We start from the raw sequence: 56,115 nt of genomic DNA on the forward strand, positions 1-56,115 counted from the left end.
TCGTCCGCTTCGAGCAGCCGCCTGAGGCCGCTGCCGGGATGCGCCAGATAGAGCCTGATCTCCGGCAGCGAGGGCACTGGCGCCAGCCTCATGTTCGCCTGGATGAACGCTGCCGGGTCGAGCTTCTCGGTCCGCTTTCGCGTCGCGTCCTCAGAACGCGCGCTCAAGCCTGTTCCCGCAGCGCGCGCCGCAGTATCTTGCCGACCGGCGTCTTCGGCAGCTCGGTGCGGAACTCGATATATCTCGGCCGCTTGTAGCCGGTCAGGTTCTCGCGGCAATAAGCCATCAGCGCCTCGATGGTCAGCGCCGGATCCTTCTTGACCACGAACAGCTTCGGCACCTCGCCCGAATGCTCGTCCGGCACGCCGATCGCGGCCACTTCCAGCACGCCGGGATGATGCGCCACCACTTCTTCCAGCTCGTTCGGATAGACGTTGAAGCCGGAGACCAGGATCATGTCCTTCTTGCGATCGACGATCTTGGTGTAGCCGCGCTCGTCCATGAAGCCCATGTCGCCGGATTTGAAGAAGCCGTCCTCGGTCATCGCCTTGGCGGTCTCGTCGGGCCGGTTCCAGTAGCCGGCCATCACCTGCGGGCCGCGAATGCAGATCTCCCCCACTTCGCCGAGCGGCACATTGTTGCCGTCGTCGTCGCGGATGGCGATTTCGGTCGAAGGCAGCGGCAGGCCGATCGTGCCGGTGAAGTCGCTGGAGCTGAACTTGTTGGCGGTGGCCACTGGCGAGGTTTCGGAAAGCCCATAACCCTCGCTCACCGGGCAGCCGGTCAGCGCCTTCCAGCGCTCGGCAACGCCCTTCTGCACCGCCATGCCGCCGCCCAGCGTCAGGATCAGCGGCTTGAAATCCAGCTTGCGGAACTCCTCATTGTTGAGCAGCGCGTTGAACAGCGTGTTGAGGCCGGGGAAGATGTGCATCGGGTATTTCGCCAGTTCCTTGACGAAGCCCGGAATGTCGCGCGGGTTGGGAATAAGCACGTTCTGCGCGCCCTGCTGCATGCCCATCAGCGCGTTCACCGTCAGCGCGAAGATGTGATAGAGCGGCAACGCGCAGATGAAGTTGAGATGCGCCGGCTTCGGCTTGATCGTGTAGGCATCCTCCACCCACAGCGAATTCTGCGCGACGTTCGAAAGCACATTGCGATGCAGCAGCGTCGCGCCCTTCGAGATGCCGGTCGTGCCGCCCGTATATTGCAGGAAGGCGATATCGTCGCTCGACACCGCCGGCGGCTTGAAGGCGATGGTCGCGCCGGTCTTGAGCACGGCGTTGAATTTGACGTGGCCGGGCAGCGACCATGCCGGAACCATCTTTTTCACCCGCCGCACGACGAGGTTGACGATGGCGCCTTTGAGCCCGCCCAGCATGTCGCCCATGGCCGCGACGATAACGAGCTTCACCGGCGTCCTCGCGATCACCGCCTGCAGCGTTCCGGCGAAGTTTTCCAGGATAACGATCGCCTGCGCGCCGGAATCCCTCAACTGGTGTTCCAGTTCGCGCGGCGTGTAGAGCGGGTTGACGTTCACCACCGTGTAGCCGGCGCGAAGCACCGCCATCATCGCCACCGGATATTGCAGCACGTTTGGCATCATCAGCGCCACGCGCGCACCCTTCTCCAGGCCTCTCGCCTGCAGGTAGGCGCCGAAGGCGGCCGAGAGCCGCTCGAGCTCGGCATAGGTGATCGACTTGCCCATGCACACGAAGGCCGGCCGCGCGGCGAATTGCTTGCAGGCGCCGACAAGGAAGTCGCCGATGGACTTGTAGGGCAGGGCGCCGATCTCGGCCGGCATGTTCTTCGGATAGCTCCTCAGCCACGGCTTTTCCGGCAGGCCGACAGTGAGTTCGGTGATCTCTTTCGGCAGGGCCTTCGAGGCAGGCTTGGCGGCGCTCGCCGTTGGCGCCGTTGTCGCGGTTGCCGGCTTGGCGGCCGTTGCTTTTCCGGTTGCCGGTTTGCTGGCTTTTGCGGCTGCCGACTTGTCGGCTTTTGCGGTCGCTGCCTTGATCGCGGGCTTGGCGGCGGCCGGCTTCGCGGGCGCCGCTTTTGCGGCTGCTTTGGGCTTCGGCACGGCGGCCTTGGCCGTCTCGGGCGCATCGCTTTCGGCGGCGGCCTTGGCCTTTGCTTTCGCCGGGGCTGTCGTCTTGGCTGCTTTTGCCACCTGTCTCTCCCTGTCGCCTTCGATCTGGGGCGCCCGCTTCCAGGGAAGCGTCCTCCACGCCTGTCGCGGTTTTCCCCGGGAAAATCCCGCCCGCCATCTATGTATTGCCTCTATCGGCGGCCGTGCAAGCCTTGCCCCTGCGGCAAGCCGGGGAAAGATTTGCCGTCGAAATCCTCGTGGTTGGAGGGCCTCCCGCATCGTGCCGGGGCGGCCGGCCGAGCCGAGTGGTCATACCGCATGCGCCGGTTCCGAAAGGCGGCCGATCAATAAAAAAATGCCGTCGTTAATAATGTCGTGAGCAGAAAAAACTACTCATTTTTTCTACTGCGGGAGCAAAAACTAGATTCTTTTCCTGCTTCCCATGGGGTACGCAAACGAGGTGTTCCAAAGGCGAAGAAACGGTGCTTATATGCGCCCTTCGCGAGCCTGATAGAGGGGCTTGGGAGAACATCAGGGAGTGCTCAATGAAAAAGACAATGACTTTTGCAGCCGCGTTGCTGGCTGCAAGCGTCCTCAGCGGCATGGCCAGTGCTAAGACGCTCGTTTATTGCTCCGAAGCGTCGCCGGCCAATTTCGATCCCGGTACGACGACCGGCGGCAACGACTTCGACGCGTCTTCGCGCACGGTCTATTCGCGCCTGGTCGAATTCAAGCATGGCGGCACCGAGGTCGAGCCCGGCCTCGCCGACAAGTGGGAAATTTCCGACGATGGCCTGGTCTATACTTTCCATCTGCATCCGGGTGTGAAGTTCCAGACCACCGACTATTTCAAGCCGACGCGCGACCTCAACGCCGACGACGTCGTCTTCTCCTTCGATCGCCAGTTCAACAAGCAGAATCCGTGGAACGGCGACAAGTATCTGCCCAACCTCACCTGGGACTATTACACCGGCATGGACATGCCGAAATATGTCGCCAAGTGGGAGAAGGTCGACGACCTCACCGTCAAGCTGACGCTGACCGAGCCGAACGCGCCGATGTTGGCCAATCTCGGCATGGACTTCGCCTCGATCGTGTCGAAGGAATATGCCGACCAGCTCCAGAAGGACGGCAAGATGGCCGACTTCTCGACCAAGCCGATCGGCACCGGTCCGTTCCAGTTCGTCGACTACCAGCTGGATTCGGTCATCCGCTACGCGGCCAACCCCGACTATTTCAAGGGCAAGGAAAAGATCGACGATCTGGTCTTCGCCATCACGCCTGACGCGACCGCCCGCATCCAGAAGGTGCTGGCCGGCGAATGCGACATCGCGCCCTATCCGAACCCGGCCGACATCGCCACCATCAAGGCCAACAAGGACGTGACCCTGATGGATCAGGCCGGCCTGAACATCGGCTATATGAGCTACAACACCACGATCCCGCCGCTCGACAAGCCGGAAGTGCGCCATGCGCTCAACCAGGCGATCGACCGGGAAGCCCTGATCAAGTCGCTGTTCCAGGATGCCGGCGCCACGCCGGCCGAAAACCTGATCCCGCCGACCATGTGGTCTTGGAACAAGGACGTGAAGACCGACGCCTACAATCCGGAAGCGGCCAAGAAGGTGCTGGCCGATGCCGGCCTGAAGGAAATCCAGCTCTGGGCCGCCGACCGCGTCCGTCCGTACAACCCGAACTTCCAGCGCGCCGCCGAGCTGATCCAGGCCGACTGGGCCAAGGTCGGCGTCAAGGCGAACATCGTCAACTACGAGTGGACGAAGTATCGTGAGGAAGGCAAGAAGAAGGACCGTCCCGGCGCCTTCCAGATCGGCTGGACCGGCGACAATGGCGATCCGGACAACTTCTTCGCCACCCTCTTCGCCTGCTCCGCCATCGGTGTGTCGAACTACTCGAGCTGGTGCGATAAGGACTTCGAGGACCTGATCCAGAAGGCCAAGAAGACCAGCGACCAGGCCGAGCGCACCAAGCTCTATGAGCAGGCGCAGGTGATCTTCGCTAAGCAAGCGCCCGCTTTCCTGCTGGCGCACAGCCAGGTTTACGCGGTCGTTCGCAACAATGTCAGCGGCTTCAAGATGGATCCGCTCGGCATTCATCGCTTCGACGGCGTTGACAAGGCCGAATAATATTGCGAACGGGGCGGCGCAATTCCTGCGCCGCCCCATTCCATTTGACGATGCTCAGATATCTTCTCAACAAAGTCGCCCTCCTGATCCCGACCCTGGTCGGCATCACCATCTGCGCCTTCGCGTTTGTCCGGCTGCTGCCCGGCGACCCGATCCTCGCCATGGCCGGCGAGCACGGCGTGACCCCCGCCCGCTACGAAGAGCTCAAGCAACAGTTCGGCTACAACCTGCCGATCTGGGAGCAGTATGCGCGCTATGTCGGTGAGGTCGCCACCGGCGATTTCGGCGTTTCCATTTCATCCAAGCGCCCGGTCTTCGAGGAGTTCAAGACGCTCTTCCCGGCTACGCTGGAGCTGTCTTTCTTCGCCATGATCTTCGCCATGGTGATCGGCATACCCGCCGGCATCTTCGCCGCCGTCAAGCGCGGCTCATGGTTCGATCAATCGCTGATGGGCACTGCCCTTGTCGGGTATTCGATGCCGATCTTCTGGTGGGGGCTTCTGCTCATCATCTTCTTCTCCGGCTATCTCGGCTGGACGCCGGTCTCGGGCCGCATCGGCCTGCAGTTCTTCTTAAGGCCGATCACCGGCTTCATGACCATCGACAGCCTGATTTACGGCAAGTGGGACGCGTTCCGCTCCGCGCTCAGCCATCTCGTCCTGCCGGCGATCGTGCTCGGCACCATTCCGTTGGCGGTGATCGCGCGCCAGACGCGCTCGGCCATGCTCGAGGTGCTGGGTGAGGACTATGTCCGCACCGCGCGCGCCAAGGGCCTGTCGTCCGCCCGCGTCATCGGCGTGCATGCGCTGCGCAACGCGCTGATCCCGGTCGTCACCACCATCGGCCTGCAGGTCGGCACGCTTCTCGCCGGCGCCATCCTCACCGAGACCATCTTCGCTTGGCCGGGCGTCGGCAAGTGGATGGTCGATTCCATCTTCAAGCGCGACTATGTCGTCGTTCAGTCGGGTCTGCTCTTGATCGCGCTCATCGTCATGGCGGTGAACCTCATCGTCGATGTGCTCTATGCCGTCATCAACCCGCGCATCAGGGCAGCATAAATGAGCCAGTCGACAGAAATCGCCCCGATGGCCGCCGGCAGCCCGGATCGTCTCACCGGCCTCAAGACCTTCTGGCACTATTTTTCGGTCAATCGCGGCGCCGTGATCGGCCTGTTCGTCTTCATCCTGCTGGTGCTCGCCGCGCTCTTCGCGCCGCTGCTCGCGCCCTATGCGCCCGACGTGCAGGACAAGACCGCGTTCCTGAGGCCTCCCGCCTGGCAGGACGGCGGCAGCACCCAATATCTGCTCGGCACCGACCCGGTCGGCCGCGACATCCTCTCGCGCCTGCTCTACGGCGCGCGCTTCTCGCTGCTGATCGGCGCGGTTGTGGTCACGCTGGCTCTCACCGGCGGCATCACGCTCGGTCTGCTTGCAGGCTATTTCCGCGGCTGGGTCGACGTCGCGATCATGCGCGTCATGGATCTCATCCTCGCCTTCCCGTCGCTGCTCCTTGCGCTGGTGCTGGTCACAATCCTCGGGCCCGGCCTGTTCAATGCGATGCTTGCGATATCGCTGGTGTTGCAGCCGCATTTCGCTCGCCTGGTGCGCGCCGCCGTGATGGCGGAGAAAAGCCGCGAATATGTCGTGGCGGCCAAGGTCGCCGGCGCGGGCCATCTGAGGCTCATGCTCGCCACCATCTTGCCGAACTGCCTGGCGCCGCTGATCGTCCAGGGCACGCTGTCCTTCTCCAACGCCATCCTGGAAGCCGCCGCGCTCGGCTTCCTCGGCCTCGGCGCGCAGCCGCCGACGCCGGAATGGGGCACCATGCTTGCCTCGGCGCGCGAATTCATCCTGCGCGCCTGGTGGGTGGTGACTTTCCCCGGTCTCGCCATCCTCGTCACCGTGCTTGCCATCAACCTGATCGGCGATGGCCTGCGCGACGCGCTCGATCCCAAGCTCAGGAGGTCGTGATGGCGCTGCTCGACATCCAGAATCTCGTCGTCGAATTCCAGACCGCGTCCGGTCCGTTCCGCGCCGTCGACGGCGTCTCGCTCCATGTCGACGAACGCGAGGTGCTCGCCATCGTCGGTGAATCCGGCTCCGGCAAGTCGGTGTCGATGCTGGCCGTGATGGGCTTGTTGCCGTGGACGGCGACCGTCACAGCCGACCGCATGACCTTCAACGGCCGCGACCTGCTGAAGATCAGCCCGGCCGACCGCCGCAAGATCATCGGCAAGGACATTGCCATGATCTTCCAGGAGCCGATCGCCAGCCTCAACCCTTGCTTCACCGTCGGCTTCCAGATCGAGGAAGTGCTGCGCTTTCATCTCGGCATGGACCGCGCCCAGCGGCGGGCCCGCGCCATCGAGTTGTTGAAGCAGGTCGGCATTCCGGAGCCGGCCGAGCGCCTCGACTCCTTCCCGCACCAGATGTCGGGCGGGCAGTGCCAGCGCGTCATGATCGCGATGGCGATCGCCTGCAATCCGAAGCTGTTGATCGCCGACGAGCCGACGACCGCGCTCGACGTCACCATCCAGAAGCAGATCCTCGATCTCCTGGTCTCGCTGCAGGCCAAATACGGCATGGGCCTGATCATGATCACCCACAATATGGGCGTGGTGGCGGAGACCGCCGATCGCGTCATCGTCCAGTACAAGGGCCGCAAGATGGAAGAGGCCGACGTGCTGTCGCTCTTTGAATCGCCGAAGAGCAATTATACGCGCGCGCTGCTTTCGGCGCTGCCGGAGAATGCCGTCGGCGATCGGCTGCCGACCGTCTCCGACATGCTGTTCGAGCCGGCGCCCCAAGGAGTTGATACATGACCGGAGCCGGCGCATGACCAAGGTCGTCGAAGGCAAGAACATCGTGCGCGACTACCATGTCGGCGGCGGCCTGTTCCGCGGCGCGCGCACCGTGCATGCGGTGAAGGGTGTCTCCTTCAGCGTCGAGAAGGGCAAGACGCTGGCGATCGTCGGCGAGAGCGGCTGCGGCAAGTCGACGCTCGCCCGCATCATCACGCTGATCGATCCGGCGACTTCCGGAGAGCTGTTCATCGACGGCAACAAGGTCGACATCGCCAGGGACGGTCTCTCCAAGGAGATGCGCCGCAAGGTGCAGATCGTGTTCCAGAACCCTTACGGCTCGCTCAACCCGCGCCAGAAGATCGGCGACGTTCTCGGCGAGCCGCTGCTCATCAACACCGACAAGCCGGCCGAGGAACGGCGCGACCTTGCAATGAAGATGCTGAAGAAGGTCGGCCTGGGACCGGAGCACTACAACCGCTATCCGCACATGTTCTCGGGCGGCCAGCGCCAGCGCATCGCCATTGCCCGCGCGCTGATGCTGAACCCCAGCCTTTTGGTGCTGGACGAGCCGGTCTCGGCGCTCGACCTCTCGGTGCAGGCGCAGGTGCTCAACCTGCTTGCCGACCTGCAGGACGAGTTCAAGCTGACCTATGTCTTCATCAGCCACGACCTGTCGGTGGTGCGCTACATCGCCGACGACGTGATGGTGATGTATTTTGGCGAGGCGGTCGAATACGGCCCGCGCGACGAGGTGTTCTCCGACCCCAAGCACGCCTATACCAAGACGCTGTTTGCCGCGACGCCGCGCGCCGACATCGCCAGCATCAAGGCACGGTTGGCGAAAAAGGCGGCTTAAGTTTCCTGGGCCGTCATCCTGGAGGGCGCTTAGCCATAGGTCGTCATTCTAGGGCGGAGCGCTGCGAAGCAGCGCGCAGACCCTAGAATCCATGCCGTTACCCAGGTCACAAGCGCAGCGGTGCAGAATTCTGCACCGTGAGCGGCGCTCACACGTCATGGAATGGATCCTCGGGTCTGCGCCGCGTCGCTTCGCTCCTTGCTTCGCCGTGGATGACGACGCGACGATCGTGACCGCCCCTTACTCCCGCAGCAGGAGGGCGGACCGAAGGTCCGGGCGGACTCCCGTAGCAGGAGGGCGGACCGAAGGTCCGGGCGGAACAAAGGACCTAATTCACGACAGCTTGGCGACGATCGTCCGCAGCGCTTCCCCAAACCGGTGCACTTCCTCCACCGTGTTGTAATGCACCAGCGAGGCGCGGATCGCGCCGCTGTCCATCGACAGGTTGAGCCGCTTCATCAGCCTTGGCGCGTACATGTGCCCGTCGCGGATGCCGATCTGCATGGCGGCCATCTCCTCGACGATCTTCTGAGGTGACAGCTTGCCGATGTTGAAGCAGAAGGTCGGCACGCGTTCATGCATGCGCGCCTCGTCGGCGACGCCGTAAATGGTCGCGCCGCAATCCTTCAACACCTTCATCATCTCGCGCGACAGCATCAGCTCATAGTCGCGGATGGCGTTCATGCCGGCGACGATGTTGTCGCGGCGCGAGCGGTTGTTCTCCGGCAGGAAATTGCGGCCGATCGATTCCAGATATCGCACCGCCGCGTCCATGCCGGAGACGTTCTCGTAGATGAACGTGCCGGCCTCGACCTTATAGGGCGGCTCGTCCGGAATGAAATCCTCGCGAAAGGTCGGCAGCCGCTTCAGCGTTTCGAAGCGACCCCACAGGAAACCCATATGCGGCGAGAAATTCTTGTAGCCGGAACACACGAGATAGTCGCAGCCCCAGGCCTGCACATCCATCAGTCCGTGCGGTCCGTAATGCACGCAGTCGAGGAACACTTCGGCGCCTGCCGCATGGGCGATCCTGGCCACGGCAGCGACATCGACGATCGAGCCGATCGAATGCGCCGTCACCGTGCAGGCGACGAGGCGGGTGCGGTCAGAGACGAGCGGCTCGAGGTCCTTGACGTGGAGATTGCCGTCCTCGCGCATGCGCCACCATTTGAACTTGGCGCCCGCCGGCTCGAGCGCCAGCCAGGTGGCGATGTTGGCGTCGTGGTCCATGTCGGTGACGACGATCTCGTCGCGTTCCGTGAGCATCTGGCCGATGCCGAGGCTGACCAGGCGGATGAACGATGTGGCGTTCATGCCGAAGCAGATTTCGGACGGGCTGTAGGCGTTGATCAACAGCGCCACGCTCTCACGCGCCTCGGCCACCGACTGGTCGACGGTGACGCTGCGGCCATAGCGGCCGCCGCGCTGCACATTGTGTCCGACCAAGTGATTGGTGACCGCGTCGAGCACGCTTTGCGGGATCTGCGCGCCGGCGGCATTGTCCAAGAAGATGAAATCGCCCGCGCGCTGGAGCGCAGGGAACATGGCTCGGATTTTCTGGACGGGGAACGCGCTGGCGCTGGTATTGTCGGTCTGATGCTTGTTCACGAGAGTACGCTCCTGCACAGGACTTGGAATGATGGGGTCGGTCGGGAGGTCAACGCTTCTTCTCTGTCTGGAAGCGTCGCTCGAGCAGGCTGACGAGACGGACCATCGGCCAGAGGAAGATGAGATAGACCAGCGCCGCGCCGATCAGCGGCGAGGGATTGGCGTAGAGCGACTGCGCGTTGGTCGCTTCCTTCAAGAGTTCGGGCAGCGCCACCGTCGAAGCGAGCGAGGTGTCCTTGAACATCGAGACGCAGTTGCTGGTCATCGGCGGGATGACCACGCGGATCGCTTGCGGCAGCACCACCTTGCGCAGGGTGAGCATGAACGGCAGGCCGAGCGCCTGCGCCGCTTCGAACTGTCCGCGCGGGATGCTTTCGATGCCGGAGCGGAACACTTCGGCCGAATAGGCCGACATGATGATGGCGAAAGCCGTTACGGCGGACGCCCAGGACGACAGGCGGATGCCGAGGAAGGGCAGCGCGTAATAGATCAGGATCAGCACCACCAGCACCGGCAGGGCGCGGAAGATGTCGGTGTAGCCGATGGCGAACCACCGCAGCGGCTTCGGCGCATAAAGCCGCACCAGGCTGATCACCAACCCCGCGGCAATGCCGATGACGATGCTCATCACGCCGAGCAGCAGCGTGTTGAGGAAGCCGCGCAGCAGCGCCGGCAGGCTGGACGCAATGACGTCGGGATTGAAGAAAGTGTCGATCAGCGACATGGGAGCGTTCCCGAACCGTTTTGCGCCTTGCGACGCCAAGGCCAAGCACCGAAGCCGATTTTGCCGCACCAAATGTGGCTACGGCAGGCTCATGCGTGAAAACGGGACGTGCCGGCCTTTCGAGCCGGCACGTCCCTGTTCCGTCCCGCCGCCGCTCAGGCCTTGGGAAGCGGCATTTCCTTGACGGTGGAGGAATCGGCCGGAGCATCGCTGTCGAACCACTTCTTGTGGATCGCGGCTATAGTGCCGTCCTTCTTCATCGCGGTGAGCGCGTCGTTCAGCTTGCCGAGCAGGGGATGGTCCTTGGTCATCATCAGGCCGTACTGTTCGCCGGTCTTGATGCGTTGCTTGACGACGAGATCCTTCATCTTCTTGAAGGAGTACTGCATGCCGGGGATGTCGCTGACGGCGGCGTCGACGCGGCCGGCGCTGAGGTCGAGCAATAGGTTCTGCTGCGTGTCGTAGCCCTTGACGTCGCTGAATCCATCGGCCTGCTGATGGTCCTTGACCCAGGTCTCGCCGGTCGAGCCGGACAACACGCCGACCACCTTGCCCTTGAGGTCTGCTTCGGTGCTGATCGCGTTGTCGGCCTTGGTGGCGATGCCCATGTCGGAGTCGTAATAGGGCTGCGTGAAGGACTGCGACTTCAGCCGCTCCTGCGTGATGGTGATCGACGAGATGGCGACGTCGATGCGCTTCGAGGTGGTGGCGGCGAACAGCGCCTGGAAACCGAGATCGGCGATGTCGGTGGTCATGCCGATGCGCTTGGCCGCCTCATTGACGATGTCGACCTCGAAACCCTCGAAGGTGCCGCTCTCGTTCTTGTATTCGAACGGCGGATTGGTCGGGTAGGCGCCGACATTGAGCACATCGGCGGCATAGGCGGTGGCGGGGCCGGCGGCGATGCCGATGGCGGCGGCCATGAGAAGCAGGTTGCGACGCGTAAAGCTCATTTTTGTTCCCTCTGTTGTTGAACGGGCGGGTTGTCCCCGCACGGTTTTTGCCGCCCGGCTTCCGGCAGGGCGTCAATGCATCGCGGCGGTCATGCGTTCGAGCGCCGTTTCTATCTGGCCGCTGTCGCGGCACACACACATGCGCAGGAATGCCGCCGACGAATTTCCAAAAAGATGACCAGGCGCAAGCCCGACCCGTGCCGTCTCCAGTACCCGGGCGCAGACCTGGCGGGCGTCGCTTTCGCCTTCCATGGCAAAGAAGGCATACATGCCGCCGCGCGGCTTGGTCGGCAGGATGATGCCGGGGATTTGCGCCAGCCTGTCATAGGCGAGGTCGAGGCCGGTCCTGATCCGCTGCCTGATGTCTCCGACAAGCGGCTCGCCCTGCCGGATCGCCGCGACGGCACCGGCCTGGATCGGCGCGGCGGTGCCGCTGTTGACATATTGCGTCATGGCGCCGAGCTGGTCGGCCACGCCCGACGGGTGTGTCAGCCAGCCGATGCGCCAGCCGGTCATCGCCCAGGCTTTCGAGAAGCTGTTGACCGACAGCACCCGGTCGCCGTCCTCGGCGATCTGCAGGATCGAGGGCGCGACGTCTCCGTCGAAATAGAGCCGGCCGTAGACCTCGTCGGAGATGATCCAGATGCCGGTGCGCCGGCTGAAATCGAGCAGCGCCTGCATCTCGGCGCGCGACGCGGTCCAGCCGGTCGGATTCGATGGCGTCGACAGGAAGATCGCGCGGGTGCGAGCGTCGCAGGTGGCGAACAGCCGGTCGAGGTCGAGCCGCCAGTCCTCCTTGAAGTCGAGCGAAAACGGCCGCGGCTCGCCGCCGATCAGGTGGATGGCGTTGTGGATGTTGGGCCATTGCGGCGCGACATAAACGACGTTGGTGCCGGTATCGACGAGCAGCTCGAGCGCCAGATAGAGCGCTTGCATGCCTCCCGGAGTGACGGTCGTGCGGACTATCGGGACCGCCCGGCCGTGGATACGCGTCTGGTAGTCCGACAGCGCCTCGTTGAGCGGGCCGTGTCCGCGCATGTTGGGAACATAGAACGTCAGCCCTTCGTCGAAGGCGGCCTTTGCCGCGTCGCGGATGAAGGCGGGCGTCACCATGTCGCCTTCGCCGTACCAGAGCGCGATGACATCGCCCAGTTCCCGCGCGCGCACCGCGAGGTTGGCGATATTTTCCGTGTGCAGGTCGCGGATCTGGGCGCGCACGCCATCGAATGCATAGCGCGCGCTGGACGACGACTGGGGCAACACGAACGACAAGAACTGAAACCCCCTCCACCCGGAGCGCCACGATGGATTGACCGGAAGCCCTCCGCCACGGCAGCCACCATCGACTTCGGATGCTATCCAAAGCGCGGCGCTTTTCAAGGTAAAAGTTTTAAGCTTAAAAAGTTTGGCCCGCCTGTTGTTCCGGAGATACGCCTAGGAGCCCAGTTCGGCGCGCGCGGCGGTACGGTTTGCCGCAGCGCCGGCGCCCAAAAACATCGTGTCGCTGGCCAGCACGAAGAAACTCGCGCCGATGGTTGCCCAGCGGTTGATGGTCTGTGGGCTGGCGCAGAAGATGCCGGCCGTCCTGCCTTGTGCGATGGTCGCGCCGATGATTGTGCGGATCGCGTCGGAGAGCTTGTCCGCGCCTGCCGGTCCGACCGCGTCGATCGACACCGAAAGATCGCCGGGACCGACGAAGATCACGTCGACGCCGTCGACAGCCGCGATCGCCTCGACGTTGGCCAGTCCTTCGGCGGTCTCGACCTGAACGGCGACGACAATTCGCTCATTGGCCGCGGCAAGATATTCGGGAATGCGATAGCCGTAGCCGGCGGCCCGTCCCGGTCCGACGCCGCGCTCGCCGAGCGGCGGATAACGCGAGGCCTTGACGGCCATCGCGGCCTGGGCGGCGGTCGAGACGCGCGGCACCAAAACCCCTTGCGCGCCGCTGTCCAGGGCGGCCTGGACAGCTTCGGGCGCGTGGCCGGGAACACGCACCATGGCCGGCACGCGATGCACGTCGGCCGCCCGCACCATGGCCTCGATCATGTCGCGCGAGATCTGCGCGTGCTCCCAGTCGATACAGAGGAAATCGAGACCGGCCAGCGCCATCACCTCGACAGCGACCGGATGGGGAATGGCGGCGAAGGAGCCAATGAGGTTCGTCTTGCCGATGCATTTCTGGCGGAATTCGCTCATGCCGATCCCCTTCGTGTTGCCCAATCCATATCCGCAAACGACGATTGAGCGAAGCTATTTCAGGCTTGAAATATTTTCCCGCCGGCCTAGCGTATGGCGTCTCGCCGCGAGTTTCCAAGATGATCAAAACGCATCCCCTGCACGGCCCGAACAGTCTGAAACTCGGCGTCTTTTCGACCAACGCGGATGGCGGACTTGCCATCACCGACGTGCCGGAACGCTGGACCGCGAGTTGGCAGGACAATTTGACGGCGGCGCAGATAGCAGATCGCGCGGGTCTCGAATTCATGCTGCCGATCGCGCGCTGGCGCGGCTTTGGCGGCCGCAACAAGGTGCGCGAATTCTCGTTCGAGACCTTTACCTGGGCGGCGGCACTCAGCGTGGCGACGGATCAGATCGGCCTGTTCATGACGGTGCACGTGCCGCTGGTGCATCCGCTCTACGCCGCCAAGGCGCTGGCGACTGTCGACCACATCAGCCAGGGCCGCGCCGGCCTGAACATCGTCTGCGGCTGGAACCCGAAGGAATTTGGCATGTTCGGCACGCCACTGGTCGAGAAGGGTTATGACCAGGCGGCGGAATGGATCGACATCCTAGAGCGGCTCTATGCGTCGAGCGAGCCTCTCGACTATGAGGGCGCATATTATCGGCTGAAAGAGGCGGTGAGCCGGCCGGCCAGTCTTCAGCTTCCGCGCCCGGTGACCATGAATGCCGCCTTCGGTGGCCCTGGACGCGATTTCGCCGCCGCCAAATGCGATTACCTGTTCACGACCTTCTCCGAGATCGGCGATGCCGGCAAGCATGTCGCCGACATCGGCGAGCGCGCCGACAAGGTAGGCCGCGATGTCGGCGTCTATACCGTGGCGCATGTCGTATGCCGCCCGACCATGGAAGAGGCGCAGGCCTATTACACGCGCTACGCCGTCACGATGGCCGATCACGACGCGGTCGATGCGCATATGGCCGGCAAGAAGGAATTCTCCCAGTCGCACGACCCACATGCCTATGACCGCTACCGGCAGCGCTTCGCCGGCGGCGCCGGCACCTATCCTTTGATCGGAACACCGGAAACGATCGCCGCCGACATGGCTGAAATCGCCGGCCATGGCTACCAGGGCATCGCGTTGTCCTTCGTCAACTACACCCAGGAACTGCCCTATTTCTGCGACCATGTGCTGCCGCTGCTGCGGCAGGCCGGGCTGCGGGGATAAGATCCGATCTGCAGTCTGTTGGCCGGGCTTTCCCAACGTCGTCATCCCAGGGCGAGGCAGGAGCGAAGCTCCGTCGCGAAGACCCTGGGATCCATTCCGTTACCTCGGACGCAGGCCGCGACGGAGGAGAATTCTGTACCGTCACGGCGCTTTGAAGTCACGCAATGGATCCTCGGTTCTACGCCGCGTCGCTATCGCTCCTTGCTCCGCCCGTGGATGACGAAGAGATGGTGTTTATTCCGGGATAACCGCCATCGCCTGGATCTCGATCTTGGCGCGGTCCTCGACCAGCGCTACGACTTGCATGGCCGCCATCGCCGGAAAATGCCGGCCGATGACGTCGCGATAGGCCTCGCCGATACCCTTGAGGTTGGCGAGGTATTCGGCCTTGTCGGTAAAATACCAGGTCATCGAGGTGAGGTGCTGCGGGGCGCCACCGGCCTCGGCAAGCACCGCGACGACGTTGGCCAGAGTCTGGCGCACCTGGCCGACGAAGTCGTCGGTTTCGAATTTGCATTCGGCGTTCCAGCCGACCTGACCGCCGACAAACACCAGTCGTCCTTGTGCGGCCACGCCATTGGCGTAGCCGATCGGCTTGGCCCAGCCTTCCGGCTGCAGGATCGTGTGCATGTCTGGCCTCCCCCTATTTCAAATTTGGTTCGCAAGGCATCGCGTCAGGCCGCGCCCATCACCTGTCGTGCAATGACAACCTTCTGCACGTCGGATGCGCCCTCGTAGATGCGCAGCGCCCGGATCTCGCGATAGAGGCTCTCGACGATGTGGCCCTTGCGCACGCCGTCGCCGCCATGCAGCTGCACCGCCTTGTCGATCACCTCCTGCGCCCTGTCGGTGGCGAAGAGCTTGGCCATCGCCGCCTCGCGCGTCACCCGCGCCGCGCCCATGTCCTTGGTCCAGGCGGCGCGGTAGATGAGGAGCGCGGCGGCATCGACATCGAGCGCCATGTCGGCGATGTGGCCCTGCACCATCTGCAATTCCGCCATCGGCGCGCCGAACAGTTTGCGTTCGGCCACCCGTTTGACGCTCTCGTCCAGCGCGCGGCGCGCAAAGCCGAGCGCCGCCGCGCCGACGGTCGAGCGGAAGACGTCGAGCACCGACATGGCGATGCGGAAACCGTCGCCGGGCTTGCCGATCAGGCCGGAAGCCGGGACGCGGATCTTGTCGAAGGACAACCTGGCCAGCGGATGCGGCGCAATCACCTCGAGTCGCTCGGCGATGCCCAGTCCCTTCGTGTCGGCGGGCACGATGAAAGCGGAAATCCCCTTGGCGCCGGGCGCCTCGCCGGTGCGGGCAAAAACCACATAAAGATCGGCGATGCCGCCATTGGAGATCCAAGTTTTTTCGCCCGACAGGACATAGTGGTCACCGTCGCGGACGGCCGTCATTTCCATGTTGGCGACGTCCGATCCCGAGCGGGGCTCCGACAGCGCAAAAGCCGAGATCGCGTGGCCGTCGCGTGTCTTTTCGAGCCAGCGCTGCTGGTCCGGCGTGCCGAACAGCGAGATCGCGCCGGTGCCGAGACCCTGCATGGCGAAGGCGAAGTCGGCGAGCCCGTCATGGCGCGCTAGCGTCTCGCGCGTGATGCAGAGCGTGCGCACGTCGAGCGGTCCTGGGTTGGCCGGGTCGAGCGCCGTCGGTTTCAGCCAGCCGTCGCGGCCAAGTTTCGCAACCAGCGCGCGGCAGGCCGCGTCGACATCGTGGTGATCCGCGGGCAGGTTTTTAGCGCACCAGGCGTCGAGCTTTTCGGCGAGTTGGCGGTGGCGGCCCTCGAAGAAGGGCCAGTCGAGGAAGGAGCGGTCAGGCATGTCCGCCTCCGCAGTGCTTCAAGCATTGCGCTCTACGGCGCCCCCCTCTGTCCTGCCGGACATCTCCCCCTCTAGGGGGGAGATTGGCGGTTTCGGCGCTGGCGCCACTCTTTCGACGCTGGAGATTGGCGAAAGCGGTTTTGACAGCTGTTCTCCCCCCAAGTGGAGGAGATGTCCGGCAGGACAGAGGGGGGCGCTGTCCCGCCAAAGTCTCCAAGAGAGCACCCATCCTCAATTCCCCTCGAACACCGGCTTTTCCTTCGCCACGAACGCCTTGTACGCCCGCTCGAAATCGCCGGTCTGCATGCAGATCGCCTGCGCCTGCGCTTCCGCCTCGATCGCCTGGTCGAGGCCCATCGACCATTCCTGGTTGAGCTGCGTCTTGGTGATGCCATGCGCGAAGGTCGGACCGGAGACGATGCGGGCGGCCATCTCCAGCGCATCGGCCTCGAGTGCTGCCGGTTCGACCAGCCGATTGTAGAATCCCCAGCGCTCGCCTTCGGCGGCGCTCATGGTGCGGCCGGTGTAGAGCAATTCGGCGGCTCTGCCCTGGCCGATGATGCGGGGCAGGATCGCGCAGGCGCCCATGTCGCAGCCGGCGAGGCCGACGCGCGTGAACAGGAAGGCGGTCTTTGCTTCCGGCGTGGCGATGCGGATGTCGGAGGCCATGGCGATGATCGCGCCGGCGCCGACGGCCACGCCGTCGACGGCCGAAATGATCGGCTTGCCGCAATTGAGCATCGCCTTGACGAAGTCGCCGGTCGTGCGCGTGAAGGCAAGCAGCGCCTTCATGTCCATCTTGACCAGCGGCCCGATGATGTCGTGGACGTCGCCGCCCGAGCAGAAATTGCCGCCATTGGGCAGGAACACCACCGCATCGACGTCGTCGGCATAGACGAGGTCGCGGAACGTATCGCGCAGTTCCGCATAGCTGTCGAAGGTGAGCGGATTCTTGCGCTCCGGCCGGTCGAGCCGGACTTTCGCGATCCGGCCGTCGACCTGCCAGAGGAAGTGCTTCGGCTTGAGCTTCGCCATGGCGCTCATTCGCGTCCCTCCCAGTTGCTGCGGAACGATTTCAGCATGCCGGTCAATCGCCTTGCGTCGTCTTCGCTGACAGTGCCGAGCAGTTCGCCGACCCAGCCCTCATGCGCGGCCGCCATCGCGGCGAAAGACTTCGAACCTTCCTCCGTCAGCCTGACCATCGACGTGCGGCGGTCGCCATTGCGCCGCGCCCGCGTCACCAGCCCTTCCGAGACCAGACGATCGACGATACCCGTCACATTGCCGTTCGACACGAGCAGGAAGCGCGACAGATCGCTCATCAGCATGCCTTCCGGCGACCGGTAGAGTGCCGCCATCACGTCGAAGCGCGGCAGGGTGGTGTCGAACTCCTTCTTCAGCCGCTCGCGCAGCTCCGCCTCGATGGTGCGCGAGGCGCGCAGCAGGCGTATCCACAGCCGCAGCCTGTCCTTGCCCGGCCCAACGGATGTCGGTCCCGCTACCATGTTTCGCCTCCCGAGACCGAGATCGCCTGCCCGGTGATCGACCGCGCGGCATCGCTGCAAAGCCACAGCACCGCCGATGCGACCTCCTCGGGCTGGATGAAACGCCCCTGCGGGTTCGTCGATGCGAGGCTGGCGCGAGCCTCGTCAGCGGAACGTCCTGTCTTCTCGACGATGCGCTGGATGGACTCTTCCAGCATCTCGGTCTCGACGAAGCCCGGACAGACAGCGTTGATGGTGACACCGGATTTGGCGGTCTCGGCGGCTAAACCCCGCATCAGCCCGACGACGCCGTGCTTGGCGGCGACGTAAGGAGCGACATAGGCATAGCCTTTCACGCCTGCGGTCGAGGCGACGAAGATGATGCGGCCCTGCTTGCGCGCCAGCATACCGGCCAATGCGGGCCTCACCGTCAGGAAAGCGCCGGTGAGGTTGACGTCGAGCGTGCGCTGCCAGTCGGCCAGCGAGGTCTTGTGCGCCGGCGCACTGCCCGCCATGCCGGCATTGGCGACGACGATGTCGAACGCTCCGCGCGCCGCTTCCGCCTTCTGGTAGAGGCTCGCCATGTCGGCCTCGTTCGTGACGTCGGCGGCGAGGCCAAAGATGCCGTCGTTCGCCTTCGCCAGTTCCGCCAGCGCCGCCTCGCGCCGGCCGCAGATGGTGACGGCCACACCGGCTGCCGCCAGCGCCAGCGCGACGGCTTTGCCGACACCTGAGCCGCCGCCGGTGACCAGGGCGTGTGTGCCCGCGATTGCTTGAGCCGCGCTCATACTTTGAGCCCCGTCGCTGCTTCGCGCTCGGCCAGCCGGTAGATCTGGTCGCGTCCCGGCAGGTAGGGATCCGGCCATTTGACGCCGCGGTCGCCGAGCGTCACCGCCGCATGCAGCGTCCAGTAGGGATCGGCAAGATGCGGCCTTGCCAGCGCCACCAGATCGGCGCGCCCGGCCATCAGGATCGAGTTGGCATGGTCGGGCTCATAGATGTTGCCGACCGCCATCGTCGCCATGCCGACCTCGTTGCGGATGCGGTCCGAAAACGGTGTCTGGAACATGCGGCCGTAGACCGGCTTGGCGGCGATCGAGGTCTGCCCCGCGGACACGTCGCAAAGGTCGACGCCGGCCCCATGCAGCAGGCTGGCGATCTCGACGGCGTCAGCCGGTGTGACGCCTTCGATGCCGACCCAGTCATTGGCCGAGATGCGCATCGAGATCGGCTTTTCGGCCGGCCACACCGCGCGCACCGCATGGAAGATCTCCAGCGGATAGCGCATGCGGTTTTCCAGCGAACCGCCATACTCGTCGGTGCGCCTGTTAGTCAGCGGCGTGATGAAGGCCGACAGCAGATAACCATGCGCGGCATGGATCTCCAGCATGTCGAAGCCGCAGCGCTCGGCCATTTCGGCCGAGGCGACGAACTGGTCGCGGACCAGATCCATGTCGACGCGGTCCATCGCCTTCGGCACCTGGTTCTGCGGCGACCACGGCACGGCGGACGGCGCCATCACTGGCCAGTTGCCGGAGACGAGCGGCACGTCCGTTCCCTCCCAGCCGACCCGGGTCGAGCCCTTGGCGCCGGAATGGCCGATCTGGGCGCAGATTTTCGCTTCGGTCTCCGCATGGACGAAGTCGACCAGGCGCTTCCAGGCGACCTCATGCTCCGGCTTGTAGAAGCCCGTGCAGCCAGGCGTGATGCGCCCCTCCGGGCTGACGCAGGTCATCTCGATATAGACGAGCCCGGCGCCGCCCTTGGCGCGCTCGGCATAGTGCGAAAAATGCCAGTCGGTCGGGCAGCCGTCGACGGCCTTGTACTGCGCCATCGGCGACACGACGATGCGGTTGCCGAGCGTCATGTCGCGCAGCTTGAACGGCGCGAACATCGGCGCCCGGCGCAAGCTGTTGCTGCCGGCGCCGGCCCTGCGCTGGAACCATTCCTCTGCGCCGGCGAGCCATTCGGCGTCGCGCAGGCGAAGGTTCTCATGGCTGATGCGCTGCGAGCGGGTGAGCAGCGAATAGTTGAACTGAACTGGATCTAAGCCGAGATATCGTTCGACTTCCTCGAACCATTCGAGCGAGTTGCGCGCCGCCGACTGCAGCTTCAGCACTTCGGTGCGCCGCGCATCCTCATATTTGCGGAAGGCGGCCTCGAGGTCCGGCTCGGACTCGACATAGTCCGCCAGCGCCACAGCGCTCTCCAGCGCCAGCTTGGTGCCGGAACCGATCGAGAAATGCGCCGACGCTGCGGCATCCCCCATCAGCGCCAGGTTCTTGTAAGACCAGCGCTCGCACAGCACGCGCGGGAAGTTGATCCAGGCCGAACCTCTGATGTGGTTGGCGTTGGTCATCAGCGGATGGCCGCCGAGATGTTTCGCGAAGATGCGCTCGCAGACCGCGATCGATTCCTGCTGCGTCATTTGGCCGAAGCCGAAGGCAGCCCAGGTCTGCTCGCTGCATTCGACGATGAAGGTCGCCGTCTCGCTGTCGAACTGGTAGGCATGCGCCCACACCCAGCCATGCTCCGTCTTCTCGAAGATGAAGGTGAAGGCGTCGTCGAATTTCTGCGTCGTGCCGAGCCACACGAACTTGCATTTGCGGGTGTCGATGTCGGGCTTGAAGACATCGGCGAAGGCCGCGCGGGATCTCGATTTCAACCCGTCCGCCGCGACCACCAGGTCGTGCGTCTCCATGAAAGGCCTGGGATCGGAGATTTCGGTCTCGAACGCCAGCTTGATGCCGAGCTCGCGGGCGCGGCGCTGCAGCAGGATCAAGAGCCGCTTGCGGCCGATGCCGCAGAAGCCATGGCCGGAGGAGACGGTGCGCACGCCGTCATGGATGACGGCGATATCGTCCCAATAGGCAAAATGCTTCTTGATCCAGACGGCGCTGACCGGGTCGTTCCTGGTCAGGTTCTCTAGCGTTTCGGCCGACAGCACCACGCCCCAGCCGAACGTGTCGTCCGGGCGGTTGCGCTCATAGACCGTCACGTCATGCGCGGCGTCGCGCAGCTTCAGCGAGATGGCAAAGTAGAGTCCGGCCGGTCCGCCGCCGAGAACCGCAACCTTCATGTCTTGCGATCTCCTCTTCGCTTCAGGAGCCGCCGGCAAGGCCGGCGATCCCGATTTTCAGTATCGCGCCCACGGACAATTATTTCAAGCTTAAAGTTTTATAATTGAACAATGACCAGGCGCTTGGCCGATCAGGTCACTTGGTCGGATCCTTCGGACTCCACAGCACCGTTTCGGCGCCCTTCTCGTAGGCCATGCCTTCGGGGTAGCTGATCGCTTCGAGCTGCAGGCCCCAGGGCGCCTGGAAATAGAGGATGGTTTGGCCGGCCGCCGGTCCTTCCTTCACGGGCAATGGCCCCAATCTTGTCTTCACGCCTTTGGCGTCGAAATAGGCCTTCGCGGCGGCGACGTCATCGACATAGAAGGCGATGTGGAAGCCGCCGATGTCACTGTTCTTCGGTGTCAGATCCTTCTGGTCGGGCGCGGTGTATTTGAACAGTTCGATGTTCGATCCGGTGCCGCAGCGGACCATGGTGATCTCCTCGATCACCGCCTTCGGATCGACGCCGAGCAAGTCCTGCATGAAGGTGCCCTTGTCGTCGGCGAACGGGCCGAACGACATCGCCTTCTTGCAGCCGACGACATTGGTGAAGAAATCGACGGCCTGCTTCATGTCGGGCACGGTGATGCCGGTGTGGTCGTGTCCGCGCATGCCTGGGATCGAATCGGCCGCGGCAGCCCCCACTGCGCCGAACAAAGAGGCCGCGAAAATCGCTGCCCGGATTGCGTATGTCATGTCACCCTCCAATGGCGGGCTGACTTGTCATTACGCACGTCCGAGGCCCGCTGATCGGCATGCGGATATCAGAGCTCACTTCATGCCGGTGCCTTGGGCCGCAGCCAGTCCGCGTCGATCTCGGGGAGCGGAATGGCGGCGAGCAGGTCGCGCGTGTAGGCCTGCTTCGGATTGTCGAACAGCGCGTCGGTGGCGCTCGATTCAACGATCACGCCCTCGCGCATGACGATCACCTGCTGGCACAGCCGCCGGATCACCGACAGGTCGTGGCTGATGAAGGCCACCGTCAGCCCCATCTCGGCCGCGAGCTTCTCCAGCAGCGTCAGGATCTGCGCCTGCGTCGAGACGTCGAGGCCGGAGACGATCTCGTCGGCCAGCACGAATTTCGGCGACAGCGCCAGTGCCCTCGCGATGCCGACACGCTGGCGCTGGCCGCCTGACAGTTCGTGCCGGTAGCGGCTGGCAAAACTCTGTGGCAGGCCGACGCGCTGCAAGGCTTCGGCGACGCGTTCCTTCAGCCTGTCGCCAAGCCCGTTCTGCCTCAAGGGTGCTGCGATGATGTTGAAGATCGTGTGCCGCGGATTGAGCGAGGACATCGGATCCTGGAAGATCATCTGCAGGTCGCGGCGCAGCGGTCTGAGCTCAGCTTCCGAAAGATGGCTTATGTCGCGACCCTCGAAGCCGATCGAGCCGGCGCTGGGCTCGATCAGGCGGACCAGCGCGCGGCCGAGCGTCGACTTGCCGGAACCGGATTCGCCGACGATCCCGGTCACCGATCCTCTCGGCAGGTCGAAGTCCAGACCCTTGAGGATCTCGGCCAGCGGCGCGCGGCCGATCAGCGGCTTGCGCGTCATGTCGGGCAGCGCCACCTTCAGCCCGCGCACGGAAAACAGCGGCTCAGCCATGGGCCGGCCTCCAGTCTCTGTCGCTGGCTGCTATCTCCGCCGCCAGCCCGGCGAGCACGGCTTCGTCCACCGGCTTCAGCGATGCGTATGGATCGGTGTATCGCGGTGTCGCTGCCATCAGCGCCCGCGTGTAGGGATGCTGGGGAGCCGCGAAGAGATCAGCGGTCCCGGCCTCCTCGACCACCTTGCCGGCATAGAGCACCGACACTTTCTGGCTGATCTTGGCGACAACGCCGAGATCATGGGTGACGAACAGGATCGCCGTGCCATGGTCGCGTTGCAGTTGCGCGATCAGCCGCAGGATCTGCTTCTGCACCGTCACGTCCAGCGCTGTCGTCGGCTCGTCGGCGACGATCAGCCTCGGCTCCGCCGCGAAGGCGGCCGCGATCAGCACGCGCTGGCGCATGCCGCCGGAAAGCTCGTGCGGGTAGCATCTCAGCACACGCTCGGGGTCGCGGATCTGCACCTCGTCGAGCAACTGGCCGATGCGGCTGTCCGCCCTTTCGCCGCTCCAGCCGAGGATGCGCACCAGCCGGTCGGTCATCTGCGGGCCGATGCGGCGCGACGGATTGAGCGCGGTGAGCGGATCCTGCGGGATCAGCGCCGTGCGGGCGCCGATCAAGGTCCGCCGCGCCTTGGCATCGAGGCGGCCGAGGTCTTCGCCCTCGATCAGCATCTCGCCTTCGACGATGCGCACGCTCTTCGGCAGCACGCCGAGCACCGCCTTGCCGATCATCGTCTTGCCGGCGCCGCTCTCGCCGACCAGCGCGCGCACCTCGCCGGGCTGCACGGTGAGCGACACCGAACGCAGCACGCGCTGGCCGTTGGGCAGCACGGCGCTCAAGTGGTGAATGTCGAGGCACGCGCTCATCGCAGCACCGGATCGAAGCGTGCCTTCAATCCCTCGCCGAACTGGCTGAAGGAAAGCACGGTGAGGATGAGCGTGACCAGTGGGAACACCAGCACCCACCAGGCCTGATGGATCGACAGCCGGCCCTCGGCGATGATGCCGCCCCAGGTCGGATCGTCGGTCGCGATCGACAAATTGACGAAGGACAGGATCGCCTCGACGATGACGGCGATGCCCATTTCGAGTGACAAGAGCGCCACCACAGACGGCAGCACATTGGGCAGCACCTCGCGCAGCATGATGCCGATGCGGCCATAGCCTGCGATGCGCGCGCTTTCGACATAGTCCATGCGCGCCTGGCTCATCGCCTCGGCGCGGATCACCCGGCAGAAGCGCGTCCAGTCGATGACGGCAATCGCGATGATGACGGAGCTCAGGCCGGTGCCGAGCACGGCGACCAGAAGGATGGCGAACAGCACCGGCGGGAAGGCCATCCAGACGTCGACGATGCGCGAGATCATGCGGTCGGCCCAGCCGCCGAGATAACCGGCGATCAGCCCGAGCGTGGAGCCGAGAAGGCAGGCGGACGTCGCCGCGGCGAAGGCGACGATGAAGGCGATGCGGCCGCCGAAGATCAGCCGCGAGAGCAAGTCGCGGCCGAGGCTGTCCGTGCCCAGCCAATAGCCTGGCTCGGCGCCGTCGAGCCAGAAGGGCGGCAGGCGCTCCAGCATCAAATCCTGCGCCAGCGGATCCTGCGGCGCGACCAGCGGCGCGAAGACGGCGGCGAGCAGCGCCAGCACAAGCCAGCCGCCGGCCAGCCACAGCCGCGGGCTCAGGCTCCGTCGCGCGATGCGGGCCTCATCCATGGCGCAGCCTCGGATTGAGCAGCGCATACGTCATGTCGACGGCAAGGTTGATCAGAACGAAGAGCAGCGCGAACACCAGCACGATGCCCTGGATCAGCGGCAGGTCGCGGTTGATGACGGCGTCGATCGCCATGTTGCCGAGGCCTTCATAGGAAAACAGCCGCTCGACGATGACGGTGCCGCCAATGAGGAAAGTGAACTGCACCCCGACGAGCGTCAGCGTCGGCAGCGCCGCGTTCTTCAGCGCCTCGCGCAGGATCACCTGCGTCTCGGAAAAGCCCTTCACCCTGGCCAGAACGACATAATCGAGGTCGAGCACTTCCTTCAGCGACTGTTTGAGTAACTGCGCGATGATCGCCGCCAGCGGCAGCGCCAAGGCCACGGCCGGCATCAGCATGTGCTTCAGCAAGTCCCAGGTGAGATCGAGCCGCAGCCGAAAAATGCTCTCGACCAGATAGAATTGGGTGACGAAGGGCAGGTCGAGCTGCGGCGACACCCGACCGGAAATGTCGAAGACCGGGATAAGCACGCCGAAGAGCAGGATCAGCACCAGGCCCCACAGGAAATCGGGGATCGAGAGCGTCGCACCGCTGGCGATGTCGATGCCGGCCTCGACCGCCGTGCCGCGCGAGCGTGCGCCGAGGATCGCGGCGGTGGCGCCGATCGCGATCGCCATCAGCAGCGCGACGGTCGCAAGCTCCAGCGTCGCCGGCAGCCGGTTGAAGACCAGCCCGAGCACATCCTGGCGCAGCGAGATCGAGGCGCCGAAATCGCCGTGCAGCACGCCGGCGAGCCAGATGAAGAACTGCTGCACGATGCTCTTGTCCAGCCCGTAGAGCGCGCGCAGCCGCGCGATGTCGTCATCGCTTGCCCCCGGGGGCAGCATCATGGCGATCGGATCGCCGGGCGCCACGCGGATGACGACGAAGACGACGATGGCGACGCCGAACAGCGTCACCAGCATCGTCAGAAGACGAACGAGAAATCTCTGCAGCAGCATGCTGGCCTAAGCCTAGTATCTTTCTAACGAAGTGCCCCCTCATCCGGCCGCTTCGCGGCCACCTTCTCCCCGAGGGGAGAAGAGGTCACAGCGGCTGAGCCAATCTCTTCTCCCCTCTGGGGAGAACGTGGCCCGAAGGGCCGGATGAGGGGGCCTGCGTCGTTGAAGAAGACACGCCACCGTGCCTCCCGATATCGATCAGGCCGGGGTCATCAGCGCCGGCAGCAGCGCGCCGGATACATGTTGCACGACATTGACCTTCTTCGAATGCACGATCGGCTGCGCATACTGTATCAGCGGCAGCACATAGGCCTGCTCGGCGATGTACTTGTCGACGGCCTTCCAGCCGGCGATGCGCTTGGCCTCGTCCTTCTCGCCCCACAGCGGGTTGATCATGTCGATCAAATCCTGGCTGTCCCACACCGAATGCGGGCTCGGACCGTACATGGCAAAACCAGTCGAGGTAGTTGGGTCGCCGATGGAGTTGCCCCAATTGTAGAAGGCGGCCGGCGCCAGCTTGTCGGCGGCACGCAGCTCGTAGTGCTTGGCGATCTCATAGACTTCGATATTGGCCTCGATGCCGACCTTGCGCCACATCCCGACGATCGCCTGGATCATCTCATAATCCTTGGGTTTGAAGCCCTTGGTCGTCTGGATGGTGAACTTGACCGGTTTCTTGGTCGAATAGCCGGAAGCGGCGAGCAGTTGCTTGGCCTTCTCCGGATTGTGCTCGACCTTGATCGAGGGATCGAAGGCGGCGTATTCCGGCGTCTCCAGCGTCGCGATCGGCTGGCCGTAGCCGCGCAGCAGCCGCTTGACCAGAAGTTCCTTGTCCACCGCCATCACGGCCGCCTGGCGGACGTTCTTGTCCAGCATCGCCTCGATGTCGTTGAAGAAGATCATGCCGATGTCGGAGACGTTCTTGATCGAGCCGGCGAGCCCGTCCTTGGCGATCAGCCGGTCATATTCCTCATAAGGAATTTCCAGCGTCACCTGCGAGGAGCCGGATTCGATTTCGGCAACGCGGCTCGCCGCGTCGGTGACGAACTTGATCGTCACATTCTCGAAGGCCGGCTTGTTACCCCAGTAGTGCGGATTGGCCTTGAGCCGCAGGAAGGCGTTGCGCTCGAACTTGTCGACCATGTAGGGACCGGTGCCGAGCGGCGCCTTCTCGAAGCCCTCGGCGCCCATCTTCTCGTAATAAGCCTTGGGCAGGATATAGCCGGTCAGGAACGACATCCACTTGAAATAGACCGGGTCGAACTGCACCACGTCGCCGGTGATCTTGTTGCCGTCGATCTTGAAGTTGTTGACGTTCTTCCAGACGAACTGGATCGGGTTGCCGGTCTTCTCGTCGCCCGCCCGCTGCAGCGACCACACCACGTCCTCCGCCGTGAACGGCGAGCCGTCATGCCATTTCACGCCCTCGCGCACGGTCATTGTCACCTTGGTGCGATCCTCGTTCCAGCCCCATTCGGTGAGCAGGCCGGGCGTGAAGGAAAGATCCGGCTTCTGCCCGATGATCTGGTCGAACACCGACTGGTAGAGGCCCTGGATGGTCGGGTTCACCGCCGACGGTCCGGTCGTCGGGTCCCAGGACGGCAGGTTGACGTTGTAGGCGATGGTGAGCTCGTCCGCCGCCTTTGCCGCCCTCGGCACGCCGAGCGTCGCAGCACCTAGCGCCGCCGCGCCGTATCCGAGCAAATCGCGTCTGTTGATGGTCATGGTCGTTCCCCTTTGTTGGTTGTCCCAATGCTGGTTGTCATTTGTCCACGCGGCGTTTTTCATTCGGTAGGTTTGGTGGGCAACCGCGCCTTGTCCATCCTGGAATTCTAGTTCCCTCCCAACTGCTGCGCGAGCATGAAGCCGGAGCCAGCGCCCGTGCCGGCGCCGGGCCATGTCGCCGCGCCCGTCAGATACAGATTGGCGATTGGTGTGGCCCAGCGCGCGAAGGACCGCGCCGGGCGAAAGAGGAAATTCTGCGCCAGGTGGTGGCTGCCGCAGATCTGGTCGCCGCCAACCAGGTTAGGGTTCTCGCGCTCGAGGTCGAGCGGCGAAAACACCGCCCGGCCGAGGATCTTGGGGCGTAGGCCCGGCGCGTAGCTCTCGATGATGTCGAGCACGCGTTCGGCATAGGCGTCCTTGACCGCATCCCAGTGAGCGGGCGCGATCTTGCCGGCGGCGTCGCCAAGGATCTCGGCCGGCAGCATGCGCACCTGCACCCACAGCACGTGCTTGCCTTCCGGCGCCCGCGACGGATCGATCGCGGTCGGCTGGCCTACAACGAGCACCGGCTGGTCGGGCAGCAGGCCGGCGATCGCCTGCTGGTAGACGCGCGACATGGCGTCGAGCGAGGGCGCCAGATGCACATAGGCGAACCGGCGAAGCTCGGCGCCGGCGCTCCAGTCAGGCAAATCGTCCAGCGCCAGATGGATCATCATCGTCCCGGGCGCATGGCGGAATTGTCTCATCGCCGTATCGAAGCCGGCGTCGCCGGATCCATTCGGCAGCAGCTTGCCCGGCAGCGCTTTCGGCGCGACACCGGCAATGACGGCTTTGCGCGCGACATGGGTTTCGCCCGACGCCAGCCGCACCCCGGTTGCCTTCCCGCCGGCGACGGTGATCTCGGAGACGTCCGCGCCGGTCGTGATCTTGCCGCCCGCCGCCGTCACCATGCCGGCCAGGCCGCGGATGATGGTGTCGGCGCCGCCCTTGCCCAGCACCATGCCGAAACTCTGGTTGGCCATCGATTCCAGATAGGGGAACACGGCGCCGCCGGCGATGTCGGGCGCGAAGTCGAGATGCATGCCCCAGGCCGCAAGCGTCGTCCTGACATGCGGTGTCTCGAAATTTTCCTCCAGCCAAGCGCGGGGAGAGGAGAGAAGCAGCCGGCCGGTGTCGAGCGCGCCGGCGAACCCCTTCTTGCGCCACAGGTTCCAGCCGGTGCCGGCCAGCGCCCGTGCGCTCATCGGCGATCCCAGCAGGCGGAACAGATGCTCGGCTTCAGCTGGAAAGGCGCCGACCAGGCGTCGCCATACGGCAGCGTCCGCGGCTGAGAAGGCGGTCAGCCGGGAGGCGGTCTTCTCCAGATCGTTGCTGACGCCGAACCATTTCCCATCGGGAAAGGCGCTGGCGAAACAGTCGGCCACGGGCGCGAAGTCCAGCCCGTGGGTTTTCAATTCATTTGCATATTTCCTGTGGAAGGCCGAGCCGGCAAACAGGCTCAGATTCATCGCGCCGAAATCGTGCCGGAACCCGGGAAGCGTGTATTCGGCGGTTCGCACCGCGCCGCCGATCGTCTGGCTCCGCTCGAAAACCCCTATTTTCCAGCCTTTGAGCGCCAGATGCGCGGCGCATGCCAGACTATTGTGGCCCGCCCCGACAAAAATGGCGTCGAACTCGCTCACGCCCCGCCCCGAAAATGCTTTATGCTTAAAGATAATTGCAGATGCATAAGTTTTCGTCTAGTAGGATATTAAGGGCCGCAACGAGCCTTGATCGTCACGCATAAGAGGGAACGAAAGACCATGGACACGCAAAAACTCCTCGGCGAGGTCGCCGGCCAGCTGCTTTCGGGCGCCATCAAGGTGGTCGACCTGTCGGCGCCGCTGGGACCCGACACGCCGCTGATCAAGCTGCCGCCGGAACTCGCCGTCGACACGCCGAAGGTCGAGATCCACGCCATCTCCAAATATGACAAGAACGGTCCGTGGTGGGCCTGGAACTGGCTGAAGCTCGGCGAGCATTCGGGCACGCATTTCGACGCGCCGCAGCACTGGATCACCGGCAAGGACTATCCGGACGGCGCCACCGACACCATTCCGGCGCAGAATTTCGTCGGGCCGGTCAACGTCATCGACTGCTCCAAGGAAGCCGCCGCCGATCACGACTTCCTGCTCACCGTCGACCACATCAAGGCCTGGGAAGCCGAGCACGGCGCCATCAATCCCGGCGAATGGGTGGTGATGCGCACCGACTGGTACAAGCGCAACGGCTCGGAAGCCGAGTTCCTCAACGCCAACGAGACCGGCCCGCATACGCCGGGACCGACGGCGGAAGCCATCCAGTTCCTGATCGGCAAGGACATCAAGGGCTGGGGCTCGGAGACGATCGGCACCGACGCCGGCAAGGCCGGCGGCATGGAGCCGCCGTTTCCGGCGCACACCCTGATGCACAAGGCCAACCGTTACGGCCTCGCCAGCCTGTGCAATCTCGACCAGCTGCCGCCCAAGGGCGCGATCCTGATCGCCGCCCCGCTCAAGATCGAGCACGGCACCGGCAGCCCGATCCGCGCGCTGGCGCTGGTGCCGGGCAAGTAGGCGAGGTGGCGGTCTTCGGGAGAAGATCATGCTCGTGGGCAATGGAGTGATGGTGGGTACCGGGTGGCAGCCTGGTAAAGGTGCCGCTCTACGGCGCCCCCCTCTGTCCTGCCGGACATCTCCCCCACAAGGGGGGAGATTAGCAGCTCTGGCGCCCCGTTCGTCCCTGCCAAGTCGGCGATTGGCGAAGGCCGCGGTGACGGCCGATCTCCCCCCTTGTGGGGGAGATGCCCGGCAGGGCAGAGGGGGGCGCGAAGGAACGCGGCTTTACGCGATTGACCTTCAACTGCGAGCACCCGGGAGCACCCCCCAATGACCGCCCCCGATCACATCATCGTCGGCAGCGGCATCAACGCCCTGGTTTGCGCGGCAATGCTTGGCGCCAAGGGCGCCAAGGTGCTCGTGCTCGAGCGCAACGACCGCATCGGCGGCTGCATGCGCACCGAAGAGATCACGGCGCCCGGTTTCGTCCATGACGTGATGGCGACGACCTTCGTGCTGTTCATCACCTCGCCGGCCTATGCCGCGCTGGGTAAGGACCTTGCGCGGCACGGGGTGGAGTTCTGCCATACGGCCACGCCGACAGGCGTGCTCACACCCGACGGTGGCCATGCCGTGCTCACCACCGACCGCGCCGCCAACATCGCGGCGCTGAACCGGATCGCATCCGGCGACGGCGACCGTCACGGCGGCGATGTCGGTGACATCGAGCGCAATGCCGGGCTGTTGTTCGGCCTGCTCGGCGGCGCGCTCTGGTCCTATCCGACGACCAAGCTCATTGCCGGCGAGGTCTGGCGGCGCGGCGCGCGCAACCTTGCCGCCTTCATGGGCGAGGCGCTGGTGCCGGCGCGGGGCTGGCTGGAGACCACTTACAGCTCGGACACCGTCCGCGCGCTGTGGGCACCCTGGGTGCTGCATGCCGGGCTTGGGCCGGAAGACGCCTTCTCCGGCCAGATCGCAAAGGTCATCGCCTTCGCGCTGGAGGCAGCCGGCGCGCCGATCGTCAAGGGCGGCGCCAGGAACCTGCTCGCCGCCTTCGAGGCGCTGATCAGGGAGCGCGGCGGCGACATCCGCGTCAACGCCGACGTCGCCGCGATCGTCCAGAGCGGCGGCCGCGCCTCTGGCGTGCGGCTCGCGTCCGGCGAAACACTGAACGCCACGCAGAGCGTCATCTGCTCGCTTACACCGACGCAGCTCTACGGCCGCCTGCTCGGCAAGGACGCCCCGCAGGCGGCGACCAAGGCCACGCAATCCTATCGCTACGGCAAAGGCAACTTCCAGATCCACTACGCGCTGAACAAGCCGCCGGCCTGGCGGGGCGAGGGCCTCGACAAGGTGGCGCTGCTGCATCTGACGCCGGGGCTCGACGGCGTGTCGAGAGCCTGCAACGAAGCGGTGCGCGGCCTGTTGCCGGAAGTGCCGACCATCTGCGTCGGCCAGCCGCATGCGCTCGACCCGTCGCGTTGCCCGCAGGGCAAGGCGATCCTCTGGCTGCAACTGCCGGAGGCGCCGCGCCACATCAAGGGCGATGCGGCGGGCAAGCTCGACGCCCCCGCCGACGGCCGTTGGACCGAGACGCTGCGCGAGGCCTATGCCGACCGCGTCGAGGCGATCCTCGCCAACCATATCGACGGCTTGAAGGACAGCGTGATAGCGCGCCGCGCCTATTCGCCAGCCGATCTCGAAGCGATCAACATCAATCTGGTCGGCGGCGATCCCTATGGCGGCTCGTCGACCATCGACCAGTCATTCCTGTGGCGGCCGTTCAAGGCAAGCCGCAACCACGAGACCGGCATCAAGGGCCTTTACCATATCGGCGCTTCGACCCATCCGGGCGCGGGCCTTGGCGGCGGTTCCGGCTTCCTGTTGGCGGGGAAGCTATGATGGAACAGAATGTCCCGCAGAAGCGCCAGCGCATCTCGACCCTCGGCGAGATCGGCCTGCAGCAATTCGCGCCCTATCTGATGAACCGCATCATGGGTCGCTACAACGCCACGCTGCGCGAGGATTTCCGCAAGCAGGGCCTGACCATTCCGCAGGTGCGCACGCTGGCCGTGCTTTCGGTCGCCGACGGCGTCACCGTCAACGACCTTTCGGTCTACACGGTGATCGAGCAGTCGACCTTGAGCCGCACGCTCGACGCGCTGGAGGGCCAGGGCTTGGTACGGCGCGAGCAGGGCGTCAGCGACAGCCGCTTCCGCCATGTGTTCCTGACCGATGACGGCCGCGCTCTGTTCACCCGCGCCTGGCCGGCCATGCATGACGCCTTCGAGGCAATGTTCGACGGTGTCGACGATGCCGAATATGCCGCGCTGATCGCAATTCTGCAGAAAATGCTGAAGAACATCCGCAAGCACGATATTTGAGTTTGACGTACGCGCCGCCTCTCGGCGGCAACGGAAGGAGGCAGGGATGGCCGAACGGTCTTTTGCCAAGGAAGTCGAAAAGCTGAGGTTAGGGGCCGGCGAGGAATTCGCCGGCGAGGGCATCCTCGCCATCACCAAGGCGCTGCTCCAATGCGGCGTCGGCTATGTCGGCGGTTACCAGGGCGCGCCGATCAGCCATCTGATGGATGTGCTTGCAGACGCCCAGGACATTCTGGGCGAGCTCGGCGTCCATTTCGAGGCGAGCGCTTCGGAAGCCACCGCCACCGCCATGCTTGCCGCCTCCGTGCATTATCCGATCCGCGGTGCCGCCACCTTCAAGTCGACGGTCGGCACCAACGTCGCCTCCGACGCTTTGGCCAATCTAGCGTCGGGAGGCGTTACCGGCGGCGCGCTGATCATCGTCGGCGAGGACTATGGCGAGGGCTCCTCCATCATGCAGGAACGCAGCCACGCCTTTGCCATGAAGAGCCAGGTCTGGCTGCTCGATCCGCGGCCGAACCTGCCCTCGATCGTCAAGGCGGTCGAGGATGGCTTCGAGCTGTCGGAAGCCTCCAACACGCCGGTCATGCTGCAGGTGCGCATCCGCTGCTGCCATGTCCATGGTCATTTCATTGCCAAGGACAACAAGCGGCCGCCAATGTCGGTCGCCGATGCGCTGTCGGCGCCGCGCCGCGACACCGGCCGCATCGTGCTGCCGCCCGCGTCCTTCCTGCATGAGAAGGAAAAGGTCGCCAAGCGCTGGCCGGCTGCGGTCGACTTTATCACGAGCCGCAAGATCAACGAGATCTTCGGGCCGGACCACGGCTCCGTCGGCATCGTCATGCAAGGCGGCATATACAATTCCGTCATTCGCGCCCTGCAGCGGCTCGGCCTCGCCGACACCTATGGCGACACCGATGTGCCGCTTTATGTGCTGAACGCCGTCTACCCGCTCGTCGACGATGAGTTTCTCGCGTTCTGCGAAGGCAAGCAGGCAGTGCTGGTCGTCGAGGAAGGCCAGCCCAACTATATCGAGCAGGCGTTTGCCGCCATGCTTCATAAGGCCGGGCGCGGCACCAAGCTGGTCGGCAAGGAGCATCTGCCGATGGCCGGCGAATATACCGGCCAGGTGATGCTCGACGGCATCGGTTCCTTCCTGCGCGCCCATGCTCCGCATCTTTTGCCGGGCGAGGTGCGCGCGCCGAACAAGCTGGGCGAGGGCGTCGACACCGCCGATCTCATCAACGTCGTTCCCGGCCGTCCGCCCGGCTTCTGCATCGGTTGCCCGGAGCGGCCGATCTTTGCCGCGACAAAGCTGGTCGAGCAGGAACTCGGCAAGCATCACATCGCCTCCGACATCGGCTGTCATCTGTTCTCGATCATGCCGCCCTTTGAGCTTGGCGCCACCACCATGGGCTACGGGCTTGGGCCGGCCTCGGCTTCGGCCTTCAATTCGCCGGAAGCAAAGCGCCGCTCGATATCCTTCGTCGGCGACGGCGGCTTCTGGCACAACGGCCTGACCTCCTCTATCGGCAACGCGGTCTTCAACAAGAATGACGGCGTCATCGTCATCGTCGACAATTTCTATTCGGCCGCCACCGGCGGCCAGGACATATTGTCGTCGCGCGCCTCGAACCGCACCAAGTCGACCAAGCATCCGATCGATGAAGCGGTGAAGGGCATGGGCGTCAAATGGCTGCGCCACATCGATCGCACCTATGATGTCGGCAAGATGCGGGCCGCGCTGCGCGAGGCGCTGACCACCGAGGAGAAGGGGCCGAAGGTCATCGTTGCCTCTTCCGAATGCATGCTCAACCGCCAGCGCCGCGAGAAGCCGCTGATCGACAAGGCGATCAAGGGCGGCGAACGCGTGGTGAAGCCGAAATTCGGCGTCGACGAGGACATCTGCACTGGCGACCACGCCTGCATGCGGCTGTCTGGCTGCCCGTCGCTGTCGGTGAAGTCGCTCGACGATCCGCTGCGCGACGATCCGGTCGCCTCGATCGACCAGAATTGTGTCGGCTGCGGCAATTGCGGCGAGGTGGCGGATGCGGCGGTGCTCTGCCCGTCCTTCTACCGCGCCGATGTCGTGCACAATCCCGGCCGCTGGGACCGTTTCCTGGAAAGCGCGCGCCGTGCCGCGATCGGCCTTTTGCAGCGCCGCCGCGAGAGCCGCCGCCTGATGTTCGCCGATGCTTGACCAGGCCTCGCCCCTGCGCCCGAAGGCGGGCGCTTCTGATGACGAGCGGGTGATAAAGCTCGCCGTGCTTGCCGTCGGCGGCCAAGGCGGCGGCGTGCTTGCCGACTGGATCACCGACGTCGCCGAGCGCAACGGCTACATCGCGCAATCGACGTCCGTGGCCGGCGTCGCCCAACGCACCGGCGCGACGATCTACTATATCGAGATGGCCCGCGACACCGGCCGGCTGCCGGTCTTCGCCCTGTCGCCGTCGCAGGGCGACGTCGACATTTTGATCGCCGCCGAACTCATGGAAGCCGGCCGCGCCATCATCCGCGGCTTCGTGACCCCCGAGCGCACGACGCTGATTGCCTCCTCGCACCGCATCGCCGCCGTCTCCGAGAAGATCGAGCCCGGCGACGGCCGTGCGTCGTCGGACAAGGTCCATGCGACGGCGCAAGCGGCCGCCAAGCGTTTCATCGCCTTCGACATGGAGAAGATCGCCGCCGAGAATGGCACCATGATTTCGGCCAGCCTGCTCGGCGCGCTGGCCGGCTCCGACGCGCTGCCCTTCACCCGCGAAAGCTACGAGCAGGCGATCGGTGCCGGCGGCCGCGGCGTCGGGCCAAGCCTTGCCGCCTTCGGCGCCGCTTGCGACCGCGCGCGCGGCATCGCGGCAGCGCCGGCTGGCGACAACGCAGCGGCAAAACCGGCCGTTGCCGAACCCAGGTCAACCGCGAGGGTCAGTGGCCCCGAAACGCTGTTGAAGAGCTGGCAAGAGCTTGCCGGCCGCGTCGCGGCGCTCCCGGAACCGCTGCGCGACATGGCCGAACGCGGCCTGAAGAAGGTCGTCGACTACCAGGACATCGCCTATGGCGGCGAATATCTGGACAGGCTGGATAAAGCTGTTGCGTTGGATAGCCCGGAGCGCGGCTTCGCGCTGTCGATCGCGGCGGCGAAACATCTCGCCAACGCCATGTGCTATGACGACATGATCCGCGTTGCCGATCTGAAGACGCGCTCGACGCGCGACAAGCGCGTGCGCAAGGAGGTCGGCGTCCAGGAAGGCTCCGTCCTCCAGGTCACTGAATATTTCCACCCCCGCATCGAGGAATTCTGCGGCACGCTGCCGGCAGGCCTTGGCAGCTACATCGAGAACCGGCCGAAGCTCGCCGCTTTCCTCGACCGCCGCATCAATCGCGGCCGCCGCATCCGCACCGACAGCTTTGCCGGCTTCGCCATGCTTTGGTTCATCGGCGGCCTGCGCCGCTGGCGCCGCCGCCTGCTGCGCCACAGGATCGAGATCGAGCACCTGGAACGCTGGTACGAACTGGCCCTCAACCACGTTCGCGACGACTACGCGCTGGCCACCGAAATCCTCAACTGCCGCCGATTGATCAAGGGCTACAGCGACACCCACGCCCGCGCCCAGTCGAAATTCGACCGCGTGCTGTCGGCGCTTCCCCTGCTCAAGGGCCGTGACGACGCCGCCGACTGGCTCCGCCGCCTGCGCGACGCGGCGCTCAAGGACGAGAAGGGCGATATGCTCGATGGCGCGCTGAAGACGGTGGCGACGCTTGGCGATAGCCCGGCTTTATAGACGTTGAACTGCCGCCTATTCAGTCGCTTCCCGTCCCGAGACCTGCTCGACGAGGATGCGAAAAAAGACGTGCGGCAGGCTGTCCGACAGGGGAGGCGTGACCGGCTTGAGCGCGCCGGGCTCCCACCAGTCCGTGTGCTTGCTCAACACCGCCCATGCGTGGTCGCGCTGAACCTTGTGGCCAACCCGGTCCGGCAGTTCCTCGTAGCGGCCTTCGATCACCACGCTTCTCCATCCGCGCCCTTGCGTGTGTTCTTGCACCTGGGCGCACACCAGGGGATTGGCCCGCATCCAGTCGATCTTCTTGCCCAGCAGGGAGAACGCATAAAGGTGACTGTCGGCATAGGCGTAGTTGAAGGGCACGACGTAGGGTTGTCCGTCCTTCGCGCATGCCAGATGTCCGGTGCGGTTGGCTGCCAGCATTTTCGTGCATTCCAAGGTGGAGAGCGTGCGGATCATCATCGCTATGATCTCCCATCTGGCCTTCGGCCTCGAGAAACTCCGGTCGGTTCTCATCAACGCTAGCGCAGGACACATCCTGGCTCATTGATATGGATCAATTCGATATGGGGCGAAGGCCGAGGCTTGCCATCTCAACAGCGCGGCTTCGGCGGGCGTGGAGATGCGAACCGCGAGCCGTTGCATGCCGAACCGCTCCGTGCGGGAACTTCGACCCGATCTGACGAAAATGTGATCAGTCTCGCTCCGACGGAATTCGGCCGCGCCCTCCGTTTCAGCGCGGTAGGGATGAATCACGGAGACGAACCTTATGATCACCAGATATTTTCTGCCTCTTGCGATGTCTGCCGGCACGTTGATGCTGTCCAGTCTCGGCTCGCAGGCCATGCCGATGGCCAAGCCCAGCGCGACCTCGCCGATCGAAACCGTCGGCTGGCGCTGCGGTCCCGGCTGGCATGTGAACCGCTGGGGCAAATGCGTGCCGAACGGCCGCCGGTTCATCCGGCCGGTGCGCCATTGGCACCTCGGTTCCTGGTACCACCATCGCTGGCACCCGGGCTATTGGAGCTGGTGATCTCTTTCAGGGGATAGACACCCCGCTGGAAACGGCGCGGGCGTTTTTTGTTGAGCTCTCGCACGAGGGGCCATCTCGTTGAAAGCGTTCGTGAATGGCCGAAGCCCCTCAGCTTCGTCATCCACGGGCGGAGCGGGAGCGAAGCGGACGCGGAGACCCGAGGATCCATTCCGTGACTTTAGCGGGGGGAGGCAGCGGAGCAGAATTCTGCACCGCGGCGACGCCTCAGCTTCACGGAATGGATTCCAGGGTCTGCGCGCGTCGCTTCGCTCCTTGCTCCGCCCTAGAATGACGAATGACAGCAGACGCCGCAGCTATCGCCGATGAACAGAATCGAGGCTAACACCACCAGATCCGGCATCGGCTTCACTCCCGCCGAACCCGGAAACACCCTGTCGCCGAGCACGGGGGGCCGAAAGCCCGAGCTGGTCGGCTGAAAGGCCCTTCAGAACAGCCCTGACATCGCTGGTCGGCGCCATATCACGCTGCGTGTAAAGCTGAGCCGGGCTTCAATCCGGGCCAGTCGGCGATGACACGGCCGCCTTTTATCGCGCCGCAGTCGCGCGGGCCTTCCTTGCCGCCTGTGGTTCGCGCGCCCGGCTCGTGCTATCGTCATTCTGGGAGACGGCGGACGCGCCGTGAGCGCCCGCACGCTCCCCATTGTGGGAGGATCAAATGGCTTACTACGTACTGCTGTCGGATTTCACTGATCAAGGTATCAAGACCATCAAGGATACGCAGAAGCGTGCTGAGGCTTTCAAGGCGATGGCCAGCAAGAGCGGCATCAAGGTTCACACCCTGTTGTGGACGCTTGGTCAACATGATGTCGTGGCGATTGCAGAAGCCGACGACGACATTGCCGCGACCGCGCTGGCTCTGTCGATCGCATCGCTAGGCAACATCAGAACCCAGACATTGAGAGCGTTCGATACGGCAGATATGACCAAGATCCTGGCGAAGATGGCCTGACCGCCACTGTGCTGCCCTGCGCAGGCGATTGAACCCCGCCGCTGGACCGAATGGCGGCACGGTTTTCCCCGAAGCGAAAACCCCGGCGCGAGCCGGGGTTTTTGTGACCTTGCGAAGCTGCAGGCCTTGCCGGGACAGTAGCCGGGATCGGATCAGGCAATCAGGTTCTTCATCGGCTTAACCGCGGCGGACTCCGGAAACACCTTGTCGCCGAGCACCGCCGCCGACAACCCGAACTGGTCGGCGAGCAGGCCCTTCAGCACACCCCTGACATCGCTTGTCGGCGCCAGGTCACGCTGCTCGTAAAGCTGAGCCGGCTTCAACCCGGGCCAGTCGGCGATGACGCGGCCGCCCTTGATCGCACCGCCGGCGAGCAGCACGACCGTGCCGGTGCCGTGATCGGTCCCGACCGTGCCGTTGATGCGGGCGGTCCGCCCGAACTCGGTGATGGCGACGATCGCCGTGTCCTTCCAGCTTGAGCCGAGCCCTGTCTCGAATTCCTCGAAGGCGCCGTCGAGGCCGCCGAGCAGGTTGGCGAGCCGCCCCGTGGCGCCGCCTTCATTGACATGCGTGTCCCAGCCGTCGAAGGCGAGCGCCGCGATGCGCGGCCCGTCATCGGCCGCCATTAGCTTCGCCGCGCCACGCGCGGACTGTCGCATGCAGGCGGCGTTGTCGAGACCGCCTCTCGGCTTCATCATCTTGCCGTCGAGCTGGCCGCCCATTGCCATGCGGTCGGCGTCGAGCCCCTTTTGCAGGGCCGCCGCCAGCACCGGATCGCGATGGTTGTAGAGGTCGAGCACGCGTTCGGCCAGCGCGTCGCCGGGCGTCGGCAAGGCCTGCGGCGCCCAGCCGAGCACGGCTGCGGCACCGCGGATCACCAGCGGTGTCGACGGCCCGACCGCGAGCCCACCGGCCTTCGCTATCCTGTCGCCCGCCGGCAGGCTGGCTAAAGCCCGGTTGAGCCAGCCTGTCGTGGCATTGCCGGGGCCGGGCAGGCCGCTTTCCAGCACGTCCTGGCCGTCGAAATGCGAGCGGTCGCGGTAGCCGGTCGCGGCCGCATGCACCACCGCGGCCTGCCCTGCCTTGAACAGGCGCGCAAACACCGGCATTGCCGGGTTGACGGCGAAGAAGCCGTCGAGCGGCAATGCCGGGTTGGCGCCTGAGAGCGACACCGCGATGTCGCCATGCAGGCCGGCATAGTCGGGGTCGCCGACCGGCCCGATCGTCGACAGCCCGTCCAGCGCGCCGCGTAAGACGATGACGATAAGGCGCGGGTCGCGATTGTCGGCGGCGCGCGCGAAGCGCGGCAGGTAGGCCCAGGCAAACAGCGCGCCGCCGGTCATCAGCACCGCGCGGCGGGACAGGCTGGGGGTTTCGCAAAGAAGGCTCATGGATTCATCTCCATTGCTAAGTCACCGTCGCTGGAATCACCGTCGCTGGAATTCCGGGGCCATCAGCAGCAGCGCCAGCCCCTGCTGTCTGGACTCGGCGCGCGAAATCGCCTGCCGCGTCTCGGCCGATACGGACGCGCCGATCAGCGACGCCAGCATCTCGTTGGGATCGCCGATGTCGTCCGCCTGCTTGGCCGCCTGCCAGGCAATGTCCAGGCGCGTCTTGAGGCCCTCGGCGGAGGCCCATGCATCCGTCTGGTCGGCAAAGCCGTTCGGTCCGGGCGGCTGCCACAGCGGTTCGCCAAGCGCCCTCAGCCAGCGAAGCGACCGTTGCGGTTCGTTGCCGGCGGTTGAGCCGACCGCGCGCCGCAGCGCCACGACATAGTCGAATGGCGAGCGCAGCTTGGCGAGCGGCGTCGACCAGGCCTCGGGCATGTCGATCAGCGTCAGCGCGATCGACCGCAGGTCGCCGTCCGTCTTGGTGAAGACAGCGGCCAGGCGGGCGACGGCCGCCGGCGGCGGATCGTCCGCGATGAAATGGCGGGCCAGCTTGGCGGCGATGTGCCGCGCGGTGGCCGGATGGCGGGCAATGTCGTTGAGCGCGGCTTCCGCCTGGCCCATGCCGCCGTCTGGATAGGTCTTGCCGAGCAGCATCGCCTTGCCGGGCTGATGCGCATTGGCGTTGAATACGAAAGTGCCGGGTTCGCCCAGCCGCCCCTCGCGGCCTGCCATGGTCCAGCCGGTCAGCATGCCGGCGAAACTGGTGACGTCGGCTTGGGCATAACCGCTGCCGACACCGAGTGTATGCAACTCCAGGATCTCGCGAGCGAGGTTCTCATTGAGGCCGCGGCCGCGTTTTTTGCCGGCGCGCGAGTCCGGCCCGATCGATTGCTGGTTGTCGAGAAAAAACAGCATTGCAGGATGGTGCTCGACGGCCAAAAGCATGTCGGCGAAGCGGCCGAGCACGAAGGGGCGGATCGCCTCGCGCTCGAAGGCGCCTGCGCAGGCCCGCACGACCGGTGCCTTGGCGGCGGAAACGCAGAAATGGTTCGACCAGAAACCGACCAGCCGCTCAACGAAGCCGGGTGTCGCGGCGAGCGCCTTGTCGAAGCGGGCCTGCGCTTCGCCGCGATAGATATCGGCCTCGACACGCGGCACCGCGGGTTTGGCTTTTGTCTCCACCGGGCTGGCTGGATCATCCGCGGCCATCGTCCGCATGGTGGGCGCCGCCTTCTCGTCCCGAGCCGCCTTGCGCTCCATGGCTGCCGCCATGCTGGCCTGGATCGCGGCGGTACTGTCCAGCAGCCCGGCATTCTTCGGGTCGTCGGGGAAGATGAGCGCGATGTCCTGCTGCTTGAGCTCGGCCTTGACGTAGCCGCGCGGATCGGCGGCGATCCTGCCAAGGTCGTCGCCGGGCTTTGCACCGAAGCCGAAGCGGTTGAGTGCGACCAGGGCTGCATTCGGCGAGACGGAAATTGAAACGGGTGCGGCCAATGAAGCCTCCGCCTGAAGCCGACGCCGATCGCGTCGGCCGACATGTTCCATGATACGCAAGGATGCTCATGGCGCCGGCCGCAGCACCGGCGTCATGAGCGGGCCGTCACCAGCGGCGCCAGTGGTGCCAGCGGTGGTAAGGATGCCAGACCGGGCCGATATAGACGCGCGGTCCGCCCCAGTAATAGTAGCCGGGATAGATCACGCGGCGACTGGGGACACAGCGGCCCCAGTAGTTGGGATGCCAGCCCGGACCGCAACCCCAGGCAACATGCTCGACAAGCGCCGGCGCCGCGGGTGCGGCCGGCGCGAGCGGCATTGCCGAGGCGGCGCTTGCCGCTGCGGTCCCGCCGACGGCGAGTACCGCCGCGATCGAATATTTCGTCAGACTGTTCATGGGATGCTCCCGAAAGTTTCGAGGTTGAAGAGAACCTGACCGCCAAAGGCGGTCGCAGGCCTGTCCCTCTTTCCCTTGAACGGTGCGTGCTCGTCCTTTCCGTCGCTGCCTACGGCGATTTTTTTGCGGGCGGCTGCCAGCCCGCACGCCGCAGCAGGGCATCGGCCAGCAACTGACGGTCCTGCGGTGAGCTCGACGCCGCGAATTCGATGATGCGCTGCTCCAGCCGGGTGCGGATGGTGGCATCGGCATTGCGCGCGCGCTCGAGCGCTGCCGCAAGGGCGGTGGTGTCGAGCGTCGGCTGCCGCAGCAGATTCGCCGCCTCACGCCGCGCGGCCTGGCCGTCGAGGATCACGTCCCGCGATTCCCTGCGCACCTCGCGCAGCGCCTGGCGAAACAGCTTGCGGTCGGCGGCAGGCAGCCGGCCGCCCGCCGCTTCCAGCGAATAGCCCGGATTGGATTTGCCGATCAGCCAGCCTGCGCCGCCGGCGAGCGCGCCGATCAGAAAGACGTTGAGCACCAAGGATGCCGCGACGAGACGGGGGTTCATAGGTCCTCCTCGGCCTGGTCGGCGTCGGGACCGGCATCGCCGAACGACGTCGCATTGGCATCCATCACATAATGGTCGGAGGCAGCGTCCGGGGTAACGACCATCACCAGCGCCAACCCGGCCACGGCGCCGGCGAGGCCGACACCCGCAAGCCCGAAGCCCAGCCACCAGAACCGCCGGCTGCGCACATGCCTGACCTCGCTCGCCGCCCGGGCGACAATCGCGCCATGCAGCGCCAGGCTGGGTGCTTCGACCCGGTGCCGGTCGAGGAGGGCGTCGAGCCTGCCGGCGCGCGCCAGGATGGCGCGGCCTTCCTCGCTATCGGCAAACGACGAGGCGGCTGCCTGCTCGGCCGCCGGCCAGCGATGCAACGCGCCGCCATAGGCATCCGCCAGCGCGGCGAAGCGCCGGGCATCCATCGGCCCGCCTGTGCTCTTTCTTCCGTCAGCCATTTCGTTCCCCCTTCCACCATCTTGACGTGGCCCCCCACGCGTTGCCCGCAAAGCCGGCAATTTCCTCGCTCTCTCAGTCATCGCCATCGTCTCCGGCGAGCATGGCCTGCAAAGCGCGACGACCGCGCGCCAGCAGGCTCTCCAAGGCATCGACGCTGACTTGCATGGCGCCGGCGGCCTCGATGTTGGACAGCTCCTGATAATAAACCAGCACGATCGCCTCGCGCTGGCGCGGCGCGATGCGCTGCAGTGCTTGGCTGATCCGCCGCGCTTCGTCGCCCGGCATGGCATCGGGAAGCGGCGCCGCATCGGCCACCTTCGGCAATTCGTCCGTCGTCCATTCGCGCCGGCGCCGCAGCCGATCGTAGCAAAGGTTGAGCGCGACGCGGTGGATCCAGGTGTCGAAGCGCGCGTGCCCCTGGCGCCAGCCCGAGGCATGGCGCCAGATGCGCACGAAGGTCTCCTGGGCGACGTCCTCGGCCTCCGCCGCGTCGCCGAGCATCCGGTTGGCCAGAGCCAGGATGCGCGGCAGCTTGCGCGCCACCATCGCCTGCACGGCGGCGGGGTCGCCGGCACCGACGCGGCGAACCAGTTCCTCGTCCGGATCGGCGCCCATCAAGCTGGGCGCTCCCAATGATCATCGTGCCGCATAACCTCTCGGTCATTGCTCCTGATTGGGAGCGGTTTTGTGGCCCGGCCTCTCGTCGGCGCCGAGGGCGCCGTCGCCGTTCTTGTCGAGCCTGGCGAAGCGCTTGGCGAGCAAGGCGTCGAGCTCGGCCTTGTCGACGAGGCCATCCTTGTCGGCGTCCATGCGCGCGAAGGATTTGGCTGGATCGCCCTTGGCCTTGCGATCAGTCTGGAACGCCGTCCATTCGGCAAGGCTGACCTTGCCGTCATTGTCCGTATCCGCGCGCATGAAAGCCTTCTCCCGACGCGTCTCGAACTTTTCCAGCGTCAGGCCGGACTTGGCGGCGGGAGCCGAGGTGGCCGGCGTCGGCTGCGCCGGCGCAGGGGTCGGCGTCGTTGTCTGGGCGACCGCGGCCGCGGTCTGCAAACCGAGGGCAACGACGAATATCGTGTGGCGGATCATGCTCTCGTCTCCGGTTGGGCGGGGCCATTGGCGGCCACGCTTCAGCCGTTGAACGCGGCGACGAGCAAAATCCGTCGGTCTCTTTTTCGACCGGACAATGGGTCCATCGTATCCGGCGTGGCCGGGCCGGGCCCGAAGGAGAAGCGACCGCTATTTCGGTTGATCGACCACCACCAGCTGGTCCGGCTTGAAACCTGCATGTTGCGGGGTCCAGACGTCGCCCTCGCGGTTGAACCAGTGGCACAGATACGTGCCCGAGGCCGCGCCGTCGCTGACGGTCATGTCGGGGCCTCCGGATTTCAGCCTGACGACGTCTCCGGTCTTGAAACTATTGGGCATTTTGACCTCCCATGCTGAGGCCATGAGTTTTCCACCAAACCTGAGTCGCGACAATGGTCGATGCAGCTCGACCGTTCGGCGCAGAAAACCGGGAGGGAAGAAACTGGTGCGTTGCGTGACTCGATCATGCGGCCCAAGCATGACGAATTAGCGGGCGCGGGAGCAGGATTGCCTCCAGCCGCTTGCAGCCCGGAAGCGCCCGTTCCGCTTTCGGCCGCTGTGCAAAGCAGGTCGCCAGGCCGCACGCGAAGCGCATGGGAGAGGGCATCGTTGCAACCGCGACGATCACTCCGGCACCCCGGCGATGCCCAGCGCCTCGACGTAACGCTCGGCGAACACCTTGTCCCGCCACGGGTTGATCTGTCTCTGCAGGGTGAGCGTGAAGGTCGGGAACGCCTCCATCAGCCGCCGAGCCGCCGCCTGCGCCTCGTCCAGCCGGTTGAGTTTGACCAGCGCCATGATCACCACCCGGTGCGAGGTGCCGTAGTTCGGCATCTCCTGCAGCGCGCGTGCTCCCCATGCCAGCGCTTCCTCATAGCGCTCGAGCATCAGGTAGCTCATCCCGATGCCGGAGAGCGCGATGCCCTTCTCTGGGTCGACCGGGCTCAGCCGCATTGCCCTGTGAAAGTGCTCGATCGCGACGAGCGGGCGGCTGGAATGTGCGTTCACCCAGCCGCTGCTCGTATGGCCCTGCGCCGAATTGGGGTTGAGCAACAGGGATCTCTCTATCGTGCCCAACGCCATCTCGTAGTCCTTCGCGCTGTAGGCGAGCACCTGCGCGGCGAAGCGTAGGCTGGTGGGGTCGTCGCGCGCTTCCGCCAGTACCTCGCGCGCCATGCGCACGGCGACCCGGACATCGTCGGGCTCGTGCCAGCACTGGCTCACGGATACGCTGCGGATATAGGCGCCCAGCCCCTTTGCCAGGTTGAAGCCAGGGTCGATGCTGAGCGCCTCGTTGGTGAGCCGGCGCACGTCGGCAAAGCCTTCGCGCGTCATGCTGTAGAAGCGCGGCAGCGCGCGAAGATAGAGGTCGTAGGCGCTGATGTAGTCCGTTGGCTTCATGCGCGCCTGCTTGATCTGCTCCAGCCGGATGCTCGGCTCGACAGCGCCGACGACGCTCTCGGTCACCTTGTCCTGCAGGTCGAAGATGTCGCCCACGTCGCCCTCGAAGCGGTCGGCCCAGACATGGTGTCCGCTGATCGCATCCACCAGCTGCCCACTGATGCGAACCCGCGATCCTGCTCTGCGGATGCTGCCTTCGAGCACGTAGCGGACGCCCAGCTCGCGCCCAACCTGGCGCAGGTCCACCGCCCGGCCCTTGTAGGTGAAGGACGAGTTTCGAGCGATCACGAAGAAGGAGTTCACACGGCTCAATCCCGTGATGATGTCCTCCACCAGCCCGTCGGCGAAGTATTCCTGGTCGGGGTCTCCGCTCATGTTGGTGAAAGGCAGAACCGCGATCGAGGGTTTCTCGGGCAGGGGAGGCGGCGCAGCCACCGAGGCGCTGGCGTCGGTCTCGACGCGATAGGCGCGCACAGGCCGCTCGATGTTCTTGAGGCGCAGGTCGCCGAGCAGCGTGAAGCCGCAGTCGAGCTTGCCCTGAAGGTGGTCGTATGCGGTGCCCGAGACGACCACGGTGCCAGGATCGGCGATGCTTTCGAGGCGGGCGGCGATGTTGACCCCGTCGCCGTAGAGGTCGCCGTCCTCCTCGCAGACCACGTCGCCCAGATTGACGCCGATGCGGAAGCGAATCCGCTCTTCCTCGGGCGTCTCCGCCTCGTGCTCTGCCAGGGCCTGCTGGATCGCCATCGCCGAGGTCACCGCGTTAACGACGCTCGCGAACTCGCACAGCATGCCGTCGCCGGTAAGCTTGACGATCCGACCCTGGTGCTCGGAGACCAGCGGCTCGAGGAGGTCCTTGCGGTAGATCTTCAGCCGCTCGAGCGTGCCGCGCTCGTCGCGCTCCGTCAGTCGCGAATAACCGACCACGTCGCAAGCCATGATCGCTGCCAGGTGACGCTGCGTGGTCATCGCACCGCTCGGCAAAGCGCCTGCACGCGGGCCCCCCCGCGTCCATGTCCGGCCAACTTCCAGACGCCTCACCTGCATGGTATCCATCTCTCCCAGTCTCCGCCGGTCGCCGATACAGGACGGAGAACGCAGCCTGACCTTGCCCTCACAATACTTCGCTATCCCGCTTGCGAGGCGTGGAGCGTTCCAGTCGCGCGCTAACAGCCAACCGTCGACACGCCCACGCAGCCCCTCTGGGGACGCTGAAACGCCACTTCCAGAAGGGCGGGGATATTCCCTGCCCTGTGTAACCGGTTGACGCCACTGCGGCGGTGCTTTTGTATCGGGCATCACACCAGACATTCGCGCTCGGAGGCGCTGAGGTCGGCTAGCGGCGCAATCCGGCTGTCCGACGCCGGAGTGTGTCCGCTTGAGGCGACCCCCGGGTCGGTTTGTGGCGAATCCAGATCCGCCCAACAGGTGTATGGTGTTGGAAACAACAGGCTTTTAGGAATGGACTGGTGCCGCTTGCGTGACTCGAACACGCGACCCCATCATTACGAATGATGTGCTCTACCAACTGAGCTAAAGCGGCCCGGGAAGCATCGCGCTTCCAGAATGGCTGCGTGATAGACTCAACCGCTCGCTAATTCAAGATGGCTGCGGCGAATTCCGGCCCGGGATTTGCGGCATATGAGTGCGGCCGGCATCCACGGGCTTTTTCGCGAGCGGGCTGCTTTTACACCCGGATGACCGCACGGGCCGCGCCGGCGGTGACGAAAAATGTTGATTCTTCAACAGAAAATGCAGAAATGGCTTTGAATGTGGCAAGGCGCGGCCGTTGATTGATCGCTCGCCTGGGCCTAACGATCAGGGAACTGTGAGCGAACGCGCAGAGGGAGCTCGCTTGGACGCCATCGAGAAAGCGATCCGCAATGCCTTCGAGAAAGGCAATGCCGAGGACAGGGCGTTTCGCGAGAGGGTCTATCGATCCGCCTTTGCCGCGCTCGACCGTGTCCTGCAGGCCAATCCGAACGTCACGGTGGAAGCCGCCATCACCCGCCGCAAGGCGGTGCAGGCCAAGATCACCGAGATCGAGTCCGAATTCCTGCCGGCCGTCCCCGATGTGACCCTGCCGCCGGAGAACGTCGCGTCGGCCGGCAATGCAGCGAAAGGCCAACGCGCCGACGCTCCGGCCGCGTCTCCCGCCCCGTGGGTCGACGCGCCGCTGCCACCATCGCAAACGGCGTCGTCGCCTTCGATCACCGTTGACGGCCCGGTACAGCCCGATGCGTCGGACCTGCCGCGCTCGCGCGTGCTGCCGCGTGTGCCGGACATCATGCCGGATGAGACGGCGCTTCCCGATGCGCCGTTGCTCGATGATTCGCCGGGAGCTCCCGTCGGCAACGGCGCCGAGGTCGCGCCTGACCGCGACGAGCGGCGGATCCGAGGGCGGCGCCTGCCGCTGACCGCCATCTTCGTCGTCGCGACGCTGCTCGCGGCGGTCGGCATCGGCGGCTATTTCGCGATCCAGACCGGGGTCTTCAAGACGGCCGCTCAGCTCGACACCGGACCGCCGGAACCGACGCCGACGCTAGACAGCGAGGACTCCTCGCAGCCGGCCGAGGCCGGCTCGCCGCAGAAGCCGGGCGAAGCCGACCAGTCGAAGAACTGGATCAACGTCTTTTCGCCCGCCGATCCAACCCATGTCAGCGCGCCCTCCGACGCCGGTGCCGAGGTGATGAAGGACGACACCGGTCAGTTCCTGCGCATCCGCTCGGGCGCGTCGGGCTCGGCCATTGCTTTCGATGTCGGCCAGGGCATTCTGGAGAAGCTTGCCGGCAAACATGCCATGTTCGACATCGTCGCCCGCTCGGAAGAGGGCAAGGAAACGCAGATATCGGTCGACTGCAATTTTGGCGATCTCGGCGACTGCGGCCGCAAGCGCTACGCGGTCGGCCACGAGCGCAACGAATATCTGTTCGACGTGCAGTTCCCGAACAAGCACCCGGGCGCCGCCGGCACCATCGCCGTCAACTCCGATTTCGACAAGCAGGGCAAGTCGGTCGACATCTACGAGATCCGCGTTTCGATCGCGGAATAATCGTCGCGACGCTTTCGTTTCTCCTGTCGGGGCGCGACGAATCGCGGGCGTCTCTTTATTCGTCGAGCGTGTATTCCGACGATGTAAGGAGTTTGGCGCCCACGGCCACTTGGAGGAGAAAATGAGTGCTTCTCGTCCTCAGACGAACGACGCCGAATTGATCAGGGCATTGGTCGAACAATGGGCCGAGGCCGTCCGCCGAAAGGATATGGACGGCATTCTGCGCCATCACGCACCGGACTTCATCATGTTCGACGTGCCGCCGCCGCTGCAATCCAGAGGCATCGAGGCTTATCGCGACACCTGGCCGCTGTTCTTCGCCGCCTCGCCGCAGCCGCCTGTCTTCGAGATCGTCGATCTGAAGATCACGGCCGGCACCGACGTGGCATTCGCGATCGCGCTGATGCGCTGCCTGGTCGTAGCGGACGGCAAATCAAGCGATCTCGATTTTCGGCTGACCATCGGCTTCGAGAAGATCGCTGGCCAGTGGACCTTCATGCACGAACATCATTCCGTGCCGGCGACCGACTGACCTTGTTGGAGCAATTCCAGGAAAAGTGTGAACAGGTTTTGCGTCCGCAATTGCATCAAACAAGGGGGCAGAGCGGTACGCCGTTTCCGTGAAACGGTAAAACGCTCTAATCCAGCAGCGCCTGCAGCGTCTCGATGCGGTCGGCCTCGGCCGCCGGCTTGTCCCAGCGCAGCCGCGATATCCGTGGAAAGCGCATGGCGACACCCGATTTATGGCGCGTGGAGCGGTTGAGGCCTTCGAATGCCACTTCCAGCACCAGGCCGTTCCTGCGGTCGGCGCGCACCGAGCGAACCGGCCCGAACCGTTCAGTCGTGTTGTCGCGGACATATTTGTCGATCTCCCTCAGCTCCTCGTCCGTGAAGCCGAAATAAGCCTTGCCGACCGGCACCAGCTCTTCCGAACCCTCCGGCCCGGACCAGACGCCGAACGTGTAGTCGGAATAGAAGCTCGAGCGCTTGCCGTGGCCGCGCTGCGCATACATCAGCACCGCATCGATGGTGTGCGGATCGCGTTTCCACTTGAACCAGGGTCCTTTCGGCCGGCCGGCGAGATAGGGCGAGTCCCATCGCTTCAGCATCACCCCTTCGATGATCGGATGCGGCGGCGCCTGGCGCAGCCGCTCCAGCGTCTCCCAATCGGAAAACGCGACCAGCGGCGAGAGGTCGAAACGGCCGGGGTCGAGCGTGTTGACGAAGGTCTCGAGCCGCTTGCGGCGCTCGGCGAAGGGCAGGGCGCGCAAATCCTCGCCATCGATCTGCAGCGCGTCGTAGCAGCGCATGAAGGCCGGATATTGCTGCTGGATCTTTGGCGACACGCTCTTACGGTTCAGCCGCTGCTGCAGATCGGAAAAGGTTCCGGTTGCCTCGCGCGGGTCGCCGACCAGCAGTTCGCCATCGAGCGTCGCTTCGAAGTTCATTGCCGCGGCAAGGTCCGGAAAGGCGCCGGACACGTCGTCGCCGGTGCGCGAATAGAGCCGGCGCACGCCGCCTTCGCACACCGCCTGCACACGGATGCCATCCCATTTCCACTCGGCCGCATAATCGGCCGGGTCGAGCTTTTCGAGGTCGCCGTCGTCGATGGCGTTGGACAGCATCACCGGCCGGAACAGCGCGAGCGCCGCACTCCGCGGCTTTTCCGCTTTGCCTTCCAGCCAGGCGAACAACTCGGCATAAGGCGGCGTCAAGCCGTGCCAGAGCTCCTCGATCTCGGCGACGTCGACTTTGCCGAGGTCGGCCAGCGCCTGCTTGGCGAGCCGCGCCGACACGCCGATGCGCAAGCCCCCGGTCACCAGCTTGATGATGGCGAAGCGCGCCGAGATGCCGCCGTCGTCGAGTAGCCGCGCCAGCACCTTCGGCCCATCCGACCGGCTGGCCGCCTGCAGCTTGCCGACCACTTCGGCAAGCGTCGGCACATGATTGGGGATATGGCTCTGTGGTTGCGGCCAGACCAGCGACACGGTTTCGGCGAGGTCGCCGACATAGTCGTAGGAATAGCCGAACAGCACCGGATCCATGCGCTCGACCACCAGCGCACGCAGCATCGCCGGCTTCACCGCCGCGATCGACAGGTCGCCGGTGATCGCCGCCAGCGCCAGCCCGCGGTCGGGATCCTCGACGCTGCGGAAATAGTCGGTGAGCAGCGTCAGCTTGCCGTTGCGCGACGGCGTCAGCACGAGGCGGTCGAGGAGTTCGGCGAAGCGGTTCATGGGGAGGCGGGCCGCGCAAATAGGCGAGGTTTGCGTTCCTTCGCGCCCCCCTCTGTCCTGCCGGACATCTCCCCCACTCGGGGGGAGATCGGATGTCGCCGTCGCTTTCGCCAATCGCCAACGTTGCGAAGGAAGCGCCGGCGGCCAAACCGCCAATCTCCCCCCTTGTGGGGGAGATGGCCGGCAGGCCAGAGGGGGGCGCCGCAGAGCGCAACGCTAGCGATTGTCGAAACCACTTCGGCCATCAATCGCCCTCGTCCTCATACCCCACCAAATGCAGCGGCCTCGCCGCGATGCCCTCCAACTCGCACCAGCGCACCAGCGCTTCCTCGCGGCCATGCGTCACCCAGATTTCCTGTGCGCCCGTTTCCTTGAGCGTGATGATCAGTTCATCCCAGTCGGCATGGTCGGAAATGATCAGCGGCAGCTCGACGCCGCCCTGCTTGGCGCGTTGGCGGATGCGCATCCATCCCGAGGCAAAGCACGAGATCGGGTCCGGGAAACGCCGCGCCCAGCGGTCGGCGAAGGCTTGCGGCGGGCCGACGACGATGGTGCCGGCGAAATCGGCCTTCGCACCGCTTTCGACGGTCGCCGGCTCAAACCGGCCGAGATCGATCCCCTGGCTTTGATAATATTCGCTGAGCTTCGCCAGCGCACCATGGATAAAGATCGGCCTGTCGTAGCCGGCGTCGCGCAACAGATGCATCACACGCTGCGCCTTGCCGAGCGCATAGGCGCCGATCAGGTGCGAGCGCTCGGGAAATTGCGCCGCCGATTTGAGAACGCGCGCGATCTCCTCGTGGTCCGGCGGATGCCGGAACACCGGCAGGCCGAAGGTCGCTTCGGTGATGAAGACATCGCACCGGACAGGCTCGAACGGCAGGCAGGTGGCGTCCTTCTGCCGCTTGTAGTCGCCCGAGGCGACGATGCGCATGCCCTGGTGCTCGACGGCGATCTGCGCCGAGCCCAGCACATGCCCCGCCGGATGGAAGGTGACGGCGACGCCGTTGATGTCGACCGTTTCGCCAAGCTCGGCCGCCTGTGTCGCTCCGGCGAAATCCTCGCCATAGCGCAGGCCCATGATGTCGAGCGTCTGGCGCGTCGCCAGCACCGAGCGGTGGCCGGAGCGCGCATGGTCGGAATGGCCGTGCGTGATCAGCGCGCGCTCGACTGGCCGCACCGGATCGATGAAGAAACCGCCGGGCGGGCAATAGAGGCCTTCCGGCCGGGGTTTGAGCAGGTCGCTGGCGCGCATCGCCCCAAGATAGTGGCTAAATTCGGCGCGGGAAGCCTGTTGCAAGAGACTGCTGACTCGTCCTACAGCCGGCCACCGGCCCGTCTCGCCGGCAGGAAACTTCGTCAATGAAACCGCTCCAGGTCTCGTCGGGCGAATTGAACGCCGATCGTCGCGCCGATTTCGCCGAGATGCTGCTCGCCTCGGGCGAGCCCGGGCAGGCGGCGGAGCTTTTGCTCGGCGCGCTGGAGCTTGCGCCGCGATGGGCCGCCGGCTGGTTTCGCCTCGGCGAGATGCATGAGGCGGCTGGCCATTTCGACCAGGCCGCCCAGGCGTGGGCCATGGCGCTGAAGCTGGAGCCCGCGGACCGCCTTGGCGCCAGGCTGAAGCTTCAGCTGATCGGCAAGGCGCCCGCCGCCGCGACGCCGCCGAGCGCCTTTGTCGAGACCTTGTTCGACCATTATGCCGACAGTTTCGAAGCATCGCTTGTTCAGAAACTCGGCTACGGACTGCCGAATTTCCTCGGCCAAGCCATCCGCAAGGCAAGGCCCGGCCGGTTTCGGCTGGCCCTCGACCTTGGTTGCGGCACCGGCCTGATGGGCGAAAGGCTGCGCCCGTTCGTCGACCGGCTGGAGGGCTACGACATTTCAGCCGGCATGCTGAAGAAGGCGAAAGCCAAAGGCATTTACGACCTGCTGGCCAAGGCCGACCTTCAGCATTTCTCCCACGCTGGCGCGCGAGCTGACCTCGTGGTCGCAGCCGACGTGTTCATCTATTTAGGCGCGCTTGAACGCATCGTCGCCGCGGTTGCCGATGCGCTCGCCGATGACGGCGTCTTCGCGTTCTCGGTAGAGACCATTGCCGACGGAGATGACTTCGCCTTGCTGCCGTCGCGGCGCTATGCGCACTCAGAAATTTATGTGCGGCGCGTTCTCGCCGCCAGCGGGTTTACGATCCTGTCGCTGGAGAGCACGACCATCAGGCATGACCGCGGCGAGCCTGTGCGAGGGCTGGCTGTAATAGCTGGTCGCAAGATGGCGTAATGAGGCACCTGTTGCTGCGAAAAAGCCCGAATCGCGTGCCGGGTTGCGCATGGGCGGATACCGCACGGAGGGTTACCATGCGCTGGACCATGATTGCGTTGGCGTCTTGCCTGACGGTGGCAGGCTGTGTCGGCGGCACATCGATGGCCGAGCGTCAGGACGAGGATGTCCAATCGTCGTTGCAATATGACGATGTGCCTTGCGATCAATTGCTGGCGCAGCGCAATCAGTTGGCGCAGCAGAACAACCTGCCGGTCACCGCCAAGCCGACCTTCTCCAATCCGGCGATGGGCTTCGGCCCGTTCACGCCGGACATGCGCTCCAAGGCACAGCGCGACCGCAACAAGGCAAGCGGCGAGATCGATGCCATGAACCGCTCGATCGAGCGCCGCGACTGCGGCAAGCCGAAGAAAAAGGAGACATTTGGGCTGCCTGGCTCGAAGCCGCCGTCGCCGGCTCAGTAGCCTGCTTCGCGATCGACCAGATTTTCGAGCTTTTCGCCGCGCTCGAAGGCAGCCATCTGGCGAAGCATGATCGGCACCAGATGGGCGGGGTCCGACGTCGCCGCCGCATGCGGCGTGACGAACACTTTCGGATGGCTCCATAGCCGGCTGGTCTTCGGCAGCGGCTCGACCTCGAACACGTCGAGGCTCGCTTCCTTCAGCGTGCCGTCCTCCAGCGCGCGCAATATGTCGACGTCCTTCTGCAGTCGTCCGCGTCCGGCATTGATCATCACGGCGCCGCCAAGCGCGTTGCGCCGGCGCAATTCCTTGAGCAGCCCGTAGTTCACGATGCCTTGCGTGCGCGGCGTGAGCGGCAACAGCACGACCAGGATATCGGTGGCATTGAGGAACGGAATCAGCCCCGCCTCGCCGGCATAAGTTGAAACACCCTGCATCGGCCGCTCGGTGCGCGACCAGCCATTGACCGCGAAGCCGAGCGAGAGCAGCACCGAGGCCGCGGCGCGGCCCAGATGGCCGAGGCCCATGATGCCGACGGAGATGTCGCCGGCCGGGCGCTGCGGCGGCTCGTGCCAGGTCTTCTTGGCCTGCTGGGCGCGGTAGAGCATGCCCTGGCGGTGATGGTCGAGCACCCGCCATACGACATATTCGGTCATGTATTGGGTGAGATTGTCGGCGACGACCTTGACGATCGGCACGTCGGGCAGGCCGGGATCGGCAAAGATGTGGTCGACGCCGGCGCCGATCGAAAAGATGGCGCGCAGATTGGGCAGCGACTTGAGAAGGTTGGGCTTCTGCTTCCACACCACCGCATAGGTTATCGACGGGTCTTTAGGGCCGTTCGGTTCCAGCACGACCTCGCGCTCGGCCGCGAGCAGCTCATGCCAGCGCTGCGGGTGAAAGCCGGTGACGGCAAGCAGGACTTTGCCTTTTTCCATTTGCGGATTTTCTTCCCTGTTCTGCCAGTTCGGTCGGGTTATTCGCTGACCACGCCGGTCGGTGCCGTCTCGATCTTGAAGGCTGCCGCCATCAGCGCCCGCGTATAGTCGCTTTGCGGGCTGCTGAAAATCTGTTCGGAAGGTCCCGCTTCCACGATCTGGCCATTGCGCATGACGATGACGTCATTGGCAAGGGCGCGCACGACTTTGAGGTCGTGGCTGATGAAGAGATAGGCCAGGTTGTGCTTGGCCTGCAGGCTGCGCAAAAGGTCGACCACCTGCGCCTGCACGCTCATGTCGAGCGCCGAGGTCGGCTCGTCGAGCATGACGAAGCGCGGGTTGAGCACCATGGCCCGCGCGATGGCGACGCGCTGGCGCTGGCCGCCCGAGAACTCATGCGGATAGCGGTGGCGCGTCTCGGGATCGAGCCCGACTTCGCCGAGCACTTCGACGACCTTGTCGTCGCGCGCGTCGGGCGAAAGTTTCGGCTCGTGGATCTTTAGCCCCTCTTCGATGATCTCGGCGACGGACATGCGCGGGCTCAAGGATCCGAACGGGTCCTGGAAGACGATCTGCAACTCGCGCCGCAGCGGCCGCATGGCGCTGAAGGAAAGCTGGTTGATGTCGCGCCCGTTGAAATTGATCGCACCCGTCGAGGAGATCATCCGGGCCAGCGCCAGCCCGAGCGTCGTCTTGCCCGAGCCGGATTCGCCGACGACGCCGAGCGTCTGGCCGGCGCGCACGGTAACGTCGATGCCGTCGACGGCCTTCACATGATCGACAGTGGTGCGGAAGAAACCCTTCTTGATCGGGAACCAGACCTTGATGTCCTTGCCCGTCATGACGGATTTGGCATCCCGATTTGCCGCCGGCGGCTTGCCCTTCGGTTCGGCCGCAAGCAGGTGCTTGGTGTAGGCATGCTGCGGGTTGGCGAAAATCTCTTTGGTCGGTCCGCTCTCGACGATCTTGCCCTTGGTCATGACGCAGACCCGGTCGGCGATCCTGCGCACGATGCCGAGGTCGTGCGTGATGAACAGCAGCGACATGCCCTTGCGGCTCTTGAGCTTAGCGAGCAGTTCCAGGATCTGCGCCTGCACCGTGACGTCGAGCGCGGTCGTGGGTTCGTCGGCGATCAGAAGTTCCGGCTCATTGGCCAGCGCCATGGCGATCATGACGCGCTGACGCTGGCCGCCGGAGAGCTGGTGCGGATAGGCGTCGAGGCGTTTTTGCGGATCGCGGATGCCGACTTCGTTCAGCAGCTCCAGCGTGCGTGCGCGCGCCGGCGCATCGCGCATCCCCTGATGCAGCTGCAGCACCTCGACGATCTGCTGCTCGATTGTGTGCAGCGGGTTGAGCGAGGTCATCGGCTCCTGGAAGATCATGGTGATCTTGTTGCCGCGCACGCCACGCAAGGCCTTCTCGTTGGCGCTCAACAGATCGGCGCCGTGGAACAGGATCTTTCCCGAAGGATGGCTGGCCGCGGGGTAGGGCAGAAGCTTCAGCACCGAGAGCGCCGACACCGATTTGCCGGAACCGGATTCGCCGACCAGCGCCAGGGTCTCGCCCTTGGCGATATCGAAGGAGATGCGGTCGACGGCCATCGACTGCCCGCCGCCTTGCGCGAAGGCGACGCTCAGATCGCGGACGGAGAGCAGGGGCTCGCTCATTTGAACGTCTTGCGCGGATCGAAGGCGTCGCGCGTCGCCTCGCCGATGAACACCAGCAGCGACAGCATCAGCGAGATCACGATGAAGCCGGAGATGCCGAGCCAGGGCGCGTTGAGATTGCGCTGCGCCTGCTTCAGCAGCTCGCCGAGCGAAGCAGAGCCGGGCGGCAGGCCGAACCCGAGATAGTCGAGCGAGGTCAGCGTCGAGATCGAGCCCGAGAGCAGGAACGGCAGGAAGGTCAGCGTCGCCACCATGGCGTTGGGCAAAAGGTGGCGGAACATGATGGTGAGGTTGGGCACGCCGAGCGCGCGCGCCGCGTTGACATATTCGAAGTTGCGCGCGCGCAGGAACTCGGCCCGCACCACGCCGACCAGCGCCACCCAGGAAAACAGCAGCATGAGGCTGAGCAGGATGAAGAAGCCGGGCGGCAGGATGGCGGAAATGATGAGCAGCAGATAGAGCACCGGGATCGCCGACCAGATCTCGATGAAGCGCTGGAATAGAAGATCCGTCCAGCCGCCGAAATAGCCCTGCACAGCCCCGGCCGCGACGCCGATCAGCGAGGAGCCGAGCGTCAGGATGAGCCCGAACAGCACCGAGATGCGGAAGCCGTAGAGCACGCGCGCCAGCACGTCGCGCGCCTGGTCGTCGGTGCCAAGCCAGTTCCAGTTGCCGACGTTGCAGTTCTCGTCGGCCTCTCCCTTCGGGTATTGGCTGCAACGCTTGCCCTTGTCGTAGAGCCAGGAGGGTTTGGCGGGCGCCGCCTCCGGAATGGCGTTGTTGACGGTCTGGTAGGAGTAGCGGACGGGCGGCCAGATCATCCAGCCATTGGCGTTGATCTCGTCCTGGATGACCGGGTCGCGATAATCCGTGACGGCATAGAAGCCGCCGAACTTCTCTTCCGGATAGGCGACC

52 protein-coding genes, 1 tRNA gene and 1 pseudogene (2 of these 54 running past the window's edge) are annotated in these 56,115 nt (G+C 64.9%); 17 read left to right on the forward strand and 37 right to left on the reverse strand.

The window, feature by feature from the left end:
• A protein-coding gene (locus F3H96_RS02400; protein ID WP_149790651.1) for a 50S ribosomal protein L11 methyltransferase crosses the window boundary here: on the reverse strand, window positions 1-92 show its 5' portion. Its footprint begins 604 nt before the window's first position; 92 of the gene's 696 nt are visible here — the first part of the coding sequence; its start codon is at window positions 90-92; its stop codon lies off the left edge, out of view.
• A gap of 71 nt (window positions 93-163) precedes the next feature.
• Window positions 164-2,167 (reverse strand): long-chain fatty acid--CoA ligase, encoded by a 2,004-nt coding sequence (locus F3H96_RS02405; protein ID WP_149790326.1) that lies wholly within the window; start codon window positions 2,165-2,167, stop codon window positions 164-166.
• A 464-nt stretch (window positions 2,168-2,631) separates the two neighbouring features.
• On the opposite strand from F3H96_RS02405, the gene F3H96_RS02410 reads away from it, so the two are divergent.
• From F3H96_RS02410 to F3H96_RS02430, 5 genes are read left to right on the forward strand one after another with little or no spacing between them, the layout of a single operon-like run.
• Entirely contained in the window at window positions 2,632-4,230 is a 1,599-nt protein-coding gene (locus F3H96_RS02410; RefSeq protein ID WP_149790327.1) for an ABC transporter substrate-binding protein, read from the forward strand.
• 50 nt (window positions 4,231-4,280) lie between these two features.
• Window positions 4,281-5,288 (forward strand): ABC transporter permease subunit, encoded by a 1,008-nt coding sequence (locus F3H96_RS02415; RefSeq protein WP_149790328.1) that lies wholly within the window; start codon window positions 4,281-4,283, stop codon window positions 5,286-5,288.
• Window positions 5,289-5,315: 27 nt separating this feature from the next.
• Complete coding sequence (locus F3H96_RS02420; RefSeq protein WP_244619894.1) at window positions 5,316-6,200, forward strand: ABC transporter permease subunit; 885 nt, start codon at window positions 5,316-5,318, stop codon at window positions 6,198-6,200.
• Window positions 6,200-7,051 (forward strand): ABC transporter ATP-binding protein, encoded by an 852-nt coding sequence (locus F3H96_RS02425; protein WP_149790330.1) that lies wholly within the window; start codon window positions 6,200-6,202, stop codon window positions 7,049-7,051. Before F3H96_RS02420 ends, F3H96_RS02425 begins: the two co-directional genes overlap by 1 nt.
• Before the next feature lie 13 nt (window positions 7,052-7,064).
• Window positions 7,065-7,889, forward strand: a complete 825-nt coding sequence (locus F3H96_RS02430; protein ID WP_149790331.1) for a dipeptide ABC transporter ATP-binding protein — start codon at window positions 7,065-7,067, stop codon at window positions 7,887-7,889.
• A 333-nt stretch (window positions 7,890-8,222) separates the two neighbouring features.
• Here the strand turns inward: F3H96_RS02430 and F3H96_RS02435 are convergent, their stop codons facing one another.
• The 5 genes from F3H96_RS02435 to F3H96_RS02455 form a co-directional block, all read right to left on the reverse strand.
• Window positions 8,223-9,497: a cysteine desulfurase-like protein gene (locus tag F3H96_RS02435; protein WP_149790332.1), complete on the reverse strand. Its 1,275-nt coding sequence runs from the start codon at window positions 9,495-9,497 to the stop codon at window positions 8,223-8,225.
• Window positions 9,498-9,546: 49 nt separating this feature from the next.
• Window positions 9,547-10,221 (reverse strand): amino acid ABC transporter permease, encoded by a 675-nt coding sequence (locus F3H96_RS02440; protein ID WP_149790333.1) that lies wholly within the window; start codon window positions 10,219-10,221, stop codon window positions 9,547-9,549.
• A 155-nt stretch (window positions 10,222-10,376) separates the two neighbouring features.
• Window positions 10,377-11,174, reverse strand: coding sequence for an ABC transporter substrate-binding protein (locus F3H96_RS02445; RefSeq protein WP_149790334.1), 798 nt, complete (start codon window positions 11,172-11,174; stop codon window positions 10,377-10,379).
• A gap of 72 nt (window positions 11,175-11,246) precedes the next feature.
• Complete coding sequence (locus F3H96_RS02450; protein ID WP_149790335.1) at window positions 11,247-12,446, reverse strand: pyridoxal phosphate-dependent aminotransferase; 1,200 nt, start codon at window positions 12,444-12,446, stop codon at window positions 11,247-11,249.
• A gap of 162 nt (window positions 12,447-12,608) precedes the next feature.
• Window positions 12,609-13,373, reverse strand: coding sequence for an HpcH/HpaI aldolase/citrate lyase family protein (locus F3H96_RS02455; RefSeq protein WP_149790336.1), 765 nt, complete (start codon window positions 13,371-13,373; stop codon window positions 12,609-12,611).
• A gap of 119 nt (window positions 13,374-13,492) precedes the next feature.
• Here F3H96_RS02455 and F3H96_RS02460 point away from each other — a divergent pair, with 119 nt between their 5' ends.
• Entirely contained in the window at window positions 13,493-14,584 is a 1,092-nt protein-coding gene (locus tag F3H96_RS02460) for an LLM class flavin-dependent oxidoreductase (RefSeq protein ID WP_149790337.1), read from the forward strand.
• 234 nt (window positions 14,585-14,818) lie between these two features.
• On the opposite strand, the gene F3H96_RS02465 is transcribed toward F3H96_RS02460, so the two are convergent.
• From F3H96_RS02465 to F3H96_RS02530, 13 genes are all read right to left on the reverse strand, one after another.
• Window positions 14,819-15,214: a RidA family protein gene (locus tag F3H96_RS02465; protein ID WP_149790338.1), complete on the reverse strand. Its 396-nt coding sequence runs from the start codon at window positions 15,212-15,214 to the stop codon at window positions 14,819-14,821.
• Between the two features lie 44 nt (window positions 15,215-15,258).
• Window positions 15,259-16,407, reverse strand: a complete 1,149-nt coding sequence (locus F3H96_RS02470; RefSeq protein WP_149790339.1) for an acyl-CoA dehydrogenase family protein — start codon at window positions 16,405-16,407, stop codon at window positions 15,259-15,261.
• Window positions 16,408-16,638: 231 nt separating this feature from the next.
• Window positions 16,639-17,451, reverse strand: a complete 813-nt coding sequence (locus F3H96_RS02480) for an enoyl-CoA hydratase family protein (protein ID WP_149790340.1) — start codon at window positions 17,449-17,451, stop codon at window positions 16,639-16,641.
• Window positions 17,448-17,912 carry a MarR family transcriptional regulator gene (locus tag F3H96_RS02485; RefSeq protein WP_149790341.1) on the reverse strand — a complete coding sequence of 155 codons (465 nt, stop codon included), beginning with the start codon at window positions 17,910-17,912 and terminating at the stop codon, window positions 17,448-17,450. Before F3H96_RS02485 ends, F3H96_RS02480 begins: the two co-directional genes overlap by 4 nt.
• Window positions 17,906-18,679, reverse strand: a complete 774-nt coding sequence (locus F3H96_RS02490) for an SDR family NAD(P)-dependent oxidoreductase (RefSeq protein WP_149790342.1) — start codon at window positions 18,677-18,679, stop codon at window positions 17,906-17,908. Before F3H96_RS02490 ends, F3H96_RS02485 begins: the two co-directional genes overlap by 7 nt.
• The gene (locus tag F3H96_RS02495; protein ID WP_149790343.1) at window positions 18,676-20,970 is read right to left on the reverse strand and encodes a bifunctional salicylyl-CoA 5-hydroxylase/oxidoreductase; all 2,295 of its coding nucleotides are present in this window, start codon (window positions 20,968-20,970) and stop codon (window positions 18,676-18,678) included. The genes F3H96_RS02490 and F3H96_RS02495 overlap by 4 nt, the downstream gene beginning before the upstream one ends.
• 136 nt (window positions 20,971-21,106) lie before the next feature.
• Window positions 21,107-21,706, reverse strand: a complete 600-nt coding sequence (locus tag F3H96_RS02500) for a VOC family protein (protein ID WP_149790344.1) — start codon at window positions 21,704-21,706, stop codon at window positions 21,107-21,109.
• An 80-nt stretch (window positions 21,707-21,786) separates the two neighbouring features.
• Complete coding sequence (locus F3H96_RS02505; protein ID WP_149790345.1) at window positions 21,787-22,611, reverse strand: ATP-binding cassette domain-containing protein; 825 nt, start codon at window positions 22,609-22,611, stop codon at window positions 21,787-21,789.
• Window positions 22,604-23,482, reverse strand: a complete 879-nt coding sequence (locus F3H96_RS02510) for an ABC transporter ATP-binding protein (RefSeq protein WP_149790346.1) — start codon at window positions 23,480-23,482, stop codon at window positions 22,604-22,606. Before F3H96_RS02510 ends, F3H96_RS02505 begins: the two co-directional genes overlap by 8 nt.
• The gene (locus tag F3H96_RS02515) at window positions 23,479-24,327 is read right to left on the reverse strand and encodes an ABC transporter permease (protein WP_149790347.1); all 849 of its coding nucleotides are present in this window, start codon (window positions 24,325-24,327) and stop codon (window positions 23,479-23,481) included. Before F3H96_RS02515 ends, F3H96_RS02510 begins: the two co-directional genes overlap by 4 nt.
• Window positions 24,320-25,327 carry an ABC transporter permease gene (locus F3H96_RS02520; protein WP_149790348.1) on the reverse strand — a complete coding sequence of 336 codons (1,008 nt, stop codon included), beginning with the start codon at window positions 25,325-25,327 and terminating at the stop codon, window positions 24,320-24,322. The genes F3H96_RS02515 and F3H96_RS02520 overlap by 8 nt, the downstream gene beginning before the upstream one ends.
• Window positions 25,328-25,525: 198 nt before the next feature.
• Complete coding sequence (locus tag F3H96_RS02525; RefSeq protein WP_149790349.1) at window positions 25,526-27,052, reverse strand: ABC transporter substrate-binding protein; 1,527 nt, start codon at window positions 27,050-27,052, stop codon at window positions 25,526-25,528.
• 107 nt (window positions 27,053-27,159) lie between these two features.
• Entirely contained in the window at window positions 27,160-28,734 is a 1,575-nt protein-coding gene (locus F3H96_RS02530) for an NAD(P)/FAD-dependent oxidoreductase (protein WP_149790350.1), read from the reverse strand.
• Window positions 28,735-28,854: 120 nt separating this feature from the next.
• Between F3H96_RS02530 and F3H96_RS02535 the strand changes: the two genes are divergently transcribed.
• From F3H96_RS02535 to F3H96_RS02560, 5 genes are all read left to right on the forward strand, one after another.
• The gene (locus F3H96_RS02535; protein WP_149790351.1) at window positions 28,855-29,646 is read left to right on the forward strand and encodes a cyclase family protein; all 792 of its coding nucleotides are present in this window, start codon (window positions 28,855-28,857) and stop codon (window positions 29,644-29,646) included.
• A 312-nt stretch (window positions 29,647-29,958) separates the two neighbouring features.
• A complete protein-coding gene (locus F3H96_RS02545; RefSeq protein WP_149790353.1) occupies window positions 29,959-31,530 on the forward strand; it encodes an NAD(P)/FAD-dependent oxidoreductase in 1,572 nt (523 codons plus the stop codon).
• Window positions 31,530-32,012, forward strand: a complete 483-nt coding sequence (locus F3H96_RS02550) for a MarR family transcriptional regulator (protein WP_149790354.1) — start codon at window positions 31,530-31,532, stop codon at window positions 32,010-32,012. The genes F3H96_RS02545 and F3H96_RS02550 overlap by 1 nt, the downstream gene beginning before the upstream one ends.
• A gap of 46 nt (window positions 32,013-32,058) precedes the next feature.
• On the forward strand, window positions 32,059-34,212 hold the full coding sequence (locus tag F3H96_RS02555) for an indolepyruvate ferredoxin oxidoreductase subunit alpha (protein ID WP_149790355.1): 2,154 nt from the start codon (window positions 32,059-32,061) through the stop codon (window positions 34,210-34,212).
• Window positions 34,205-35,791 (forward strand): indolepyruvate oxidoreductase subunit beta family protein, encoded by a 1,587-nt coding sequence (locus F3H96_RS02560; RefSeq protein ID WP_149790356.1) that lies wholly within the window; start codon window positions 34,205-34,207, stop codon window positions 35,789-35,791. The genes F3H96_RS02555 and F3H96_RS02560 overlap by 8 nt, the downstream gene beginning before the upstream one ends.
• A gap of 15 nt (window positions 35,792-35,806) precedes the next feature.
• Here the strand turns inward: F3H96_RS02560 and F3H96_RS02565 are convergent, their stop codons facing one another.
• Window positions 35,807-36,253, reverse strand: coding sequence for a pyridoxamine 5'-phosphate oxidase family protein (locus F3H96_RS02565; RefSeq protein WP_149790357.1), 447 nt, complete (start codon window positions 36,251-36,253; stop codon window positions 35,807-35,809).
• Between the two features lie 307 nt (window positions 36,254-36,560).
• Here F3H96_RS02565 and F3H96_RS02570 point away from each other — a divergent pair, with 307 nt between their 5' ends.
• On the forward strand, window positions 36,561-36,824 hold the full coding sequence (locus tag F3H96_RS02570; RefSeq protein WP_149790358.1) for a hypothetical protein: 264 nt from the start codon (window positions 36,561-36,563) through the stop codon (window positions 36,822-36,824).
• Window positions 36,825-37,107: 283 nt separating this feature from the next.
• On the opposite strand, the pseudogene F3H96_RS30940 reads toward F3H96_RS02570, so the two are convergent.
• A pseudogene (locus F3H96_RS30940) lies at window positions 37,108-37,379 on the reverse strand (hypothetical protein); the annotation flags it as partial.
• Window positions 37,380-37,499: 120 nt separating this feature from the next.
• On the opposite strand from F3H96_RS30940, the gene F3H96_RS02580 reads away from it, so the two are divergent.
• Window positions 37,500-37,793, forward strand: coding sequence for a GYD domain-containing protein (locus F3H96_RS02580; RefSeq protein ID WP_149790359.1), 294 nt, complete (start codon window positions 37,500-37,502; stop codon window positions 37,791-37,793).
• Between the two features lie 152 nt (window positions 37,794-37,945).
• Here F3H96_RS02580 and F3H96_RS02585 read toward each other — a convergent pair whose 3' ends face one another.
• The 10 genes from F3H96_RS02585 to F3H96_RS02630 all read right to left on the reverse strand — a co-directional run bounded on the left by F3H96_RS02585 (window position 37,946) and on the right by F3H96_RS02630 (window position 46,111).
• Window positions 37,946-39,184: a DUF1501 domain-containing protein gene (locus F3H96_RS02585; RefSeq protein WP_149790360.1), complete on the reverse strand. Its 1,239-nt coding sequence runs from the start codon at window positions 39,182-39,184 to the stop codon at window positions 37,946-37,948.
• A gap of 36 nt (window positions 39,185-39,220) precedes the next feature.
• Window positions 39,221-40,660: a DUF1800 family protein gene (locus F3H96_RS02590; protein ID WP_244619895.1), complete on the reverse strand. Its 1,440-nt coding sequence runs from the start codon at window positions 40,658-40,660 to the stop codon at window positions 39,221-39,223.
• Window positions 40,661-40,784: 124 nt separating this feature from the next.
• Entirely contained in the window at window positions 40,785-41,075 is a 291-nt protein-coding gene (locus tag F3H96_RS02595) for a hypothetical protein (protein ID WP_149790361.1), read from the reverse strand.
• A gap of 109 nt (window positions 41,076-41,184) precedes the next feature.
• Complete coding sequence (locus tag F3H96_RS02600; protein WP_149790362.1) at window positions 41,185-41,625, reverse strand: periplasmic heavy metal sensor; 441 nt, start codon at window positions 41,623-41,625, stop codon at window positions 41,185-41,187.
• Window positions 41,622-42,077, reverse strand: coding sequence for a hypothetical protein (locus tag F3H96_RS02605; RefSeq protein WP_149790363.1), 456 nt, complete (start codon window positions 42,075-42,077; stop codon window positions 41,622-41,624). Before F3H96_RS02605 ends, F3H96_RS02600 begins: the two co-directional genes overlap by 4 nt.
• Before the next feature lie 73 nt (window positions 42,078-42,150).
• Window positions 42,151-42,693 carry an RNA polymerase sigma factor gene (locus tag F3H96_RS02610; protein ID WP_149790364.1) on the reverse strand — a complete coding sequence of 181 codons (543 nt, stop codon included), beginning with the start codon at window positions 42,691-42,693 and terminating at the stop codon, window positions 42,151-42,153.
• 45 nt (window positions 42,694-42,738) lie between these two features.
• The gene (locus tag F3H96_RS02615) at window positions 42,739-43,167 is read right to left on the reverse strand and encodes an acid-shock protein (RefSeq protein WP_149790365.1); all 429 of its coding nucleotides are present in this window, start codon (window positions 43,165-43,167) and stop codon (window positions 42,739-42,741) included.
• 150 nt (window positions 43,168-43,317) lie between these two features.
• Entirely contained in the window at window positions 43,318-43,506 is a 189-nt protein-coding gene (locus F3H96_RS02620) for a DUF2158 domain-containing protein (RefSeq protein ID WP_149790366.1), read from the reverse strand.
• A gap of 285 nt (window positions 43,507-43,791) precedes the next feature.
• Window positions 43,792-45,537, reverse strand: coding sequence for an adenylate/guanylate cyclase domain-containing protein (locus tag F3H96_RS02625; protein WP_149790367.1), 1,746 nt, complete (start codon window positions 45,535-45,537; stop codon window positions 43,792-43,794).
• Between the two features lie 498 nt (window positions 45,538-46,035).
• Window positions 46,036-46,111: transfer RNA gene (locus F3H96_RS02630), tRNA-Thr, on the reverse strand.
• Between the two features lie 312 nt (window positions 46,112-46,423).
• Between F3H96_RS02630 and F3H96_RS02635 the strand changes: the two genes are divergently transcribed.
• On the forward strand, window positions 46,424-47,620 hold the full coding sequence (locus F3H96_RS02635; protein WP_188131259.1) for a hypothetical protein: 1,197 nt from the start codon (window positions 46,424-46,426) through the stop codon (window positions 47,618-47,620).
• A 121-nt stretch (window positions 47,621-47,741) separates the two neighbouring features.
• Window positions 47,742-48,152 (forward strand): nuclear transport factor 2 family protein, encoded by a 411-nt coding sequence (locus tag F3H96_RS02640; RefSeq protein WP_149790369.1) that lies wholly within the window; start codon window positions 47,742-47,744, stop codon window positions 48,150-48,152.
• A gap of 106 nt (window positions 48,153-48,258) precedes the next feature.
• Here F3H96_RS02640 and F3H96_RS02645 read toward each other — a convergent pair whose 3' ends face one another.
• A complete protein-coding gene (locus F3H96_RS02645; protein ID WP_149790370.1) occupies window positions 48,259-49,857 on the reverse strand; it encodes a cisplatin damage response ATP-dependent DNA ligase in 1,599 nt (532 codons plus the stop codon).
• Window positions 49,858-50,101: 244 nt separating this feature from the next.
• Window positions 50,102-51,112, reverse strand: a complete 1,011-nt coding sequence (locus tag F3H96_RS02655; protein ID WP_149790653.1) for a ligase-associated DNA damage response exonuclease — start codon at window positions 51,110-51,112, stop codon at window positions 50,102-50,104.
• A gap of 107 nt (window positions 51,113-51,219) precedes the next feature.
• Between F3H96_RS02655 and F3H96_RS02660 the strand changes: the two genes are divergently transcribed.
• Together F3H96_RS02660 and F3H96_RS02665 are read left to right on the forward strand one after the other, a co-directional pair.
• Window positions 51,220-52,134, forward strand: coding sequence for a methyltransferase domain-containing protein (locus F3H96_RS02660; protein ID WP_149790371.1), 915 nt, complete (start codon window positions 51,220-51,222; stop codon window positions 52,132-52,134).
• Between the two features lie 77 nt (window positions 52,135-52,211).
• Entirely contained in the window at window positions 52,212-52,598 is a 387-nt protein-coding gene (locus F3H96_RS02665) for a hypothetical protein (RefSeq protein ID WP_149790372.1), read from the forward strand.
• Here F3H96_RS02665 and F3H96_RS02670 read toward each other — a convergent pair.
• The 3 genes in view from F3H96_RS02670 to F3H96_RS02680 are tightly spaced (at most 38 nt apart) and all read right to left on the reverse strand, a layout consistent with a single transcriptional unit that may run on beyond the window.
• Complete coding sequence (locus F3H96_RS02670) at window positions 52,592-53,533, reverse strand: glyoxylate/hydroxypyruvate reductase A (RefSeq protein ID WP_149790373.1); 942 nt, start codon at window positions 53,531-53,533, stop codon at window positions 52,592-52,594. The two genes, F3H96_RS02665 and F3H96_RS02670, sit on opposite strands and share 7 nt — an antisense overlap.
• Before the next feature lie 38 nt (window positions 53,534-53,571).
• Window positions 53,572-55,200, reverse strand: a complete 1,629-nt coding sequence (locus tag F3H96_RS02675) for an ABC transporter ATP-binding protein (RefSeq protein ID WP_149790374.1) — start codon at window positions 55,198-55,200, stop codon at window positions 53,572-53,574.
• Window positions 55,197-56,115, reverse strand: partial view of an ABC transporter permease gene (locus tag F3H96_RS02680; protein WP_149790375.1) — the 3' portion only. The gene runs 221 nt beyond the window's last position; 919 of the gene's 1,140 nt are visible here — the last part of the coding sequence; its start codon lies beyond the right edge, outside the window; the stop codon is at window positions 55,197-55,199. The genes F3H96_RS02675 and F3H96_RS02680 overlap by 4 nt, the downstream gene beginning before the upstream one ends.

Source organism: Mesorhizobium sp. NFR06 (assembly GCF_900115245.1).
In the GTDB taxonomy this organism is placed as follows: Bacteria; Pseudomonadota; Alphaproteobacteria; order Rhizobiales; family Rhizobiaceae; genus Mesorhizobium.

Bases quoted from the DNA above. Each gene is read 5' to 3' on its own strand.
- F3H96_RS02410 (WP_149790327.1), top strand. From the start codon at position 2,632: ATGAAAAAGACAATGACTTTTGCAGCCGCGTTGCTGGCTGCAAGCGTC.
- F3H96_RS02415 (WP_149790328.1), top strand. From the start codon at position 4,281: ATGCTCAGATATCTTCTCAACAAAGTCGCCCTCCTGATCCCGACCCTG.
- F3H96_RS02420 (WP_244619894.1), top strand. From the start codon at position 5,316: ATGGCCGCCGGCAGCCCGGATCGTCTCACCGGCCTCAAGACCTTCTGG.
- F3H96_RS02425 (WP_149790330.1), top strand. From the start codon at position 6,200: ATGGCGCTGCTCGACATCCAGAATCTCGTCGTCGAATTCCAGACCGCG.
- F3H96_RS02430 (WP_149790331.1), top strand. From the start codon at position 7,065: ATGACCAAGGTCGTCGAAGGCAAGAACATCGTGCGCGACTACCATGTC.
- F3H96_RS02440 (WP_149790333.1), bottom strand. From the start codon at position 10,221: ATGTCGCTGATCGACACTTTCTTCAATCCCGACGTCATTGCGTCCAGC.
- F3H96_RS02445 (WP_149790334.1), bottom strand. From the start codon at position 11,174: ATGAGCTTTACGCGTCGCAACCTGCTTCTCATGGCCGCCGCCATCGGC.
- F3H96_RS02455 (WP_149790336.1), bottom strand. From the start codon at position 13,373: ATGAGCGAATTCCGCCAGAAATGCATCGGCAAGACGAACCTCATTGGC.
- F3H96_RS02460 (WP_149790337.1), top strand. From the start codon at position 13,493: ATGATCAAAACGCATCCCCTGCACGGCCCGAACAGTCTGAAACTCGGC.
- F3H96_RS02465 (WP_149790338.1), bottom strand. From the start codon at position 15,214: ATGCACACGATCCTGCAGCCGGAAGGCTGGGCCAAGCCGATCGGCTAC.
- F3H96_RS02470 (WP_149790339.1), bottom strand. From the start codon at position 16,407: ATGCCTGACCGCTCCTTCCTCGACTGGCCCTTCTTCGAGGGCCGCCAC.
- F3H96_RS02480 (WP_149790340.1), bottom strand. From the start codon at position 17,451: ATGAGCGCCATGGCGAAGCTCAAGCCGAAGCACTTCCTCTGGCAGGTC.
- F3H96_RS02485 (WP_149790341.1), bottom strand. From the start codon at position 17,912: ATGGTAGCGGGACCGACATCCGTTGGGCCGGGCAAGGACAGGCTGCGG.
- F3H96_RS02490 (WP_149790342.1), bottom strand. From the start codon at position 18,679: ATGAGCGCGGCTCAAGCAATCGCGGGCACACACGCCCTGGTCACCGGC.
- F3H96_RS02495 (WP_149790343.1), bottom strand. From the start codon at position 20,970: ATGAAGGTTGCGGTTCTCGGCGGCGGACCGGCCGGACTCTACTTTGCC.
- F3H96_RS02500 (WP_149790344.1), bottom strand. From the start codon at position 21,706: ATGACATACGCAATCCGGGCAGCGATTTTCGCGGCCTCTTTGTTCGGC.
- F3H96_RS02505 (WP_149790345.1), bottom strand. From the start codon at position 22,611: ATGGCTGAGCCGCTGTTTTCCGTGCGCGGGCTGAAGGTGGCGCTGCCC.
- F3H96_RS02510 (WP_149790346.1), bottom strand. From the start codon at position 23,482: ATGAGCGCGTGCCTCGACATTCACCACTTGAGCGCCGTGCTGCCCAAC.
- F3H96_RS02515 (WP_149790347.1), bottom strand. From the start codon at position 24,327: ATGGATGAGGCCCGCATCGCGCGACGGAGCCTGAGCCCGCGGCTGTGG.
- F3H96_RS02520 (WP_149790348.1), bottom strand. From the start codon at position 25,327: ATGCTGCTGCAGAGATTTCTCGTTCGTCTTCTGACGATGCTGGTGACG.
- F3H96_RS02525 (WP_149790349.1), bottom strand. From the start codon at position 27,052: ATGACCATCAACAGACGCGATTTGCTCGGATACGGCGCGGCGGCGCTA.
- F3H96_RS02535 (WP_149790351.1), top strand. From the start codon at position 28,855: ATGGACACGCAAAAACTCCTCGGCGAGGTCGCCGGCCAGCTGCTTTCG.
- F3H96_RS02545 (WP_149790353.1), top strand. From the start codon at position 29,959: ATGACCGCCCCCGATCACATCATCGTCGGCAGCGGCATCAACGCCCTG.
- F3H96_RS02550 (WP_149790354.1), top strand. From the start codon at position 31,530: ATGGAACAGAATGTCCCGCAGAAGCGCCAGCGCATCTCGACCCTCGGC.
- F3H96_RS02555 (WP_149790355.1), top strand. From the start codon at position 32,059: ATGGCCGAACGGTCTTTTGCCAAGGAAGTCGAAAAGCTGAGGTTAGGG.
- F3H96_RS02560 (WP_149790356.1), top strand. From the start codon at position 34,205: ATGCTTGACCAGGCCTCGCCCCTGCGCCCGAAGGCGGGCGCTTCTGAT.
- F3H96_RS02565 (WP_149790357.1), bottom strand. From the start codon at position 36,253: ATGATGATCCGCACGCTCTCCACCTTGGAATGCACGAAAATGCTGGCA.
- F3H96_RS02570 (WP_149790358.1), top strand. From the start codon at position 36,561: ATGATCACCAGATATTTTCTGCCTCTTGCGATGTCTGCCGGCACGTTG.
- F3H96_RS02580 (WP_149790359.1), top strand. From the start codon at position 37,500: ATGGCTTACTACGTACTGCTGTCGGATTTCACTGATCAAGGTATCAAG.
- F3H96_RS02585 (WP_149790360.1), bottom strand. From the start codon at position 39,184: ATGAGCCTTCTTTGCGAAACCCCCAGCCTGTCCCGCCGCGCGGTGCTG.
- F3H96_RS02595 (WP_149790361.1), bottom strand. From the start codon at position 41,075: ATGAACAGTCTGACGAAATATTCGATCGCGGCGGTACTCGCCGTCGGC.
- F3H96_RS02600 (WP_149790362.1), bottom strand. From the start codon at position 41,625: ATGAACCCCCGTCTCGTCGCGGCATCCTTGGTGCTCAACGTCTTTCTG.
- F3H96_RS02605 (WP_149790363.1), bottom strand. From the start codon at position 42,077: ATGGCTGACGGAAGAAAGAGCACAGGCGGGCCGATGGATGCCCGGCGC.
- F3H96_RS02610 (WP_149790364.1), bottom strand. From the start codon at position 42,693: ATGGGCGCCGATCCGGACGAGGAACTGGTTCGCCGCGTCGGTGCCGGC.
- F3H96_RS02615 (WP_149790365.1), bottom strand. From the start codon at position 43,167: ATGATCCGCCACACGATATTCGTCGTTGCCCTCGGTTTGCAGACCGCG.
- F3H96_RS02620 (WP_149790366.1), bottom strand. From the start codon at position 43,506: ATGCCCAATAGTTTCAAGACCGGAGACGTCGTCAGGCTGAAATCCGGA.
- F3H96_RS02625 (WP_149790367.1), bottom strand. From the start codon at position 45,537: ATGACCACGCAGCGTCACCTGGCAGCGATCATGGCTTGCGACGTGGTC.
- F3H96_RS02640 (WP_149790369.1), top strand. From the start codon at position 47,742: ATGAGTGCTTCTCGTCCTCAGACGAACGACGCCGAATTGATCAGGGCA.
- F3H96_RS02645 (WP_149790370.1), bottom strand. From the start codon at position 49,857: ATGAACCGCTTCGCCGAACTCCTCGACCGCCTCGTGCTGACGCCGTCG.
- F3H96_RS02655 (WP_149790653.1), bottom strand. From the start codon at position 51,112: ATGCGCGCCAGCGACCTGCTCAAACCCCGGCCGGAAGGCCTCTATTGC.
- F3H96_RS02660 (WP_149790371.1), top strand. From the start codon at position 51,220: ATGAAACCGCTCCAGGTCTCGTCGGGCGAATTGAACGCCGATCGTCGC.
- F3H96_RS02665 (WP_149790372.1), top strand. From the start codon at position 52,212: ATGCGCTGGACCATGATTGCGTTGGCGTCTTGCCTGACGGTGGCAGGC.
- F3H96_RS02670 (WP_149790373.1), bottom strand. From the start codon at position 53,533: ATGGAAAAAGGCAAAGTCCTGCTTGCCGTCACCGGCTTTCACCCGCAG.
- F3H96_RS02675 (WP_149790374.1), bottom strand. From the start codon at position 55,200: ATGAGCGAGCCCCTGCTCTCCGTCCGCGATCTGAGCGTCGCCTTCGCG.